The organism is Cellulomonas avistercoris, assembly GCF_014836445.1.
Lineage (GTDB): Bacteria > Actinomycetota > Actinomycetes > Actinomycetales > Cellulomonadaceae > Cellulomonas > Cellulomonas avistercoris.
The window spans coordinates 89589-146680 of record NZ_JACSQV010000012.1 but is presented as its reverse complement, the minus strand read 5'-3'; the positions used below and the strand labels follow the sequence as shown (position 1 = coordinate 146680).

Genomic DNA, 57092 nt, shown 5'->3' with positions numbered 1-57092 from the left:
ACCCGGTGACGAGCACACCGGCGCCGTGCTCCGCCTCACTCTCGGCGCGCTGCACCGCGAGGTCGATGGCGTCGGGCAGCCGCGCGGCCACGTGCACGCGGTCCTCGCCGAACACGTCGACCGCGATCTCGGCCAGGTCGTCGGCTTCGAGCGCGCGCGACGTCGACGCCTGCGTGACGACGACCTCGGCGAGCAGCGGCTCGAGCGCGGCCAGGATGCCCTCGGGGTCCTTGTCGGCCATGACGCCGACGACGCCCACGAGGCGCGTGAAGTCGAACGCCTCGGCGACCGCGTCGGCCAGCGCCTCCGCGCCCGCCGGGTTGTGCGCGGCGTCGACGAGCACGGTCGGGCTCGAGCGCACGACCTCGAGCCGGCCGGGCGACGTCACGTCGGCGAACGCGGCCTCGACGACGGACCCGTCGAGCGCGGCACCGCCCGTGAGCAGCGCCTCCGTCGCGACGAGCGCGAGCAGCGCGTTGTGCGCCTGGTACTCGCCGTACAGCGGCAGGAACACGTCGGTGTAGACGCCGCCGAGCCCGCGCAGCGCGACGAGCTGACCCCCCACGGCGACCTGGCGGTCGACCACGGAGATGTCGACGTCCTCGCGCACGACGCGCGCACCGCGCTCGGCGGCCGCCGCGAGGACGACCCCCTCGACGTCGTCGGTCTGCTGCGCGAGCACGAGCGTCGCACCGTCCTTGACGATGCCCGCCTTCTCGGACGCGATCTCCACGAGGGTGTCGCCCAGGTAGCGCTCGTGGTCCATCGCGACCGGCGTGATGACCGCGACCTCGGCGTCGACCAGGTTCGTCGCGTCCCAGCGCCCGCCGAGGCCCACCTCGACGACCGCGACCTCGACCGGCGCGTCCGCGAACGCGGCGTACGCCATGACCGTGAAGACCTCGAAGAACGACAGCCGCTCGCCGCCCTGCGCGAGGTGCCGCTCGTCGACCATCCGGACGTACGGCTCGACGTCGTGCCAGACCTCGACGAAGCGCTCGTCGCTGATCGGCTCGCCGTCGATGCTGATGCGCTCGTTGACGCGCGTCAGGTGCGGGCTGGTGAACCGGCCCGTGCGCAGGCCGTGCTCGCGCAGCAGCCGCTCGACCATGCGCGCGGTCGACGTCTTGCCGTTGGTGCCCGTCAGGTGCACCGTGCGGAACGCGCGCTGCGGGTCGCCCAGCAGCTCGAGCACGTCGCGCACGCGGTCGAGCGTCGGGTCGATGTCGTGCTCGGGCGCGCGGTCGAGGATGGTGCGGTAGACCTGGTCGGCCGCCTCGCGTGCCGCGCGCGCGGCCTCGTCCTTCAGGTGGTCGGCGCCACCGTGGTCGCGGCTCATGCGTCGGCCCGCACGACGGTCACGGCGACCTCGGCCGCGTCGGTGGGCTCGATCGTCACGGTCGAGGCCAGCGTCTCCGCCGCGACGAACTCCCGGTGCGCCTCGACGTCGGCGACGTGGGCGCCGGGGACCGCGAGCGTGAGGTCGACGCGGTCGGCGACGTGCAGCCCGGCGGCCTTGCGCGCGTCCTGCACGGCCCGCACGACGTCCCGGGCGTAGCCCTCGGCCCGCAGCGCGTCGTCGAGCGTGAGGTCCAGCACGACGACCACGCCGCCGGCCAGCACGGCGGCGGCCACGTCGGCCCCCGCCCCCTCGCCGACGACCGTGGTCAGGTCGTACTCGGCCGGTTCGAGGGCCACGTCCCCGTCGTCGGTCGTCACGACGACGGTGTCGCCGTCGAGCCGCCACGCGCCGCTGCGCGCGCCCTTGATGACGTGCTGCACGGCACGGCCCAGGCGCGGGCCGGCGGCACGTGCGTTGACCGCGAGGCGCTGCGTGATGCCGAAGCGCTCGGTCGTGGCCGCGTCGGCCTCGACCACGTCGACGTGCTTGACGTTGAGCTCGGCGGCCAGCAGGTCGGTGTACGGCGCGAGCGCCGCGGGGTCCGCGACCGCGACGGTGAGCCGGCGCAGCGGCTGGCGCACGCGCACCTGGTGCGCCTTGCGCAGCCCGAGAGCGGCCGAGACCACGGCGCGCACCTCGTCCATCGCGGCGACCAGGGACTCGTCGCGCACCAGCGGGCCGTCCGGGACCGGCCAGTCGGCCAGGTGGACGCTGCGCCCGCCCGTCAGGCCGCGCCACACCTCCTCGGTGACCAGCGGCGCGAGCGGTGCCATGAGGCGCGTGAGCTCCTCGAGCGCGGTCCACAGCGTGTCGAACGCGTCGTGGTCCTCCGACCAGAACCGGTCGCGCTGCGTGCGCACGTACCAGTTGGTCAGCAGGTCGAGGTGCTCGCGCACCGACTCGCACGCGGCGGGGATGTCGTACGCGTCGAGCTGCGCGGTCATCGTGGCCGTGAGCTCGCCCGTCCGCGCGAGCAGGTACCGGTCCATGGGCGCGAGCCCCGCGGCCCGCTCGGCGGTCACGCGCTGCGCGGTGTACCCGCGTCCCTCGTCCGCCGCGCCCGCGTACAGCGTGAAGAAGTAGTACGTGCTCCACAGCGGCAGCAGGACCTGGCGGACCCCGTCACGGATGCCGTCCTCGGTGACGACCAGGTTGCCGCCGCGCAGGATCGTCGAGGACATGAGCGACCAGCGCACGGCGTCCGAGCCGTACTTGTCCCACATCTCGACGGGGTCCGGGTAGTTGCGCAGCGACTTGCTGGCCTTGCGCCCGTCGTCGCCCAGCACGATGCCGTGGCACATGACGTTGCGGAACGCGGCGCGGTCGAAGATCGCGGTGGCCAGCACGTGCAGCGTGTAGAACCAGCCGCGCGTCTGGCCGATGTACTCGACGATGAAGTCGCCCGGGTAGTGGTGCTCGAACCACTCGCGGTTCTCGAACGGGTAGTGCACCTGGGCGAACGGCATCGACCCCGAGTCGAACCACACGTCGAGGACGTCGGGGATGCGGCGCATCGTCGAGCGGCCCGTGGGGTCGTCCGGGTTGGGGCGCGTGAGGTCGTCGACGTAGGGCCGGTGCAGGTCCGGCTCACCGGCCGCGTTGGTCGGCACGCGGCCGAAGTCGGCCTCGAGCTCGGCGAAGGAGCCGTACACGTCGATGCGCGGGTACGCCGGGTCGTCGCTCACCCACACCGGGATGGGCGTGCCCCAGTACCGGTTGCGGCTGATCGACCAGTCGCGCGCGTTGTCGAGCCACTTGCCGAACTGGCCGTCCTTGATGTGCCCGGGGATCCACTCGATGCCCTGGTTGAGCTCGACCATGCGGTCCTTGAACTCGGTGACCCGCACGAACCACGACGACACGGCCTTGTAGATCAGCGGGTTCCGGCAGCGCCAGCAGTGCGGGTAGGAGTGCTCGTACGTCTCGTGGCGCACGACGACGCCGCGCTCCTTGAGCTCGCGGATCAGCCCGGGGTTCGCGTCGAACACCTGCTGCCCGGCGTACTCGGGCACCTCGGTCGTGAAGCGCCCCTTGGAGTCCACCGGGACGACCGTCTCGATGCCCGCCTCGGCGCACACCGCGGCGTCGTCCTCGCCGAACGCGGGCGCGAGGTGCACCAGGCCGGTGCCGTCCTCGGTCGTGACGAAGTCCGCACCGAGGACCTGATGGGCGTTCTCGCGCCCCGCGAAGTAGTCGAACGGCGGCTGGTAGCGCAGGCCGACGAGGTCGGCGCCCGTCAGCCGCGTCACGACCTCGGGCTCCCCCAGCTCGCGCGCGTACGCCGCCAGGCGGGACTCCGCGAGGACGAGGGTACGTCCGGTGAACGCGCCCTCCGTGGGCCGGACGGCGACGTAGTCGATGTCCGGGCCGACCGCGACCGCGAGGTTGGACGGCAGGGTCCACGGGGTCGTCGTCCAGATGAGCAGCGCCGCGTCCGCGAGCGCCCCGGGTGCGTCGACGAGCGGCAGCACGACGGTGAGCGCCGGGTCCTGGCGCGACGCGTACACGTCGTCGTCCATGCGCAGCTCGTGGTTGCTCAGCGGGGTCTCGTCGCGCCAGCAGTACGGCAGGACGCGGTAGCCCTCGTAGGCCAGCCCCTTGTCGTAGAGCTGCTTGAACGCCCAGATGACCGACTCCATGAACGACGGGTCCAGCGTCTTGTAGTCGTTCTCGAAGTCGACCCAGCGTGCCTGGCGGGTGACGTACTCCTGCCACTCCTTGGTGTACGTCAGCACCGAGGAGCGGCACGCGTCGTTGAACGCCGCGATGCCCATCTCGTCGATCTGCGACTTGTCGGTGATGCCCAGGACGCGCTCGGCCTCGAGCTCGGCGGGCAGCCCGTGGGTGTCCCAGCCGAACCGGCGCTCGACCCGCCGTCCGCGCATCGTCTGGTAGCGCGGGACGACGTCCTTGGCGTAGCCGGTCAGCAGGTGGCCGTAGTGCGGCAGGCCGTTGGCGAACGGCGGGCCGTCGTAGAAGACGTACTCGTTGGCGCCGTCCTCGCCCGCGGGCCGCTGCTCGACCGACGCGCGGAACGTGCCGTCCGCCTCCCAGTGCGCCAGCACGTCGCGCTCGAGCGCGGGCAGGTCGGGGCTGGGCGGGACCGTCGCGGGGGTTGCGTCGGACGTGCGGTGCAGCGGGTACGCCACGGTGGGGCTCCTGGTCTCGCGCACCCGGCGGGGTGCGGCACGGCCACGAGGACGACGACACCCGGACCACCCGGGGACCACCGCGGTACCACCTCGCTTGCCGGGGGCGGGCCCCCGACCTCTCGCCTGCGGCTGTGACGGGCCTGCCCCGTCCGGTTCTACTGAGGACGCACGCCGTGACGCTCGTCCCGTTCTTCCGGAGGCTCACCGGTGATGGCCGGGTCGACGCCTGTGCCGCCAGCATACGAGGTGGTGCGCCCGCGGTCATCCTGATCTCCCGCAGCGGTGCGCGGCGGGAGCGGCGCGATTCGTCGGGGCGCGTGCCTGCGGGGCACCATCGAGCACATGACCACCGCCCTTCCCGTGGCCCTGCTCGACCTCGACGGCACCCTCATGGACTCCGCGTCCGGCATCGTGGCGGCCGTGCGCGCCGCCTACGCGCGAATCGGCGTGCCCGCGCCGACCGAGGCCGTCATGCGGTCCTTCGCCGGTCCGCCGATCACCTGGTCCTTCACGACGCACGGTGTGCCCGCCGACCTGCTCGACGAGGCCGTCGCCGGGTACGGCGAGCACTTCGGGCGCGACGGCGTGTGGGACACCCGCGTCTTCGAGGGCGTCCCGGAGGCGTTGACGGCCCTGCGCGAGGCCGGTGTGCTGCTCGTCGTCGCGACGGCCAAGCCCGCCCGCTGGGCGGTGCCGATCTGCGACGCCGTCGGGCTCTCACCGCTGCTGGACCACGTGGTCGGCGCGCCCGACGACGAGTCCGAGACGAAGGGCCAGATCATCGGGCGGGCGCTGGCCTGGGTCCGCGAGACCCGCGGCGACGTCCCGGTGCGCGCCGTCATGCTCGGCGACCGCGAGCACGACGTGCACGGCGCGGCCGACCACGGGCTGCCGTGCCTCGGTGCGCTGTGGGGGTACGGCGGCGAGGCCGAGCTGCGCGCCGCCGGCGCCGTGGACGTGCTCGCGTCCCCCGCCGACGTCCCCGCCGCCGTGCTCGCGCGCGTGACCGGCTGACGGCCACCTCCTGGGAGGATGGCCGGGATGACTCCCGCACCCCTGGTCCTGCTCGACCTCGACGGCACCCTCACCGACTCCTACCCCGGCATCGCCGCGAGCGCGCGCGTCGCGTTCACCACGCTGGGGATGCCGGTGCCGGACGACGCCGCCCTGCGCGGCTTCGTCGGCCCGCCCCTGGTCGACTCGTTCGCGCGGTTCGGGGTGCCGCCGGCACGCGTGACCGAGGCCGTCGACGCCTACCGCGGCTACTTCCGCACGACGGGCATGTGGGAGAACAGCGTCTACGACGGCATCCCGGAGCAGCTCGTGGCCCTGCGGGACGCCGGGGTCCGGCTCGCTGTCGCGACGAGCAAGCCCGAGGTGTTCGCGGGGCCGATCTGCGAGCGCTTCGGCCTCGCGCGGTACCTCGAGGGCGTCTTCGGCGCGCCGCTCGACCACGTGCCGTCGTCCAAGGCGACCGTCGTCGCCGCCGCGCTCGACGCGCTGCGTCCGGGCGGCGCCGTGCTCATGGTCGGGGACCGCGAGCACGACGTGCACGGCGCGCGCGCGAACGGCGTCGACTGCCTGGGCGTCGCGTGGGGGTACGCGCAGCCCGGTGAGCTGCTCGAGGCCGGGTCGCTGGGCGTCGTCGACCACGTCGGCGAGCTGGCGGCGGCCGCGCTGGCGGCGCTCGACCGCCCGGGCGGGGGGGCGGGGGGGCCGGGGCGGTGCCGGGACGGTGCGGTCAGCCGACCACCGGTGACGACGTGGTGGCGACGTACTGGCGCCACCCCCCGTGGTCGGTGATCTCCGGGTGCTCCTGCGCCGTGGCGCGTCGGGACAGGATCCCCGGCACGCGGCGGCCGTCGGCGAGCTCGACGGGCCCGCGGTACAGCCCGGGCGGCTCGCCCTCGAGGACCCGGACGAGCACCTCGGCCGGCACCTGGTAGAGCTCACCGGGCACCGACGCCCCCTCCTCGTCGTCGCCGACGCGGTACATCCCGGGGTAGGCGCCGTCGATGGCGTGCACCCGGTAGCGGGGCACGGTCGACGTCTCCTCGAGCAGCTCGGCACCGTCGAGGTGGGCGTGCAGCCCCAGTCCGCGCATGAGGGTGCCGTTGACGAAGAGCAGCTCGTCGTCAACGGCGTCGGACCGCTCGTGGCGCAGGTACCACCCGAAGCCCGCGAGGAGCACGGCGAGGAACAGGTACCCGAGGGTCACGGCAGGTGACGCGTTGACGCCCACCTCGACGGCGTTGACGAGCCCGAAGAAGGACAGCACCGCCCCGATCGCCGCCGTGGCGGCCGCGGCGTGGAGCCGGCGGTCGAGGACGAAGCAGGCGATGGCCCCCAGCAGGATGCCGACGAGCACCGCGCCCTGCCCGAGCAGCAGGAGGCCGTCGTAGACGACTCCGTTGGCGAGCAGCGCGCCCGTGCCGACCTCCTGCGCCGAGGTCCCGGCCGCCGCGAGCGCGTTGTTGATCAGCCCCGTCGCCCACTCCGCCAGGCTCGGGATCATCGCCAGGACGATCGCCGGGAAGTACCGGCGCGCGTTCACGTGGAACGCCTGCGCCCCGATGACCAGGCCGATGTACAGCAGGACGGGCACCAGCGCCTGCATGGGGAACACCGCGAGGAACGTGCCGACCAGACCGGTGAAGCACACGAGACCCACGACGATCCCCGTCGCCAGCGAGTACCCGACCCGGCCCCCGACGGCCTTCCAGCCGGGGTGGCCGATGTACACCGCGGGCGGGAACGGCGAGCCGAGGAACGATCCGACGACGGCGCCGAGCCCGTCGGCGGCGAGCACCTGGCGCACGGAGTACCGGTCCCCCGCCGCCGCCGCGGACTCCACGTTCGTCATGCCCTCGGTGAAGTTGTAGATGCCGAGCGGGATGGCCGAGGCCAGCAGCGGCGCGATGTCCTGCAGGCCGGCGACGACGTCGGTCGAGGGCAGGGGCAGGTGCACGGCGAGGTCCGCGAGCGACTGCGTGACCGCGCTGGGTTCGAGGATGCCGGACCACCCCGCCGCCACGGCCACCCACGCGATCGCCGTCGCGACGATCACCGCGACGAGCCCCACGGGTGCGCCCCACGGCATCCGCCGACCGCCGAGCCAGCCGACGAGGATGAACCCGAACGCCACGAACGCGATCCACGGGGCCTGCCACATCTGCGCGGCGGGGCTCATGGAGATGAAGGTGATCGAGATGCCCGCGAGCGCGCCGAGCAGCGCCGCGCGGGGCGTCCAGCGCCGGATCCACGGGCCGAGCACCGCGCCGAGCAGGACGATGCACCCGATGATGAACGCCCACGCCAGGCCCGCCCGCCACGCCGCGAGCGCGTCCTGCGTCTGCAGGAACACCGGCAGCATGACGACGAACACGACGATGAACGTGTGCGGGACGCTGGGCCCGTAGGGCAGTGCCGTCACGTCGGTGCGGCCCTCCCGGCGGGCGAGCCGCCGGGCCAGCACGGCGTACCAGATGTTGCCGAGCGGCAGGGCGATGCCCAGTGCGGGCAGGACCCGCCCGTAGACGGTGTCCGCGGGGATCTGGACGACGGCCAGGCACAGCCCCGTCAGGACGATGACGTTGAGCAGGACGTTGGTGCCGAGGCCGAACAGGCCGTTCCAGTCGCCCGTCGTCCACCACGGCAGCCGGGCGGGCGGCGCGGCGGGGCGGTCCGCGGCCTGCGCGGCGGGTGCAGCATCGCTCATCGTGCGACCTCCTCGTGGATCGTCGTGGGGAGCAGCGCGGCGAGGAGGGCGTCGGACGTCCCGACCCATCCGACGATGCCGCCCTGCGCGCAGAACATGTCGAGTGCCGAGCGGTGGAACTCCGGGAAGTACGACGCCGTGCAGTCGGACAGGACGAGCGCCTCGAAGCCGCGGTCGTTCGCCTCCCGGACGGTCGTCTGGACGCAGACCTCGGTGGTGACGCCCGTGACGACGAGGCTCGTGATCCCGCGGGCCCGCAGGATGGTCTCGAGGTCCGTCGCGTAGAACGAGCCCTTGCCCGGCTTGTCGAGGACGACCTCGCCGGCGACGGGGGCGAGCTCGGGGACGATGCCGTGGCCTGCCGAGCCGCGCACGAGCAGGCGCCCCATCGGCCCCTCCTCGCCGATGCGCAGCGCGGGGCTCCCCCGGTCGCGCTTCGCCGGGAAGAGGTCGGCGAGGTCCGGGCGGTGGCCCTCGCGGGTGTGGATGACCGGCCAGCCGTGACGCCGGAAGGCGGCCAGGACGTGGCTCGTGGGCTCGATCGTGCCGCGCAGCCGCGACACGTCGTTGCCCAGGGACTCCCCGAAGCCCCCGGCCTCCATGAAGTCGCGCTGGAAGTCGATGCACAGCAGCGCGACGTGGCGGGGGTCGAAGGTGAAGGGGAAGGGATCGGCGGGGACGGTGATCATCGGTTCTCCTGTCGGTGCTGTCCGACGGTCCGGTGCTGCCGTGGGTGCCGGGGTGCTCCCCACGGTGAGGTGCGTCCCCGACCGGCCCTCGAGCGCGTCGCGCAGGCGGGGCAGGGACGTGATGACGGCGCGACGACCGCCGTCGGCGACGAACTGCAGCGCGGCGGCGACCTTGGGGCCCATGGACCCCGCGGGGAACTCGCCCGCCTCGAGGTGCCCGCGCAGCTCGACCGTGTCGACGTGGCGCAGCGCCCGCCGGTCCGGCGTCCCCCACCCCACGCACACCTCGTCGACTCCGGTGACCAGGACCAGCGTGTCGACGCCGATCGACGCCGCGAGCAGAGCCGACGCATGGTCCTTGTCCACGACCGCGTCGACGCCGCGCCACGCGTCGCCGCGGCGGACGACCGGGATGCCCCCGCCACCCGCCGCGACGACGACGGCCCCTGTGGCCGCGAGCACCTGGATCTGCTCGGCCTCGAGGACGCGCCGCGGCAGCGGGCTCGGCACGACGCGGCGGTGCACGCCGGGTGCCGTCTCGACGACGGACCAGCCCTCGACCGCGCGCCGCCGGGCGGTCGTCGCCGTCATCGCGGCGCCGATCGGCTTCGTCGGCAGCGCGAAGGCCGGGTCGTGCGGGTCGACCTCGACGTGGGTGAGGACGGCGACCGCGCGCACGCCCAGCCCGCGCCGCTCGAGCGCACCGTCGAGCGCCACGGTGAGGAGGTGCCCGATGCCGCCCTGGGAGTCGGCGACGGCGAGCCACAGCGGCAGGTCGGGCAGGCCCTCGGACGCGGCGTCCGCCGCGACGAGCTCGCCGCGGCGCACGATGTACCCCACCTGCGGTCCGTTGCCGTGCGTGACGAGGACGCGCCGGCCGTCCGCGACGAGGTCGGCGACCTGCGTGGCGAGGTGCGCGGCGCGCTCCTGCTGGCGGGCGACGGTGCCGGCCTCGCCGTCGAGGACGAGCGCGTTGCCGCCGACGGCGAGCAGCACGGCGCCGGTCATCGGGACCTCGCCGCGTGCAGCGCGCGGACCGCCTGGAGGAAGACGGCGGGCGGCGCCTCGACGATGCCCGCACCGATCTGCCCCACGCCGGCCTCGCGGTGCGCGATCCCGGTGTTGATGACCGGGAGCACGCCGGTGTCGAGGACCTTGAGCACGTCGATACCGCTGGGCGCACCGGCGAAGCCCAGCGACGCGAGCCGGAGCGCGGGATGGGGGCCCGTCGTGATGCGCCGCATGGAGAGCGTCGTCTCCAGGGCGTCGTCGGGCGTGCCGCCGACGAACGCGGTGATCGCGGGAGCGGCCGCCATCGCGAAGCCGCCGATGCCCAGCGTCTCGGTGATCGCGGAGTCCCCGAGGTCCGGGTTGGCGTCCGCGCGGTCGTAGCCCGGGAAGAAGAGCCCGTCGGCGGCGCCGACGGGGGCGGTGAACCACCGGTCCCCCGTGCCCGCGACCCGCAGGCCGAACTCGACGCCGTTGCGCGCCATGGCCGTGACGAGCGTGGAGTGCTCGGTCCCGACGGCGGCGTCCATGGCCAGCTTCGCACCGGCCATCGACAGGTTGAGCGCGAAGTGGTCGTTGCCCGCGAGGAACCGCAGCGCGGGGACGCCCTGCTCCTGCTGGGCCACCGCCGGTGCGAGGCGCCGCGTCAGCAGGGCCGTCGCCGCCACGGAGCGGTTGTGGCCCTCGTCGCCCATCGTGAGCGCCTGCGCGAGCAGCGACGTCACGTCGACGGGACCCTCCTCCCCCAGCGCGGCGTCCAGGACCGGTGCGAGCACGTCACGCATCCAGCGCAGGCGGTCGAGCACGTCGGTGTCGAAGGCGCCGAAGCGCAGCACACGTCCCAGGCCCTCGTTGAGCGACGCGAACGCGCGGCGGTCGCCGTCCTCGACGACGAGCACCGGCATCGAGGGCGACAGGACGCCCGCCATCGGACCGACCACCCCGTGGTGGTGGCACGGGTCCAGGACGACCCCGCCGCCGGCGAGGAGGTCACGTGCCTCCTGCGACGTCGCCGCCCAGCCCTCCAGCAGCACGGCACCGACCAGCGCGCCGCGGACCGGCCCGCACATCCGCTCCCACGCGATGGGCGGCCCGGCGTGCAGCAGCACCCGCCCGTCGCCCGTGCCGGGGACCACCTCCCGCGCGGGACGCACGCCGACGAGCTGCGGACGCGCGGCGTGCACGGCGGCGAGCGCGCGGCGGTTCGCCCCCTGCGTGACGTCGTCGTCGAGCGCGAGCGCGAGCCGCGCGGCCTCGGCGTCGCCGAAGGCGGGGGGCCGCCAGTCGAGCTGGAGCACGTCCGCGGGCGCGACCCCCTCGACGACCGCGGGCAGGCCGACGTTGAGGACGCGCACCCCTCCGGCGATCACGCGGTCCTCCCGCTGCGGCAGAGCACGGCGACGGCGGCACGTGCCGCGGCCGCGTTGGACGGGTGGACGACGACCCCGGCCTGCACCAGCGTGCGACGGGCCGACGCCAGACCCTGCGGGTCGCCGTCCGTGCCGCACACCGACGCCAGCACCACGAGCTCGCGGCCGCCGGACCGGGCGGCGCGGACCGCGGCCGCGGCGGCCTCCGCGAGCGGCGTGGTCGGGTCGGCCGCGGCGCCGTGACCCAGGACGAGGTCGACGAGCAGGACGCCCACGTCGGGCCGGTCACCCGCGGCGACGACCGCCGCCGCGCGGCCCGCGGGGTCGATCATCGGGTGCGGCCGTCCGACCGTGTACTCGTCGTCCCCCAGGTCGAGCACCTGCGCCGGGACGCCGGCGCGCCGCAGCACCACCCGCGCCTCGGCGGCCAGCGTCCCGCCGGTGTACAGGCCGAGGACGCCGCCCGTCGGCGTCGCGCTCGGCAGGGCGACGGGCTCGAGGTCCAGCACCGCACCGACCAGCGCGGCCGCCGCGCGCGCTCCGCCCTCGAGAGTGCCGCGCAGCGGCACGGGGCCGTCGGTGTCGCCCTCGCCGAGCAGGCACGCCACCGCGGGCTTCCCGAGCGTGGCCAGGCGCGCGAGCAGGCGCCGGGCGACCTCCGCAGCGGGCGGCTTGGACACGACGACGACGACGTCGGTCGCGTCGTCCGCGCCGAGGAGGTCGAGCGCGAGGTGGGTCATGGTGCCGCCGACGGCGGTCGACAGGTCGCGCCCGCCCACGCCGACGAGCTGGGAGACCCCGGTCCCGGCGCGGTGCAGCAGGCACGCGACCTCCTGCGCGCCCGTCCCGGAGGCCGCGACGATGCCGACCGGACCGCGGCGCACGGCGTTGGCGAACCCCAGCGGCACGCCGTCGAGGATCGCGGTGCCGCAGTCCGGTCCCATGAGCAGCAGCCCGCGCTGCGCGGCCAGGTCCTTGAGCCGGACCTCGTCGGCCGTCTGCACGTTGTCGGAGAAGCACAGCACGTGGAGCCCGGCGCGCAGCGCCTGCTCGACGACGACGGGCGCGTACGGGCCGGGCGTCGAGACCACCGCCAGCGTCAGGGCGGGGTCGACGGTCAGCCCCTCGGTGACCGTCTGCGGGGCGCGCTCGCGCCGGGGACCGCTGTCCTGCACGACCGCGTCGAGGCCGGCCGCTGCGGCCTCGAGCGCCGCGGAGACGGTCGCCTCGTCCGCGCCTCGCACGACGACGACGAGGTCGTCCGGCGCGGGTGCGACGTCGGGCGGCCGCATCGCGGAGCGCTCGAGGATCGCGAGGTTGCCCGGGGTGCCCATGACGACCCCCGCACGCGTCACGCCGGCGCGCCGCTCGAGCGCCGCGGCGAGCGACATGAGCGTCACGGAGTCGCGGTACAGGCGCGGGAACACGCGGGCGGCGAGCGTCTGCGTCGCGGCCGGCGTCATGCGGTCCTGCTCAGGTCGACGCGCTGCTGCGCGGTCCGACGTCCCGACCACGCCCCGGGTCCGCGCGCACCCGCGGCCACGCCGGCCGCGAGGTCGAGGCCCGAGGTCGCTCCCCAGCAGCGCGCCTCGCGGAGCGCCGCGGCGACCAGCCGCACGTCGGCGGTGGCCTCGAGCAGCCGGTGGACCCGCTCGGCGGCCTGCCCCTCGAGCGCCGCGCGCAGGTCGTGCTGCGACAGGCTCGTGGTGCGGTCGAGAAGTTCGGGCAGCGCCCGGCGGATCGCCGCTGCGGCACGCGCGGCCGCGTCGTCGGACCGCCGGTCGAGGCCTGCGAGCGCCCCCACGACGACGTCGTCACCGCTGGGCGTGGACCCGGGGCCGACGCCGACGAGGCCGCGCAGCACCCGCCGCACGCGCCGCACGTCGTCCGCGCCGGCCGCGGCGACCAGGACGCGTCCCCCGGACCGGGCCGGGCCGGGGTCCAGCGGCCCGCCACCGTCCGGGACGGCCGCGCCGGCGGCCAGGGCGTGCGCGGCGGCGGTGTCCACCGCCGCGCGGCGCACGGTCAGGTCGACCCGGACCGCTCGGCGCAGCGACGTCGCCCACTGCCCGCGGTCGAGCCGGCTGCCCACGGGCGTGGTGCGGACGCGGTCGAGGTCGCCGTCGTCCGCGAGGCACACCCCGCCCGGCACCAGACCGTGCGCGGCGGACGTGACCGGCACGAGCAGACCACCGGACGTGCGCAGCACCACGACCGTGCGCCCGACGTGGACGACGGTGGCGGCGAGCACCGCGTCCCACCCCGGCGCGTCGGCGGCCGCCCGGGCCGGCCGGGCGTCCGATATGAGCGGGATCGACATACTCTGACCGTAGGTACCGGGGCATCCGTGCCGCAGCGTCCGAACCGGACGGCATCGGGACGCCGCGTCGTCCGATGTGGACAACGCGCCGACGTGGACGAGAGGCAGCCGTGGCGACGCTGACGGTGCGGGACGTCATGACCCTGGCACCGCTGCGGGGCGCCTACGTGCTGGCGGGTGACGCCGGCGTCGACCGGCTGGTCACCGGCGTCAACGTCATGGAGGTCCCGGACATCGAGCCGTACATCAAGCCCGGTGAGATGCTCCTGACGACGGCCTACCCGGTGCGCGAGCGGCCCGAGGACCTCGTCGACCTGCTGCGTCTGCTCAGCTCACGCGGGCTCGCGGCCCTGGCGATCAAGCCGCTGCGGTACCTCGACCGCCTGCCCGACCAGTTCGCCGAGATCGCCGACGAGCTCGCGTTCCCGGTCCTGGTGGTGCCGGGCGACACGTCGTTCAACGAGGTCATCGCCGCCGTTCTGGCGGTCGTGCTCGCGGAGCACGACGCCGAGCCCGCGCACGACGAGGTGATCCGCGAGCGCCTGACGGGCATCGCGCTGGCGGGCGGCGGCCTGACGGAGATCGCGCGGACGCTCACCGGTGCGCTCAACCGGTCGGTCGACGTCGTCGCCGACGACCCCGTCCTGCTCGGCGGCCCGGCCTCGGCGGCGCCGGTCCGCGCACCGGGACCCGTGGCCGACGCGAGCCGCTGGGAGTTCCCCGTCACCGTCGCGGGCGTCCGCCGTGGCCGTGTCGTCCTCGGCGGCGACGGCGAGCCGACGCGGGCCCAGCGACGGCTGATCCGCCAGGCCTGCTTCGCCGCCGGGATGCACATCGCGCAGGCGCTCGCGAGCATCGAGCTCGACCGGCGGCTGCGCGTCGTCTTCCTCGAGGAGCTCGTCACGGCGACGCCGCTCGACGCGGCTGCGCTCGAGCAGCGGACACGGCTGTTCGGCTGGGACCTCGGCGGCACGACGACGGTCGTCGTCGCGGCGTGCGACGCAGCCCCCTCGGAACAGGCGCTGCAGGCGGCGGCGCGTCGCACGCTCGGCACGGGCGCGGTGGCCTGGCTCCGCGGCACCCAGGTGGTCGCGATCGTGCCCGGGTCGGGGGGCGCGGAGGAGGCGTTCCGGACGGCGCTCGCGCGGGCCGGTGCCGGGAACGTCGTCGTCGCGTCGGGCCGCGCGGCGGACACGCTCACCGCGCTCCCCCGCAGCCACGCGTCGGCCCAGGAGGTCCTGCACATCGCCGGCGTCACGGGCCGGACGACGGCGCGCCACGACGACCTCGGGTTCGAGCGGCTGGTCCTCAGCCTGCCGCCGGAGCTCCTGCGGGAGTACGTCGACGCGCAGGTCGGGCCGCTGCTGCGGCACGATGCGCAGGCCGACGGCGAGCTGTGCCGGACGCTCGAGGTGTTCCTCGGTCTCGGCAACGCCGCGGAGGCCGCCCGACGCCTCTTCGTGCACTACAACACGATGAAGCACCGGCTCCAGCGCATCGGCGACCTGCTGGGGGCCGACCTGCACGACCCGCGCACCCGCACCGCGCTGGCCCTGGCGCTCGAGGCGCACCGGCTGGTGCGACCACCGACGTGACGCCCCGCCGGGGTGTCAGTGCGTCGCCTCGACCGGCGGCAGGGCCGACCACGGGAACGTGATCCACCGGTCCGTGCGGCGCCACACGTAGTCCGGGTCGACGACCGACCGCGGCTTGGCGTACAGCACCGCCGTGCGGACCTCGGAGCAGTCCTGGGCGAGCAGCCGCCGCACGAGCGCGAGCGTCTCCCCCGAGTCCGCGACGTCGTCGACGACCAGCGCGCGCAGACCGCGCACGGCGTCGGTGTCCAGCAGGGGCGGCAGCAGCAGCGGCTCGGGCAGCGTGCTGCCGACGCCGGTGTAGAACTCCACGTTCATCGTCCCGACGGCCTTGGTCCCCAGCGCGTAGGCGATCGCGCCGCCGGGCGGCAGCCCGCCCCGCGCGACCGACACCACGACGTCCGGCTCGAAGCCCGAGTCCACGACCGTCTGGGCGATCTCGCGCGCCGCCCGGCCGAACGTCTCCCAGTCGAGGACCTCCCGGTCCCCCGTGCCCTCGACCGTGCCCTCGTCCGCGCCCTCGTCCGTGCCCTGCGTCGTCGTCATGTGCCCATCGTCACCCACCGCGGGGGCACCCGTGTGGCAGCGTGGGGCTGTGAGCACCACCGGCCCCGACGCAGGCGCCCTGTTCCCCGGCAAGCAGTTCATCAGCACCGTCCTGGAGTCGCTCGAGACCAAGACGGCCATGTCGGGCACGCTCGGGCGCCGCTACCTCATGCGCGCCGCGATGGCCGGGATCATGATCGGCCTGCTCTACGGCGCGAACTACGCCGTGATCGCGGCGTTCGACCAGATCGTCGTGGGCGGCTCGACGCTGCAGCCGCTGGGGCGCATGGCCGGGGCGCTGACGTTCGGCTGGGCGCTCGTGTTCATCTACTACTCGCGGTCCGAGCTGCTGACGTCGAACATGATGATCGTCTCCATCGGCGCCTACCACCGGCGCACGTCGTGGGGGCGCGCGGCGCGGCTGCTGGGCCTGTGCTACCTCGGCAACGTCGTCGGTGGTCTGCTCGTCGCGGTGCTCGTCCGGTTCTCGACGCTCGCGGAGGGCGCCGTGCTCGAGCAGATGGTGGCTGCCGTGGACCACAAGCTCGCGTACGTCGCGGCCGGACCCGTCGGCTGGGTCGACCTGCTGGTCCGTGCGGTGCTGTGCAACTTCTGCATCAACCTGGCGATGCTGCTCGTCTACAACGGCCTCATCACGAGCGACGTCGCCAAGTCCTCCGTCATGATCGTCGCGGTCTTCGTCTTCGCGTTCCTCGGCCTGGAGCACTCGGTCGCCAACACGGTGCTGTTCTCGATCGTGGGCCTGCGCGAGGGCGTCGACCTGGTGCTCGCGGCGGGCAACGTGGCGCTCGCCCTGGTCGGCAACTTCATCGGCGGAGGGCTGCTGATCGGCCTCTACTACGCGTACGTCAACGACGACACGCGATGGCTGCGGGACAACCCGCCCGCGGCGGACACGAGCGTCTGAGCCCTGCGACCCCGCGGTCCCGCGACCCGCCGCGGCCCGGGCACCGGTCAGGTGCTGCGCAGCGACTCCTGCCACTGCGCGTGCAGCGTGGCGAACCGTCCCCCGGCGGCGACGAGCGCCGCGGGGCTGCCGTCCTCGACGATGCGGCCGTCGTCGACCACGAGCACGCGGTCGGCGTGCATGACGGTCGACAGCCGGTGCGCGATGACGACGGCCGTGCGGCCGGTCAGCAGCGTGCGCAGGCCCTCCTGGACCAGCTGCTCGCCCGGGATGTCGAGCGAGCTCGTCGCCTCGTCGAGCACGAGCACCGCCGGGTCGGCGAGGAACGCGCGCGCGAACGACACGAGCTGGCGCTGGCCGGCGGACAGCCGCACGCCGCGCGTGTCGACGTCGGTGTCGTAGCCGTCGGGCAGCGACGCCAGCAGGTCGTGGACGCCGACCGCACGGGCCGCGCGCTCGATCTGCGCCTGGTCGGCCCCCGGCCGCCCGAGGGCGATGTTCGCGGCGACCGACCCCGAGAACAGGTACGCCTCCTGCGTGACCATGACCATCGCGGTGCGCAGGTCGCGCGGGTCGATCTCCCGCAGGTCGACGCCGTCGAGGCGGACCGCCCCGGTGCGCGGGTCGTAGAACCGGGCGAGGAGCTTGGCGACCGTGGACTTGCCCGCGCCCGTCTCGCCCACGAGCGCGACGGTCTGCCCGGACGGCACGTGCAGGTCGAGCCGCGGCAGCACCGTGGGCCTGTCGCCGTAGCCGAAATCGACGCCGTCGAAGCGCACGTCGCCCCGCGGCTCGCGCAGCCGGACCGGGTGCACCGGGTCGGCCACGGTCGGCTCCTGCGCGAGCAGGCCCGAGAGCTTCTCGAGCGCGGCCGTCGCGGACTGGAACGAGTTGTAGAACATGCCGATCTGCGCGAGCGGCGCGAAGAACCGGCGCGCGTACAGCACCGCGGCGACCAGGACGCCGACGTCGAGCGCGCCGTCGAGCACCCGCAGACCCCCGACCAGCAGGACCGCCGCGACCGTGACGTTGCCGATGAGGACCAGGCCGGTGTCGAACACGCCGTTGACGCGGATGGCCTCGGCGTTCGCCGCGCGGTACTCCTCGGCCTCGACGTCGTAGACGGCGGCGACCTCCTGCTCGCGTCGGAAGGCCTGCACCGCGCGGATGCCCGTCATCGTCTCGACGAACCGGACGATCACGCGCGCCACGGCGGTGCGCGACCGGCGGTACTGCGCCTGCGACTGCACCTGGAACCACCGGGTCAGCACGACCCCGGGGACCACGGCGACGAGCAGCACGAGACCCGAGCGCCAGTCGAGGACCGTCAGGCCGACGGCGGTGAACGCCATGGCCAGACCGCTCGCGGCGAGCGTGGTGACACCGCCGTCGAGCAGCTCGCGCAGGGCGTCGAGGTCGGACGTCTGCCGCGAGATGATCCGGCCCGACGTGTAGCGCTCGTGGAACTCCAGGCTGAGGCGCTGCGTGTGCCGGAACACGCGACCGCGCAGGTCGAGCAGCACCGCCTGGCTGACCGTGGCCGCCATGCGCACCGTCGCGGCCGTGAACACGCCCGCGACCAGCGCCGTCACCGCGTAGCCCCCGGCGACCAGGAGCAGCGGGCCGGCGTCGCCGGAGCGCAGCGCGGGGATGCCGCGGTCGATGCCCAGCGCGACCAGCGCCGGCCCGGCCACCAGCGCGAGCTGGGCGACGACGACGACGAGGGCGGTCAGCACGGCGCGCCGCGTGACGGGCCGCAGCAGCGACGCGAGCAGGCCGAGCGAGCGGCGTCGCACCTCGCGCGGCGTCTCGTCGCCGTGCTCGTCGGGCGCCGGCGCGGTGGCGCCGCGGGGCGCGGTCGTGGCGGTCATCGGTGGGCCGCCGCGACGTCGCGGGTCGTGGTGCCGCCCGGGCCGTCGTCCGCGCCGTCCGGGTCGTCGCCCTCGGCCGTCAGGACGTACCGGTAGTGCGGGTGCGTCGCGAGCAGCTCGGCGTGCCGGCCGACGCCCGTGATGCGGCCGTCCTCGAGCACGGCGACGCGGTCGGCCAACGCGACGGTCGACGTGCGGTGGGCGACGACGAGGGTCGTCGTGGTGGCGAGCGCGCGCCGCAGCCCCTCGGTCACGTGCGCCTCGGTGGCCACGTCGAGGGCCGACAGCGGGTCGTCGAGGACGAGGACGCGCGGCCGGCCGGCGATCGCCCGCGCGAGCGCGACGCGCTGCCGCTGGCCACCGGACAGGCTCATGCCCTCCTCGCCGATCACGGTGTCGATCCCGTGCGGGAGACGGTCCACGAACCCCGCGCTGGCGACCTCGAGCGCGGCACGCACGACCTCGGTGGCCGCGTCCTCGCCCATCGACGCGACCTCCTGCGGCGGCAGCCCCATCAGCACGTTGTCGCGCACGGAGGCCGAGAAGAGGATCGGGTCCTCGAACGCGACCGCGACCGCGCCGCGCACGTCGTGGCGGCGCACGTCGCGCACGTCGACGCCGTCCACCAGCACCGCGCCGCCGGTCACGTCGTAGAGCCGGGGCACGAGCTGCAGGAGCGTGGTCTTGCCGCTGCCCGTCAGGCCGACGAGGGCCATCGTCTCCCCCGGCTCGAGGACGAGGTCGACGCCGCGCAGGACCTCGCGCGAGCCGGCGCCGTGGGCGAACCGCACGCCGCGCAGCTCGACGCGCGTGCCGTGCGCCGGCGCGGGCGGGAGCGGCACGGGACGCTCCGGGTCGGCCAGCGCCGGCGCGGTGTCCATGACGTCGAGGAACCGGTCGGTGCCGGCGCGCGCGTCGAGCGTCATCGCGAGCAGCTGGCCGAGGCTCTCGACCGGCCGGGTCATCACGGCGGCGGTGGCGAAGAACGCGACGAGCGCACCCACGCTGACGCGGTCGCTCGCCGCGAGCCACACGCCCAGCCCGAGCGCCACGGCCAGCGTCGTCTCGGGGATCCACGCGAGCGCGAACGACATGCGCGACTGCGCGCGCGCCTTGTCGAGCTCGGTGCCGCGCAGCTCGTCGGCCTGCTGGACGAAGTCGTCGAGCGCGTCGTCGCCGCGCCCGAACGCCTTGAGGACGCGGATGCCGTGCACCGACTCCTCGACGCGCGTCGCCAGGTCACCCGCCTGGTCACGGGCCCGCCGCGCGACCACCTTGTAGTCCATCCGGAACCGGAACCCCAGCACCATGACCGGCAGCGCCCCGAGCAGGTACACGACGCCGAGCAGCGGGCTGGTGACGAGCATGAGCACCGTGCCGACCAGCACCGTGGTCGCGGACACGACGAGCTGCACGAGCCCGAACACCATCCACCGGCGCACCGTGTGCAGGTCGCTCATCGACCGCTGCAGCAGCTGCCCGCCGGACCACCGGTCGTGGAACGCGACGGGCAGGTCGAGCAGGTGGCGGAACAGGTCGGTGCGCATCGTGCGCTCCACGCCGGTGCCCGGGGTCGCGATCAGCGCACGCCGGCACCACACGAGGACCGCCTCGAGCACGCCCAGCAGGAGCACCAGGAGCGACGCCTGCACGACGGCCGCGCGTGAGCCGTCGGTCAGCAGGGGCCCGTTGACGACACCGCGCAGCACCTGCGGGACCGCGAGCGCGATGAGGCTGGCGACGAGCGTCGCGCTGCCGCCCGCGACCACGCGCGGCAGCGCCGGACGGGCCCAGCGCACGAGGCGCAGGAGCGCACGCGTCGTGGAGATGTCGGCAGGGGGCATCCACTCAGACTAGATCGCGGCACCGACAGCGCGCGTCGGGGCCGCCGCGCGCGCGAGGGCCGCAACGCCTGGTCAGACCCCCGTGCGGGCGGTCGTCGTGTTGTTCGCCTGGGCCCGCGGACGGACGACCAGCAGGTCGACGTTGACGTGCGCCGGGCGCGACAGGGTCCAGGCGATGGTGTCCGCGACGTCGTCGGCCACGAGCGGCTGGTAGCCCTCGTAGACCTTCGCGGCGCGCTCGGCGTCGCCGCCGAAGCGGACGAGCGAGAACTCCTCGGTGGCGACCGCGCCCGGCGCGATCTCGATGACCCGGATCGGCTCGCCGACCAGCTCCCAGCGCAGCGTCGTGGCGAGCTGGCGCTCGGCGTGCTTGACGCCCGTGTACCCCGCACCGCCGGGGTAGGCGTCCAGGGCCGCGGTCGACGTCACGACGAGCACGTCGCCGGCGCCGCGCTCGCGCAGCAGCGGCAGCACGCCCTGCGTCACCCGCAGCGTGCCCAGCACGTTGAGCTCGTACATCCTGCGCCAGCCGTCGAGGTCCGCGTCCGCGACCGGGGCCAGGCCCAGGGCACCGCCGGCGTTGTTCACGACGGCGTCGAGGCCGCCGGTCGCGCGCACGTGCGCGACCAGGGCCGCGACCTGCTCGTCGCTCGTGACGTCGGCGGCGAACGCGTCCGCCCCGGTCTCCTGCGCGAGCGCCGCGAGGCGGTCGGCGCGGCGGGCGCTCGCCACGACGTCCCAGCCGTCGGCGCGCAGCCGACGCACGGTGGCGGCGCCGATGCCGGACGACGCCCCGGTCACGAGCGCGCGGCGAGGACGGTCGGTCGACGAGGTCATGCGGTTCTCCTGGCGGTCGGTCGGGGGTGCGCGACGAGCATGGCACGCAGACGGCCCGGGGCGACCGGCCGGGTCGTGCGCGCTCACGTCCCGGACACGCAGGCGCAACACGAGCACGCGACGATGCGCGCATGTCACCGCAGGAGCTGGCGGAGCTCGTCGCCGACCGATCGCCGCGCGGCATCGCCGCGACCATCGCGCGCCTGGTCCACACCGGTGACCTGCTGCCGGGCGACCGGCTCCCGACGGTCCGCCAGCTCGCCGGTGCGCTGGGCGTCAGCCCCGCCACGGTCGGGTCCGCGTGGCAGACGCTCGCGTCCGCGGGCCTCGTCGTCTCGCGCGGACGCGCCGGGACGTCGGTGCTGCCGGGGTCGGCCGGTCGTCTGCCGCCGCGCTACCGCGCGCTCGCCGACGGGCCCTCCGCACGTCTCGACCTCGCGGCGGGCGCTCCCGACCCCGGCCTGCTCCCGGACCTGGCTCCCGCGCTGGCCCGCGTCGCCGCCCGGGCACCGGGTGCGCGCGCCGGCGACTACCTCGACGACCCCGTGCTCCCCGACCTCGAGCGGCTGCTGCGCTCGTCGTGGCCGTTCGTCCCGCAGCGCCTGACGGTCGTCGACGGGGCCGTCGACGCGCTGAGCCGCGTCCTGGAGCAGGTGGTGGGCTTCGGCAGCCGGGTGGCCGTCGAGGACCCCGGCTTCCCGCCGGTCCTCGACCTCATCGACCACCTCGGGCTCGAGCCCGTGCCCGTCGCGCTGGACGACCAGGGGCCACGTCCGGACGCGTTGGCCGACGCGGTGGGCTCGGGTGCGCGCGTCGTGCTGCTGCAGCCCCGCGCGCAGAACCCGACCGGCGTCAGCACGACCCCGGCCCGTGCGCGCGACCTGGCCGCGGTGCTGCGCCCGGTCGCCGGTCAGGTGTGGGTCGTCGAGGACGACCACGCGGGCGCCGTCGCGTCGTCGCCGGACGCCAGCCTGGGCCGGTTGCTGCCGGACCGCGTCGTGCACGTCCGCTCCTACTCCACGTCGCACGGGCCGGACCTGCGGATCGCCGCCGTGGGCGGGCCGGCGGACGTGCTGGACCGGCTCGTCGCCCGACGCATGCTGGGGCCGGGGTGGACGAGCCGCCTGCTGCAGCACGTGCTCGTGGACCTGCTGACGGACTCCCGTTCCGTCGAGGCCGTGGCCCGGGCCCGGGACGACTACGCCGGTCGCCGCCGTGCGCTGAGCGTGGCGCTCGCCCGCCACGGGCTCGACGTGCCGCCGGGCGACGGCCTGCACCTCTGGGTGCCCGTGCACGACGAGCCGACGGCCCTCGTGCGGCTGGAGGCCGCGGGCGTCCGCGTCGCGCGCGGCCGCCCGTTCTCCTGCGACCCGGCCCGTGCGACGGGCCACGTGCGGGTCAGCGTCGGCGCGCTGCGACCGGGGGACGTCGACACGGTCGCCGCGGCGCTGGCCGCGGCCGCGGCTCGCTGACCCACCCTCGAAAAAGCGGTTGGTGTACCAACCGAATGGTTTCGTCCGTCGCCCCGACGGTGCCTCGCGCACCAGAGTGTGGATCGTTATCACCACGTCGAGGGGAACGCTTGCCATGTCGATGACACGCAGCAGGACAGCAGCCTGGCTCGGAGGGGTCGCGCTCGTCGCGGCGGGAGCGATCGCCGCGGTGAGCACGCCCGCGCAGGCCGCCCAGACCATCACGAACGTCGCCTACGCCCCGGCGGACCCGGCCGGCAGCCGCGGCCACCTCCTGGACCTCTACATCCCCGACGGCAACGGCCCGTTCCCTCTCGTCCTGTGGTCCACCGGGTCGGCCTGGTCGTCGGACGACGGCAAGTCGGGGGCGAGCGCCGTCGCGCAGCAGCTCAACCCGCGCGGCATCGCCGTCGCCGGCGTCAGCGTGCGCTCGGCCTCGCAGGCGAAGTTCCCCGCGCAGGTCCACGACATCAAGTCGGCGACCCGCTACCTGCGCAGCAACGCGGCGCAGTACCGGCTGAACCCCGACCAGTTCGCGAGCATGGGCGACTCCTCCGGCGGCTGGGTCGCCGCCATGGCCGCCGTGAGCAACGGCGTGGCCGCCCTCGAGGGGCAGATCGGCACCACGGGCGTCTCGAGCGACCTGCAGGCCGGGGTCGACTTCTTCGGGCCCACCGACTTCGCGCGGCTCAAGGAGCAGGACCCGGGCGGCTTCATCGACCACGACAGCCCCAGCGCCCCCGAGGGCCAGCTGCTCGGCTGCGCGACCCCGACGTGCCCGGACAAGGTGCGCCAGGCGAACCCGCTGACGTACGTCGACTCCCAGGACCCGCCGATGCTCCTGCTGCACGGGCAGGCCGACAACGTCGTGCCCCACGCCCAGACGGTGATCTTCTACGACGCCCTGAAGGCCGCCTGCGTCGACACCCGGTTCTTCTCCGTGCCCGGCGCCGGCCACAGCCACCCCGACGTCACGAGCGCGTCGCGCTACGGCCAGCAGACGGTCCGCACGACCGAGGGCTGCCGCGAGACGGTCACGCAGGGCACCCCGAACCCGAGCTGGGACACCATCGCGGCGTTCCTCAAGGACGCGTGGGCGGACGGCGGGCCGACACCGACCGCCACGCCGACGCCGACCGCCACGCCGACGCCGTCCGTCACGCCGACGCCGTCCGTGACCCCGACGCCGTCCGTCACGCCCACGCCGTCCGTGACCCCGACGCCGTCGGTCACCCCCACGCCGTCGGTGACCCCGACGCCCACCCAGGGCCCGTCCACCGGGTGCTCCGCCACCTACCGGCTCGCGAACAGCTGGCCCAACGGGTTCGTCGCCGACGTGACGGTCACGGCCGGGAGCAGCGCGATCAACGGCTGGCGCGTCACCGTCACCCTGCCCTCCGGGGCGAGCGCGACGCAGGTGTGGAACGGGCAGTCCACCGGCGGCGCGGCACCGAGCGTGACGAACGCCCCCTGGAACGGGCGCGTCGACGCCGGTCGCAGCACGACCTTCGGCTTCCAGGGCACCGGGAACGGGGCGGGTGCGACGGTGACCTGCGCCGCGTCCTGACGCCTCCCGCCCGCTGACGGGCGCCGACCTCGAGCGGCGCGCCCGGCCCTCGCGCCGTGCGCGCCGCTCGTCGCGCGCGGGCGCTGCGCGACGCCGCTTGCACCGCCACGGGGGTGAGCGCCTAGGGTGACGGGTCGGAACCCGACCGCCGCCTTGGCCGGGTCGCACCGCCCTCGTCTGGGACGGTCCTCCGCGACGCGACGTGCGTCCTTCCTTCCCCCTCCCGCGCCCGACGGCGTGCGCGGCAGCGACCCCCGGAGAGACCATGCCTCGCGCCCGCCGTCACACCGTCCCCGCCTCCCCGTCCCCGCGCATGCGCCGCACGCGCCGTGCGGGGATCGCCGCCGTCGCCGCGGCCTGCACCCTCGTCGTCGCGGCCTGCTCGACGGGAGCGCCGGCAGCCGCACCGACCGCCACGCCGTCCGACGTGCCGGCGACCTACGCGCCCGTCACGCTCGACAACTGCGGCACCGAGGTGACGTTCGACGCACCGCCGCAGCGCGTCGTGACGATCAAGTCGTCGACGACCGAGATGATGCTCGCCCTGGGCCTGGCGGACGCCCTGGTCGGCACCGCCTTCGCCGACGGGCCCGTGCCGGAGCGGTGGGCCGCGGACGTGGCCGACGTGCCGGTCCTGTCCGACAAGGTCCCCGGCCAGGAGGCGCTCCTGGAGGCCGAGCCGGACCTCGTCTACGCCGGCTGGGAGTCGAACCTCAGCACCGACGGCGCGGGCGAGCGGTCCACCCTCGCGGACCTCGGCATCGCCACCTACGTCTCGCCGAGCGCCTGCAAGGCCCCCGGCTACCAGCCGGACCCGCTGAGCTTCGACGACGTGCTCGACGAGATCCGTGAGGTCGGGGACGTCTTCGGCGTCCCCGACGCCGCGGCGCAGGTCGTGGCCGAGCAGCAGGCGACGCTCGACGCGATCGAGCCCGTCGACGGCGGCACCGCCGTGTGGTGGTCGTCGGGCACCGACACCCCGTACGTCGGCGCCGGCATCGGGGCGCCGCAGATGCTGCTGGCGGCCGCCGGGCTGAGCAACGTCTTCGCGGACGTGCACGACACCTGGACGTCCGTCGGGTGGGAGCAGGTCGTCGCGGCCGACCCCGACGTGCTCGTCCTGGTGGACTCGGCGTGGAACTCCGCGCAGAAGAAGAAGGACTTCCTCGCGACCCACCCCGCCGCCTCCCAGCTCACGGCCGTGCGCGAGCAGCGGTACGTGGTCGTCCCGTTCGCGGCGACCGAGGCGGGCGTGCGCAACGCGCAGGCCGCGGCGGACGTCGCGGACGCCGTGCGCGCGCTCGACGCGGGCTCCCCCGCCCCCGACGCGACCACCGAGGACTGACCCGCACCGATGCCGCACCCCAGCGCCGGTCCGACCGGCTCCGTCCGCCGCGACGCGGCGCCCGCCGTCGTCGGTGGTGCCGGGGCGCGGGCACCGCTGCGCCCTCCCCTCGCCGTGCTGGTCGGCACGGGGCTCGCCGTGCTGGTGGTGACCCTCCTGGTCGCGGTGACCATCGGGCCGGCCGACCTCGCGGTCGGCGAGGTCGTGCGGTCCGTGCTCGCGCACGTCGGCCTGCGGGAGGCCGACGTGCCGCGCCTGCACGACGCGATCGTGTGGGACCTGCGGCTGCCGCGGGTCCTGACGGCCGCCGCCGTGGGGGCCGGGCTCGCCGTCGCGGGCGCCGTCATGCAGTCCCTGACGCGCAACCCGCTGGCCGACCCGTACCTGCTGGGGCTGTCGTCGGGCGCGTCGCTGGGTGCGGTGGCCGTGCTCGTGCTGGGCGTGGGGTTGCTGCTGCCGGTCGCCGCGTTCGCGGGCGCCCTGCTCGCGCTCGTCGCGACGCTCGCGCTCGCCCGCACGGGCGGCACGCTCACGCCGACGCGCGCCGTCCTCGCCGGCCTGGCCGTGTCCCAGCTCGCGGCGGCCGCGACGTCCTTCGTCATCTTCTGGACCGCGACCGGGGACTCGTACCGCGAGATCCTGTCGTGGCTCATGGGGTCGCTCGCGGGTGCGACGTGGTCGTCCGTGACGATCGCGGCCGGCGCGCTGGTCGTCGTGGGGACGGTCGTCCTGCTCGCGGCCGGGCGGCTGGACGCGTTCGCGTTCGGCGACACCGCCGCGGCCGCGCTCGGCGTCGACGTCGACCGCACGCGCTGGGCGATGATGACGCTCGTGGCGCTGCTCACGGGCGCGATGGTCGCGGTCTCCGGCGCCATCGGGTTCGTCGGGCTGGTCCTGCCCCACGCGGTCTCGGTCGTGACGGGGCCCGCGCACCGGCGCCTGCTGCCCGTGGCGGGGCTCGCGGGTGCCGTGCTGCTGGTGTGGGCCGACACCCTGGCCCGGACGGTCTTCGACCCGCGCGAGCTGCCGGTCGGCATCGTGACCGCGCTGATCGGCGTGCCCGTCTTCGCGGTGCTGCTGCGCCGGGGACGGGGCGGCACGTGGAGCTGAGCATCGCGGGCGTCGGCACGCGCCTGGGGGGGCGCTGGGTGGTCGACGGCGTCGACGCGACACCACCGACCGGTGCCCTGACGGGCCTGCTCGGGCCCAACGGCGCGGGCAAGACGACGCTGCTGCGCCTGGTCGCGGGCCTGCTCGAGCCGCAGGCCGGTGCCGTGCTCGTCAGCGACCCCGGGTCGCACGACCCGGCCGCGGCGGTCCCCGTGCACGCGCTGCCGCGGCGCGTCCGTGCACGTCACGTCGCGCTTCTCGAGCAGTCGTCGGACGCGGCCGTGCCCCTGTCCGTGCGCGAGGTCGTCGCGCTCGGTCGTATCCCGTACCGCACGCTGTGGGGCACGGACACCGACCCCGGCGCCGTGGAGCGCGCGCTGGCTGCGGCGTCGGCGACGCACCTGGCGGACCGCGCGTGGTCGACCCTGTCGGGCGGTGAGCGGCAGCGCGTGCACATCGCGCGCGCCCTCGCCCAGGAGCCGTCGCTGCTCCTGCTCGACGAGCCGACGAACCACCTCGACGTCGCCGCGCAGCTGTCGATGCTCGCCTTCGTGCGGGACCTGCGCGTCACGAGCGTCGCGGCCCTGCACGACCTCAACCTCGCGGCGGCGTTCTGCGAGCACGTCCTCGTCCTGTCGGCCGGCCGGCTCGCGGCCGCCGGACCACCCGCCGAGGTGCTGACACCCGCCCTGCTGCGCCAGGTGTACGGGGTCGACGCCGACGTGCTGACGCACCCTCGCACCGGACGGCCGGTGATCGCGCTCACGGGGCGGTCGTCCGACGGGAGCGGGCCGGCCGGGTGAAGTGACCGTGCGGTGCACCACACCCGGTCCGCGCGCGTGACCTGGGGGCATACGTTCCGGCCGGGGGGCTTTCGACTCCGACCTGTACCCGGGCAGCGAAGGAGCGCCACATGAGGACCACGACGGCTGTACGAACCCACGCGGGCCGACGGACGGCAGCCACCGTCGCGGTCGCCGCGAGCGTGGCCCTGGCGGTCGCACTGGCATCGAGCGCGCAGGCCGCGCCGGTCCGGGTCCCGCTCGGCACGGCGGACGCCTTCGCGATCCTCGCGGGCGCCGGCATCACGAACACGGGTCCGACGACCGTCACCGGGGACATCGGCACGTCCCCGACGCCATCCGTCACGGGCGCGGGCTCGATCACGCAGACGGGTGCGACGCACGCGGCGGACGAGGTCGCGGACCAGGCGCAGACGGACCTCGTCACCGCCTACGACCAGGCCGCGGGCCAGGGGCCGGTCCTCGCGGTGCCCGCCGAGCTCGGGGGCCTGACGCTGACGTCGGGCGTCTACTCCTCGGACGACGTGCTCGGCCTCACCGGCACCCTGACCCTCGACGGCGGCGGCGACCCGGGCGCGGTCTTCGTCTTCCAGACCCCGTCGACGCTGACCACGGCGACGGACAGCGCCGTCGCGCTCGTCAACGGCGCGCAGGCCTGCAACGTGTACTGGCAGGTCGGCAGCTCGGCCACGCTGGGCGTGCGGACGCAGCTCACCGGGACCGTCATGGCGCTGACGTCGATCACGCTCACGACGGGGGCGACCGTCGACGGTCGCGTCCTGGCGCGCAACGGCGCCGTGACGCTCGACTCGAACACGATCGTGCGCCCCGCGTGCGCGACGCCCACGCCGAGCGCCTCGCCCAGCGCGAGCCCGGGCACGACCGCCGGACCGGTCCCGGGTGACGGCGCGAGCGCTGCACCGGGCACGGGGTCGGGGTCGGGGACCGGCACGGGGTCGGGGACCGGCACGGGCGCGGCTGACGGCACCGGGACCGGCACGGGTGCCGGGAGCGGCCCGCAGGTCCCGCGCGTCCCGGTCGGCGGCGTGCAGACGGGCGACGGCAGCAGCGTGGCGTCGTCGGTCGGGACACCCCTGGCTCTCGCCCTCGCCGGCGGTGCCGCCCTGGTCGCGGGTGTGCTGCGGCTGCGCGCGCGTCGTCCGTCCGCGACGGCGTGACGCAGCCGGCCGGAGCATGAGGTGGTGGCCGGGGGCGGCGACGAGCACGATCGTGCTCGTCGTGGCCCTGGCCGCCTGCAGCAGCGCACCGACCGGCGCAGCAGCCGGTGCAGCGGCGCCGACGCCCTCGGCCGCCGCCGTGCGGCCCACGACCTCCGCCGACGCGTCGCCCGTCGCGTCGGGACGTCCGAGGGTCATGGCGGCCTCCGTCCCCGTCCGGGTGGAGATCCCCGCGATCGGCGTCGACTCCGAGCTGATGCGGCTCGGCCTGCAGGACGACGGCACCCTGGAGGTCCCGCCCGCAGGGTTCCCCGCGGGCTGGTACGACGGCGGACCGACGCCGGGTGAGCTCGGTCCGGCCGTCATCGCCGGTCACGTCGACTGGACCACCGGACCGGGCGTCTTCTTCGACCTCGCACAGGTGGCCGTCGGTGACGAGATCCGGGTGGGCCGCGCCGACGGGACCGTGCCCGTGTTCGCCGTGACCGCGGTCGAGGAGCACGCGAAGGACGAGTTCCCGACGGCGGCCGTGTACGGCGACATCGACCACGCAGGTCTGCGCCTGATCACCTGCGGGGGCGACTGGGACCGGTCGGTGAGTCACTACACGGCGAACGTCGTGGTCTTCGCGGAGCTCGTCCGCCCGGGCTGACCCGTCCTACTGCGGACGCCGCCGCCCACCGGGGCGTCCCCGGTGGGCGGACGGTCGCCGCCGCGCTCAGGCGCGCAGACCGGCAGCCAGCTGGGCGTCGGCGTCCTCCAGGGTCGCGGCCGCGGCACGCAGGTACTCGCCGAGCGACGTCAGCGCACCGACGGTGTCGGTCGCGCCCTGGGTGAACTGGCGGTACGACTCGCCGAACGCCACCGACGCCTGGTCGGTGACGAACCCGGACGACACGAGGGACTCGATGAACGCGCGCAGCTCGCCCAGGCGGTTGGTGATCTCGTCCTGCCCGGCGGTCAGGCGCGTCGCCGCGTCCCGCATCTCCTGGTAGCTGACGTCGATGTTCGCCATGTGGCACTCCCCTGCTCGTGGCGGCGGGGGCCGTCCCCGCCGTGGTGCCGTGCACCGGCGCCGACGCTAGCGAGTTCCGTCCCGACTCGTCCCGGTCTGTCCACAGGGTTCGGCACCGCCCGCGGTCAGTCGGGTACCGGCAGCTGCACGCGTCGCAGCCGGCCCTGCTCGACGAGCACGCCGCGCCCGGGCGGGAACTCGGCGCGTGCCATGCGCGGGAAGGTGGTGCGGAACAGCGCGTCGCCGTCCATGTGGTCCGGCTGCAGCACGAGCCCGCGTCGCCCGTTGCGGACCTCGGCGACGAGCGGCCACGACGAGCCCCACGTGCTGGTCTCCGACTCCGCGAGGACGAAGTGGTCGTTGCGCCGGGCGGTGCGCACGGCCTCGGTGAGCGCCTGCTCGGCGGGGCCGCCCAGGAGGTCGGCGATGGCCTCGACGACGAGGACGACCGGCGTGCCGTCCGGCGGCGCCGCGGCGAGCTGCGGCAGCAGGTCCCGGGCGAGCGTCGCGATCTCGTCCGGGGTGGCCGCGGCCCCCGTCCAGTCGACGCGCTCGCGGACCGGCGAGCGGCGCGCGCCCACGTAGTAGAGGGCGGCGGCGGGCATCGCGCGCCGCAGCGCGTCCCCGAGGGCCACGAGCGCCGTGGTCCGCCCCGACCCCGGCATCCCGGCGAGCAGGAACGTCCCGCGCGGCGCGAACCCGCAGGGGGCGAGGGTGTCGTCGGCGATCCCGAGCACCGGCAGACCGTCGACCGTCGCCGGCAGGGTCGACGCCGCGACGACCGTCGGGAGGCGCCGCACCGGTGGCGTCGGCAGGACGCCCGCTCCCCGCAGCCGCTGCGCCACCGCGGTGATCGCCGCGGCCTGCTCGGCCGGCGCGGCCCGGCCGCCGGGCACGGCGACCTGCAGCTCGTCACCCTCGCCGGCGAAGACCCCGCGACCCGGGGGCGACTCGGGGCGCAGCACGTCCTTGGGCACGTCGAGCACGCCGTACGCGCTGTCGTCGGCCTGCCGCAGCACGAGGCGCCGCGCGACGCTGCCCGCCAGCGAGGTGGGCAGGGCACCGGGCCGCTCGGCCGACATCGCGACGTGCACGCCCAGGGGCCGCCCCTCGGCGACGAGCCGCTGCAGCACCGACCACGCCCCCGTGCGCCCGGCGTCGGCCTCGTGCGCCTCGCGGAACGCGGCCAGCCCGTCGACCAGCAGCAGCAGCCGCGGTTCGTCGGGCCGTCCGCCGAGCGCGCGGTAGTCGGTCAGGGAACCGGCGCGCACGGCCGCGTACCGCGTCGCGCGGTCGTCGAGCGCGTCACGCAGGCCCCGCATGAGCCGGTGCAAGCGCTCGGTGTCGGACCCGTCGACGATCGAGCCGACCACGGGCAGCTCGTCGAGCATCGCCAGCCCGCCGGAGCCCAGGTCGAGACCGTGCACCTGCACCGGGCCGCCGGCGCCGAGGGTGCCGAGCGCCGCGCTGACGGCCAGCGTCCGCAGCGTCGCCGACTTGCCCGAGCCGCTGGTGCCGAGCACGACGAGCGAACCCTCGGTGTCGGGGTCCCACGCCCAGGGGTGCTGCTCCTGGCGCGCCGGCCGGTCGACGACACCCAGCACGATGCCCGGCCGCGCGGGGTCGACGACGTCCTCGAGCGCGTGCACGGGCGCGAGCTCGGGCAGCCAGGGGCGCCGTGGCGGGGGGATCGCCTCGACGCGGGCCGCCGCCCGCAGCGTGCGCACGACGCGCGCGAGGTCGGTGGGCGCGTCGTCGGCGGGCGGTGCGGCACCGACCGGTGCCGGCAGGTCCCACGGCTCGCCCGGTCCGAACTCGAGGCTCTCGAGCGCGACGGTGGCGCGTGGCGGCGTCGCACTCGACCGCCCGCCCGCGTAGCCGGCCTGGAAGAGCGCGAGCCGGCCGGGCCCGGTGCGCACCGCTCCGCGGCCCGGCACGGCCGGGTCGAAGCCTGCCGCCAGCGGTGTGCCGAGGACGTCGACGGAGTCCGCCTCGTCGGCCATCCGCAGCGCGATGCGCAGGGGGGTGTTGGCGCGCAGGTTGTCCTTGATGACACCCGCGGGCCGCTGCGTCGCCAGGACGAGGTGCAGGCCGAGGGACCGGCCGCGCTGCGCGACGTCGACGACCCCGTCGACGAACTGCGGGACGTCGGCCGCGAGCGCCGCGAACTCGTCGACCACGATGACGAGGGCGGGGGGCGTGTCCGGGTCGCCGGTGCGCTCGAGCGTCAGCAGGTCCTTGACGCCCTTGCGCTGCAGCAGGTGCTCGCGCCGGCGCAGCTCGGCACGCAGCGACACCAGCGCCCGGCGCACGAGGTGCGGGGACAGGTCGGTGACGAGCCCCACGGCGTGCGGCAGCTCGACGCAGTCGGAGAACGCGGCACCGCCCTTGTAGTCGACGAACAGGAACGTCACCCGGTCGGGGCTGTGCGCGGTCGCCAGCCCCAGCACCCAGGACTGCAGGAACTCGCTCTTGCCGGACCCCGTGGTCCCGCCGACCAGCGCGTGCGGTCCCTGCGTCCGCAGGTCGAGCACGAACTGGCCGGTCGCCCCCTGCCCGACGACCGCCCGCAGGCCGGCGTCGCCGCGTCGGCGCACGGGCGTCCCGGTGCGCGAGAGGACCGACCCGGTCTCGTGCCAGCGCTCGACGACGGCGCCGGGGTCGTCGGCCACCTCGTGCCCGAGCAGGCTCAGCTGTCCGACCCCGCGCGGCAGGTCCGACTCGTCGACCACCGGCGTGCCGTCGTCCACCACGGCCGCGAGCCGGCGCGCGAGGTCGGTCGCCGCCGGCACGTCGAGCCGCTCGCACACGACGTCGTCCCACGCGCCGTCACGTGTCCGGCCCACGCGTGCCCCGGCGTCGTCCACGGCGACGAACGCGCGGCACGCGGCGGGCAGCGCGTCGACCCGCGCGGCGCACCACAGCACGTGCACGCCGACACCCGGGCCGTCCTCCGCCAGCCGCACCAGACGCCCGCGCTCGGCCTGGGCGTCGTCCTCGACGACGAGGAGCACCGCGGGCTCGGCGGCCTCGCCGCGCCGCCCCAGCGCCTGGCGCGCGGCGACCAGCTCCTCGAGCGCCGTGACGACCGCCGTCGAGGTCACGGGGTCGGCCGCGAGGTGCGGGCCCGCCAGCGGGCTGTGCGGCGAGGCGACGTGCGGCAGCCACTTGAGCCAGTCCCAGCGGTCGCGGCTCGACGACGACGCGACTCCCGTGACGACGAGCTCGGAGGGGGCGTGCAGGCAGACGAGCTGCGCCACGAGCGCGCGGGCCACGTCGTCGACGTGCGTCCGCGCACCGGCGACGCCCACGGTGCCGGCGTCGCGCAGCCCCACCTCCACGGGGACGCCGTCGACGTCGGCGAACCGCGCCGCCAGGCCCTCGACGAGCGCCCAGTGCTCGGCGCCCGCCCGGCCACGCGGAGGCAGCCGGACCGTGGTGCGGGAGGCGGACGTCCCGACGCCGACCCGCAGCGCGAGGAACGCGGGCTGCCCGGGCCGCCGGGACCACAGCACGGGACCGAGGTCGCGCGCGGCGCGCACGGCCTGCGCGGTCGACGCCAGCTCCCCCAGCCGCACGCGCCGCTCGTCCTGCACGCCCGCCCCGAGGTCCTGCTCGAGCGCGTCGAGCGAGGCCCGGAACGTCGCGGTCTCCTCCTTCAGACGACGCCGCTCGGTGAACCTCTTGTCGACCCACCCCGCGACGAGCAGCAGCGGGCTCAGGGCGAGGAAGACCAGCGTCGTGGGGCGCGGCATGACCGCGTACAGCACCGCCCCGAGGACGACGGGCGCCGCGAGCGCGACGACCGGGAAGCGGCCCGGCCGGGCGGGCTCCGGCGGTGCGGGCGCCTCGACCGTCCGCTCCGGGTGCACGGGCACGACGCGGGGCGAGCGGTTGAACGCCACGACCGCCGCGCCGTCGCCGGAGCCGTCCGCGGGCCGCACGCGCGCCAGCGTGAGGATGGTCTCGCCGAGCACCACGTAGTCGCGGGGCCCCACGACGGCCCGGTCGACACGGCCCCACCCGATGACGACACCGTTCGACGACCCGGCGTCCACCACCTCGACCGTGTCGCCGACGACGACGCGCGCGTGCGTGGTCGAGACCATCGGGTCGGTGAGCCGCACGTCGCTGCCCGGTCCGCGCCCGATCGTCGTCGTGCCGCGCGGCAGGTGCACCTCGAGGCCCGCCTGCGGACCGCTGACCACCGTCATGCGGGCGTGCGCGTCGTGCGGGGCGACGCCCGTGCCGGACGGCTCCTCGCCCGCGGGCGTCAGCGCCACCGTCGAGCCCGCCCGCAGCCCGGCCTCGGCCAGGCCCGCGCGGCGCTGCAGCGTGCGCGGGGCCCCGCCGTCGGGCGGCGCGAGCGCGAGCGTCACGGGACCCGAGACGGCCCGGCCCGCGGCGGCCTCGGCCCGCACGAGCGTGTCAGCGACGTCGCCGACGGTCGCACCCGCGTCGGCGGTCACCACGACGTCCACCTCGACGAGGCGGTCCGCCACGGGTCGGCGGTACGTCAGTCGGGTCCGCACGTCGCTCCCTGCTCGTCGGTCGGTGCTCGTCGGTCGGTGCTCGTCGGTCGGTGCTCGTCGGTGCTCGTCGACCACGCACGTCAGGGTCTCCGAGCGCGCCGACAGTCATGGAGCGCGCCGACAGTAGCGAGGACCGCGGGCGGGATGTCCGGTTCGTCCACAGGTTGTCGCGGGGGACCTTGCGTGCGTGCGCGGGGGCCCCGACGATGACGGCATGACCGGCTCGACCTCCGACATCGCCGCCTGGGACCGGTCCGCCCGGACCTATGCCGCGCGCGTGGGCGGGCCCGACGACTCCTTCCGGCGCAGGTTCGAGCCGTTCCTCGACCGGTGGCTGCCCCCGGGTGCTCCGCACGTCCTGGACCTGGGCTGCGGCCACGGCTGGCTCGGCGCGGCGCTCGCCGCACGTGGCGCACGGGTCGTCGGCGTCGACGGCAGCGCGGAGCTCGTCGCCCGCGCGCGCACCGACCACCCGAGCCTGCGGTTCGAGGTCGGCGACCTGACCGCGGGTCTCCCGCAGGGCCTGACCGGCCCGTTCGACGTCGTCCTCAGCCACATGGTCCTCATGGACCTCCCGGTCCTCGACCGCCTGCTGGCCGACATCGCGGCGCGCCTGTCCGACGACGGGGTCCTCGTCGCGTCCGTGCTGCACCCGGCGTTCTTCCGCCAGCAGCCCGTGTACGACGACGAGCGGCACCGGCGCGTCACGGGGTACCTCGAGCACGAGCAGTGGTGGATCGACGACTTCGGCGGGCACCGCCACTACCACCGGCCGCTCGCCTGGTACGTCCAGCGGCTGCGCGACGCCGGCCTGGCCGTGGTGGACCTGGACGAGCCGCGGTCCCTCCCGCACCACCGCGCGCCGGAGCACGAGTGGACCGACGACGAGCGCTGGTTCGCCACGATCCCCACGATGCTGTCGTTCGCGGCGCGCCGGCGCTGACCGTCAGGGCGTCGCCGAGCCCCGTCCGGGCAGCCGCTGCGCCAGAATGGCGGCATGACCGACACGCTGTGGATGACGGGCGACGACGCCGCGGACCGCCTGCTCGACTCCGACCCGTTCGCGCTGCTCGTCGGCATGCTCCTCGACCAGCAGGTGCCGATGGAGACGGCCTTCGCCGGACCGGCGAAGATCGCGGACCGCATGGCCGGCTGGGACGTGCACCGCATCGCGGAGGCGGACCCCCAGGAGTTCGCCGCGCTGTGCGCGACGCCGCCCGCCGTGCACCGCTACCCCGGCTCGATGGCGGGGCGCATCCAGGCGGTCGCGCGCGCGGTCGTCGACGAGTACGACGGTGACGTCACCCGGATCTGGACCGCGGACGACCCCGACGGGCGGACGGTCCTGCGCCGCCTGAAGGCCCTGCCCGGGTTCGGCGACCAGAAGGCGCGCATCTTCCTCGCGCTGCTCGGCAAGCAGCGCGGCGTGCAGCCCGCGGGCTGGCGCGAGGCCGCCGGCACGTACGGCGACGACGAGTTCCGGTCGATCGCGGACGTCCGCGACGCCGCGTCGCTGGGCAAGGTGCGCGAGACCAAGCGCGCCGCCAAGGCCGCGGCGAAGAGCGCGCGCTGACGTCCGCGCGGGCTGCTCGTCCCACGCCGGGCCGGGCTCCGCCCGACGGCCGAGAGCAGGACCATCCGCAGGACCGAGGCGCCGCCACCTGCACGTCCGCCACGATGGGCGCATGACGACGACGCCATCCTCCTCGCTGCCGCAGGCCGCGCCGGCGCAGATCCCGACGCCCGCGCGCGGACCTGTGACGCCCGTGCCGGTGGAGCGTCGGGCCGTCGCCCCCGACGTCGCGCGCGGGCTGGCGCTGCTCGGCATCGCGATCGCCAACGCCGCGGTGCACCTGTCCGGCGGTGCCGTGGGCCTGGGCCTGCGACCCGTCGACTCCTCCGCGCTCGACCGCGCCGTCGACGGCGTCGTCTCCCTGTTCGTCGACCGCCGGACGATGCCGATGTTCGCGCTGCTCTACGGCTACGGCATCGGCGTCGTGGTGCGCCGGCGCGCCGCGGCGTGGGTGCCGTGGCCGGCGTGCCGGGCCGACCTGCTGCGGCGTGCGGCCGTGCTGGTCGCGTTCGGCGCCGTGCACGTCGTCCTGCTCTTCGAGGGCGACATCCTGGGCGCCTACGGACTGGCGGGTCTGGCGGCGGTGCTGCTGGTGCGGGCGTCCGACCGCACGCTGCTGGTGACGGCCGCCGTGGGCCTGCCCGTCGCGGCGCTCCTCGGGGGCGCGATGCAGGGGGCCGTCGTGCTCAAGGACGTGCTCGGCATGGGCGCGCTCGAGGTCCCGCCCGAGGAGTCCCCGCTGCTCGCGATGGCGATGCGCGCGATGAGCGGCGTGGTGGGAGCGCCGCTCGGTGCGGTCATCGCGTTCCCGCTCGTGCTGCTCGGGCTGTGGGCGGCCCGCCGCGAGGTCCTCGAGCGCCCCGCGGACCACGTGCGCCTGCTGCGCCGGACGGCCGTGGCGGGCCTCACGGTGAGCGTCCTCGGCGGTGCCCCGTTCGCGACGGCCGTCGCGCGGCTGCGGGACCCCTCGGCGCTCGACGTGTTCGCGTCGGCGATGCTGCACGAGCTCACGGGCGTCGCGGGCGGTGTCGCGTTCGCCGCGCTGGTGGGCTGGGTGGTCGCGGTGCGCGGCACGACGCTCGCGACCCTGGGGCCGGCGGGACGCGCGCTGCGCGCCGTGGGGACGCGCTCACTGACCTGCTACCTGCTGCAGTCGGTGCTGTTCGTGCTGCCGCTGGCGCCGTGGGCCGGTGGGCTCGGCGAGCACCTGGGCTCGGCGCAGGTCGTCGCGTGGGCGGTCGGCGTGTGGCTGGTCACGGTCGCGGTCGCGGTGACGCTGGAGGCGGCGGGTCGACGGGGTCCCGCGGAGGTGCTGTACCGCCGCCTCGTGTACCCGCGTCAGGCGGTCCGCTGACCGGTGCGTCGAGCGCGTCCAGCAACCACCCGGGCCCGGCGACCGCGGCCCCGTCGAGCCGCGCGCGCAGCCCGCGGTCCGCGGTGACGACGAGCACGTCGGGTGCGGCGGCCCGCGCCCGAGCGACGACCTCCGCGTCACCGTCCCGCGGCGCGAGGTGCACCACGAGACCGGGTGCGCCGGGGTCCGCGGCGCCGCGCGCCTGCCCCTCCAGCACGACCTCGATCCGGTCCAGCCGGACGTGGCGCCCGTCGGGGGACGTCAGCGTGGCGCCCGCCACCGTCGTCAGCCGCTCCAGCAGGCGCGTGGCCGCGCCGGCGCGGTCCCGCCACCAGCCGTCGGGGCGCGAGCCCACGACGTTCGCGGCGTCGACGACGAGCACGACGGGTGCGGCGCGCTCGTCGTGACCGGGCGGGTCCACGGTTACCGCTCGGGACGCGCCAGGGCGTCCTTCCACCCCTGCGCGTACGCCTCGGCGGAACCCTGGTGGAACATGTCGTCCGGTCCCGTGCGCACCAGCACCCGCGCCCCGGGCCCGTCGTCGTCGGTCACCACGTGCCCGACGCCGCGCACCACCGCGACCGGCCGCCCCGACGCCTTGCCCTTGACCAGCTCGGCGGCGCTCGCGATCTCGTCGGCGACCGCCGCGACCGTCATGGTGAGCGGGCGGCCGAACGTGTCGAGCTGGCCGCGCAGGTCGTCGAGCACCTGGACGCCCGCGGCGCCGATGGCCAGGTCCGTGACGCCCTGCCGCCAGGGACGCCCCGCGGTGTCGGTGACCAGGACGCCGAGCCGTACGCCGAACGCCGCGACCAGCCCGGCGCGCAGCGCGCGCGCGGAGGCGTCGGGGTCCTCCGGCAGCAGCAGGACGGTCCCCTCGGGCGTGTTCGACGCGTCCACGCCGGCCGCCGCCATGACGAGGCCCAGGTGGTTCTCGACGATGCGCGTGACCCCGCCCGGGTGCTCGCGCGTGGCGACGACCCGCACGGTCTGGTCGGTGATGGCCCGCTCGCGGTCGTCGGCCGCGACGACGCGGCCCTCGGCCTTGGACACGACCTTGCTGGTGACGACGACGACGTCCCCGTCGGCCGGTGCGTGACCCGGGACGGCGGCGGCGTCCGCGCGCAGCCCGGCGACGAGCAGCGCGACGAGGTCGTCACCGGGGACGACCTCGGGGATGCCGTCGGGCGCCCAGACCCGCAGCTCCCCCACGGTCACCGCGCGAGCTTCGGCAGCACGTCGCGACCGAAGACCTCGATCCACTCGCGCTGGTTGCGGCCGACGTTGTGCAGGTAGATGCGGTCGAACCCGAGGTCGACGTACTTCTGGATCTCGGCGCGGTGCACGTCGGGGTCCGACGAGATGACCATGCGCCCGTCGAAGTCCTCGGGCCGCACGAGCTTGGCCATCTGCTCGAAGTCGAACGGCGAGCGGATGTCGGCCTTGGGGAACTTCATGCCGCCGTTGGGCCACTCGTGCATCGCGTTCGCGAGCGCCTCCTCGTCGGTCGGGGCCCACGACATGTGCAGCTGCAGCACCTTCGGCATGGCGTCCGGGTCCTTGCCCGCCTCGCGGGCCCCCTCGGCGAACTTGCCGAACAGCCCGGTGATCTTCTCCAGCGGGGCGCCGACCGTGATGATCCCGTCCGCGTGCCGGCCCGTGCGCTTGGCGGTGACGGGGCCGGCGGTGGCGACGAGGATCTCGGGCGCGACCTCGGGCATCGTCCACAGCCGCGTCGACTCGAGCTTGTAGAACGGCCCGGCGTGCTTGACGTCCTTGCCGGCCAGCGACGCCGAGAAGAGCTTCTTGATGATGTCGATGGCCTCGAACATGCGGTTGATGCGCTCGGGCGCCTCGGGCCAGTAGTTGGCGACGACGTGCTCGTTGAGCGCCTCGCCCGAGCCCAGGCCCAGCCAGTGGCGTCCCGGGTACATCGCGGCGAGCGTCGCCGACGCCTGCGCGACCATCGCCGGGTGCCAGCGGAACGTCGGCGCGGTGACGCCCGGGCCGAGGTCACCGGTCGTGTTCTCGCCGATGGCCGTCAGCACGTTCCAGACGAACGACGACTGCCCCTGGGCGGGCACCCACGGCTGGAAGTGGTCCGCCGCCATGACGCCCGAGAACCCGTGCTGCTCGGCGTAGGCCGACAGCTCCACGGCCTCGCGGGGGTGGAACTGCTCCAGCATGGCCGCGTACCCGACCGTCAGACCTGCCACGTGATGTGCCTCCCCGGCTGTCGTCCCTGCTCGGTCGAGCCTAGCCCGACGCGGGCGCGCCGGCCGGGCCGCGAGGGCGGCTCAGCGCACGACGAGCGCCGGGTGCCGGGGGTCGTCGGCCCGCACGACCACGTCCGCGACGTCCTGCGGCGCGACCTCGTCCTCGTACCGCGCGAAGGCGGGCAGCTGCCACGCGCGCTCGGCCGCGAACCTGCGCGCGAGCGTGGCCGGGCGGGCCGTCAGGTGCACGCTCAGCTCGACGTCGAACCAGCGGCCCAGCAGCAGCTCGCCGTCGAGGACCAGCACTGCGCCCTCGGGCGCCCGCACCCGCTCGGCGCGGGTCGCGCGGTCGCGCGCGGCGTCGCGGAGCGTCGGCAGGTACGTGCCGTCGACGACGAACGGGTCGAGGACCTCGCGCGCGAGCGCACGCGCGTCGAGCCGGTCCTCGAGGTACGCGTCCGGGTCGTGCCGCCCGTGCTCGAGGCGCAGGGACGCGGGCCGCAGGAAGTCGTCGGCGTGCACGCGCGCGACCGCGCGTCCCGCGGCGCGCAGGGGCTCGACGAGCGCGTCGGCGAGCGCCTCGGGCCGCAGGGCCGCGGCGCCGTCGACGAGCACACGGCACCGGCCCGGGTGTGCGAGCACGAGCTCGACGACGTGCGCGGCGAGGGCGGCGGGGGTCGTCGGTCGCACGTGCACGGTGCCCACCTCATCACGAACCCTTTCACGACCCTGCGCCGGCCCGGTCGGAACGGGCACTCTCGGAGGACGTCCGAGGACGTCGACGATGGGACCTGAGATGCTCCGTGCCCGCTCGGCCCTCGGCCCCCTCGCGATCGCGCTCGTGGCGACGCTCGGTCTCACGCTCGCGCCGGCGGCGGCCTCGGCGCCGCGCGGGCCCGCGCCGGCGGCCGTGAGCGCGGTCGACACCACGCCACCGACCCCGCCGTCACGCCTGAAGACCTCGTACCTCAAGTGCACCGCCGTCTGGCTGGGGTGGACGCGGTCCACCGACGACGTCGGCGTCGTGGCCTACGACGTCTACCACGACGGCCAGCACATGACGACGGTCCCCGCGTCGCCCACGGCCGCGCGGCTGACGCTCGTGCCCGGCGTGACGTGGGGCCTCTACGTCAACGCGCGCGACGCGGCGGGCAACGTCTCGCAGGCCAGCGAGACCCTCGAGCTCGAGGTGCCGCCGTGCGAGGTGGACACGACCGCGCCGAGCGCGCCGACGGGGGTCGCGGCACAGGCGCAGGGCACGTCGGTCACGGTGACGTGGCGGGCGTCGAGCGACGCCGTCGCCGTCACCGGGTACGAGATCCTGCGCAACGGCACGGTCGTCGGCACGACGGCCGGCTCGGTGCTCACGTTCGTCGACTCGGGTCTGCGTCCGCGCGTCGCCTACGCCTACCAGGTGCGCGCGCGCGACCAGGCGGGCAACCGGTCGGGCGCGTCCGCGGTGGTGCGCGTGACGACGGGCGCGGCGTGCGCCAACCCCATCTGCTCGGTCGCGCAGGTCGCCACCGAGCGCGACCTGCCCTGGGGCCTGGTCGAGCTGCCCGACGGGTCCGTGCTGTACGGCCGGCGCGACGCGCACCAGGTCGTGCGGCTGGACCCCGCCACCGGCGTGACGACCGCCGTCGGGACGCTCGCGGGCGTCACGGGGACCGCGGGCGAGGGCGGTCTGCTGGGCCTCGCGGTCGCTCCCGACTTCACGTCGTCGCCCTGGCTGTACGTCATGCACACGACGTCGACCGACAACCGCGTCGTCCGGGTGCGCTACGTCGACGGGGCACTGTCGGGGACTCCGCAGGTGCTGGTCAGCGGCATCCCGCGCAACAAGTACCACAACGGCGGGCGGCTGCGCTTCGGTCCCGACGGCATGCTGTACGTCGCGACGGGAGACGGGCAGAACCCGGCGTGGGCGCAGGACACGTCGAACCTCGCCGGCAAGGTGCTGCGCATCCGGCCGGACGGCTCGATCCCGTCGGACAACCCGTTCGGCAACGCGGTCTGGAGCTACGGCCACCGCAACCCGCAGGGCCTGGCGTTCGACTCCGCGGGGCGCCTGTGGCAGCAGGAGTTCGGCAACTCCGTGATGGACGAGACGAACGTGGTGGTGCGCGGCGGCAACTACGGCTGGCCGCAGTGCGAGGGCACCTCCGGCGACTGCGACGGCGCGGGCCTCGTCGCGCCGCGCCTGACGTTCCCCGTCGCTTCCGCGTCCTGCAGCGGCATCGCGGTCAGCGGGGACCACCTGTGGATCGCGTGCCTGCGCGGTGCGCGCCTGTACCGCGCGACGATCACGTCCGACGGCGGGCTCACGGACGTGCGCTCGCTCCTGTCGGGCACGTACGGGCGGCTGCGCACCGTCGAGCCGTCGGCCGACGGCAGCCTGTGGCTGACCACGAGCACGCGCGGTGACAAGGACTCCACCGCCAACAACAGCGACGAGCGGATCCTGCGGGTCACGCTCGGCGGGTGAGGCGTGCCGGGCCTCAGGCGGGCTCGGCGGCAGGCTCGGCCACGGGCTCGGGGACGACGTCGACCGCCGGGGGCGGCGCCGCGCCCCGGCGTACGTCGCGGTCGGCACCGGCCCGCACCAGCGCGACGCCCGCGACGACGAGCACGGCGCCCAGCCCCTGCACGACGAGCGGCTGCTCGCCGAGCAGCACCCACGCGAGCAGGACCGACAGCAGCACCTCGGAGAGGGCCAGGAACGACGCCAGCCGCTCCCCCAGCAGCCGCACCGAGACCGCCGACACCCCGTAGGCGAAGGCGGTCGGCACGGCGCCGACGACGAGCAGCGGCACGGCCCAGTGCACCTGCACGCCGAGCACGTCGACCCGGACGTCGGGGGCCTCGACGGGGAGCACGCCCACCGCGGCGAGCGTCGCCACGACGACCGCGCCGACGAGCATCGCGGCCCCCGCGAGGCTGACGGGCGGCAGCGCGATGGGCCGCGCCGTCAGGGCGAAGTACCCGGCGTTGCCGATCGCGGCACCGCACGCGAAGACCAGGCCCAGCGGGTCGAGCTGCAGGCTGCCGGTCACGTCGAGCACGAGCACGAGGCCGCCCATGGCGAGCGCGGCCCCGACGAGCGTGGCGCGCGCCGGCACGCGTCCCGTGCGCGCCCAGCCCCAGACCAGCAGGAGCAGGGGCCCGGTGTACTCGACGAGCAGGGCGACCGCCACGGGCAGCCGGTCGACCGCGAAGAAGTAGAGCGTCGAGGCCCCGGCGACCCCGAGGATGCCGAGCCCGACGACCGTGGCCCAGTCGGTGCGCAGCGTCGACCAGCGCCCGCGCAGCGCCCACGCGGCAGGCCCGGCCAGCAGCAGCGCGCCGATCGCCAGGCGCACGACGATGGCCGCCCCGGGGCTCCAGCCGGCGGCGAGCAGCGGCTTGACGACCGGCCCGCTCGTGGCGAACGCGAGCGCGGCGACGAGCCCCGCGACGATCCCGGCGCTGCGCGCACCCGACCCCTGCACCTTGTCTCCTCCGGCGGAACCGATGTCAGGAGTCATCTCCTCCTATGCTCGTGACGCTAGCCCGCTGCCGCGACAGGAGTCAATGTGGTCTTCGCTCGTGACACCGAGATGAACCTGCTCGCAGCCGCCGAGCTGGTGAACACCGCGCGCCGCCGCGACGGCCACGACGCCCTGAGCACCGTGGCGGACCTCGACGCCTACTTCCGACACTGGGGCTACACCGGCCGGCACGACCGCGACGACGCCGAGGTCGCCGACGTGCGGCGGGCCCGTGACCGCATCGCGCGTCTCTGGGACGTCGAGCGCGACGAGGCCGCCGAGCTCGTCAACGCGATGCTGCGGGAGGCCGACGCGGTCCCGTTCCTCGTCCGCCACGACCCGGTCGACTGGCACCTGCACGCGACGGCGCCGGGCGCGGCGCTCGCGGCCGTCATCGTCGTCGAGACCGCGATGGGCGTCGTCGACGTCGTGCGGTCCGACGAGTACGCCCGCATGAAGCGGTGCGCGGGCGACGGCTGCCGCGCGGTGCTCGTCGACCTCTCGCGCAACCGGTCCCGCCGCTTCTGCGACGTCAACGGCTGCGCCAACCGCGCCCACGTCGCCGCCTACCGCGCGCGGCGCGCGGCGCACGACCGGGAGCCCACCGGGGCCTGACACCGTGCACGCGCGACGGGCGCCGTCTGGGAGGATGGGTGACCATGAGCGACGAGACCCCCACCACCGCTACCCCGACGAGCGCCACCGCCGCCCGCCAGGTACCGGACAAGGTCACGGTCGACGGGCTGGAGGACCGCTGGTCGCGCACGTGGTCCGACGAGGGCACGTACACGTTCGACCGCACGGCCGAGCGCGCGCAGGTCTACTCGATCGACACCCCGCCGCCGACGGTCTCCGGCTCCCTGCACGTCGGCCACGTGTTCTCGTACACGCACACCGACGTCGTCGCCCGGTTCCAGCGCATGCGCGGGCGCGAGGTCATGTACCCCATGGGCTGGGACGACAACGGCCTGCCCACCGAGCGCCGCGTGCAGAACTACTACGGCGTGCGCTGCGACCCGTCGCTCCCCTACGTCGAGGGCTTCGTGCCTCCGCACAACGGCACCGACGGCAAGGCCGTCAAGCCCGGTGACCAGGTGCCGGTGTCGCGCCGCAACTTCATCGAGCTGTGCGAGCAGCTCTCGGGCGAGGACGAGCTCCAGTTCGAGGCGCTGTGGCGTCGGCTGGGGCTGTCCGTCGACTGGTCGATGACCTACCAGACCATCGGGGCCAAGGCGCGCGCGGTGTCGCAGCGCGCGTTCCTGCGCAACCTCGGTCGCGGCGAGGCCTACCAGGCCGAGGCGCCCGGGCTGTGGGACGTCACGTTCCAGACCGCCGTCGCGCAGGCCGAGCTCGAGGCCCGCGACTACCCCGGCGCCTACCACAAGGTCGCGTTCCACCGCCCCGACGGCGAGCAGGTCGTCATCGAGACGACGCGCCCCGAGCTGCTGCCCGCGTGCGTCGCGCTCATCGCGCACCCCGACGACGAGCGCTACCAGCACCTGTTCGGCACGACGGTGACGAGCCCGCTGTTCGGCGTCGAGCTGCCGGTGCTCGCGCACCCCGCGGCCGAGCCCGACAAGGGCGCCGGCATCGCGATGTGCTGCACCTTCGGCGACCTCACCGACGTGCAGTGGTGGCGCGAGCTGCGCCTGCCGACGCGCTCGGTGGTGGGCCGGGACGGTCGCGTGCTGCGCGACACCCCGGAGTGGCTGACGACCGAGGACGGCCGCGCCCTCTACGGCGAGATCGCCGGCAAGACGACCTTCAGCGCGCGCGAGGCCGTCGTCGCGGGGCTGCGCGAGTCCGGGGACCTGCTCGGCGAGCCGGTCCCGACGCAGCGCAAGGCCAACTTCTACGAGAAGGGCGACAAGCCCCTCGAGATCGTCACGAGCCGCCAGTGGTACATCCGCAACGGCGGCCGCGACGAGGACCTGCGCGACGCGCTGCTCGCGCGCGGCACGGAGCTCGCGTTCCACCCGGACTTCATGCGCGTCCGCTACGAGAACTGGGTCGGCGGGCTCAACGGCGACTGGCTCGTGTCCCGCCAGCGCTTCTTCGGGGTGCCGATCCCGGTCTGGTACCCGCTCGACGAGGCGGGCGAGCCGCGCTACGACTCGCCCCTGGTCCCCGACGAGGCCGCGCTGCCCGTCGACCCGTCGAGCGACGTGCCCACCGGCTACACCGCCGACCAGCGCGGCGTGCCGGGCGGGTTCGTCGGCGACCCCGACATCATGGACACCTGGGCGACGAGCTCCCTGACCCCGCAGATCGTGTGCGGCTGGCTCGACGACCCGGACCTGTTCTCGCGGACGTTCCCGATGGACCTGCGCCCCCAGGGCCAGGACATCATCCGCACCTGGCTGTTCTCGTCGGTGGTGCGCGCGCACCTGGAGTCCGGCTCGCTGCCGTGGAAGCACGCCGCGATCAGCGGCTGGATCCTCGACCCCGACCGCAAGAAGATGAGCAAGTCCAAGGGCAACGTCGTCACGCCCATGGGCCTGCTCGAGGAGCACGGCTCCGACGCCGTGCGGTACTGGGCGGCGAGCGCGCGGCTGGGCACCGACGCGGCCTTCGAGGTCGGCCAGATGAAGATCGGCCGGCGCCTGGCGATCAAGGTCCTCAACGCGAGCAAGTTCGTGCTGTCGTTCGGCCCGGCGGACGAGCCGGTGTCCCTCGACGCCGCGCAGGTCACCGAGCCGCTCGACCGGGCGATGCTCGCGGGGCTCGCGCAGGTCGTGGACCAGGCGACCGCGGCGCTCGAGGCGTACGACCACACGCGGGCGCTCGAGCTGACCGAGACGTTCTTCTGGACGTTCTGCGACGACTACCTCGAGCTCGTCAAGGACCGTGCGTACGGTGCGGGCGCGTCGGCGGGCGCGGTCACGTCCGCCACGGCGTCGGCGCGTGCCGCGCTGGGCCTGGCGCTCGACACGCTGCTGCGCCTGTTCGCGCCCGTGCTGCCGTACGCGACCGAGGAGGTCTGGTCGTGGTGGCGCGAGGGCACGGTGCACCGCGCGCCGTGGCCGACGAGCGACGCGCTGCGGGCCGCAGCCGGCGACGCCGACCCCGGGCTGGTGGCCGGTGCGGGTGCCGCGCTCGCGGCGCTGCGCAAGGTCAAGTCCGAGGCGAAGGTCTCGATGCGCACGCCCGTCGAGCACGCGGTGCTCGAGGTGCCGGACGCGCTGCGCGCGGGTGTCGAGGCCGCCCTGGACGACGTCCGCAACGCGGGCCGTGCGACCGGGACGCTCGAGATCGCCCCCGGCAGCGGTGACACGGTCGTCGCCCGGGACGCCCGGCTCGGCGAGGCCGTCGCCCGCTGACCCACGACGCCGCGGGCCGGTCGCGTCGAGCAGGGCGCGACCGGCGCGCGCGCGTCCGCAGCCGCGCCGTGGCAGTCTCGGGACCGAGGTCCCTGGCGACCGCGCGACGGATAGCAATGATGTGAAGCGTATAGTTATGCGCGCACTGCTCCGCTCGGAAGGACCACCATGCGCCACCCCCTGACCGCCGCCGCGTTCGCCGCGGCCGCCCTGCTCGCCCTGTCCGCGTGCTCGAGCTCGGACGACGCGGCGACCGCTGACGGCGAGCTCGCGCTCGCGAACGCCGACACGCTGACCGTCTGCACCAACCCGCCGTTCGAGCCGTTCGAGTACGAGGAGGACGGCCAGATCGTCGGCCTCGACATGGCCCTCACGGGCGAGATCGCGGCCGACCTCGGAGTCGAGCTGCGGCCCCTCAACACGGGCTTCGACGCGATCGAGTCCGGCGCCGCGCTCAACGCCCAGCAGTGCGACATCGCCGCCTCGGCCCTCACGATCACCGACGCGCGCAAGAAGAACGTCGACTTCAGCGACGCCTACTTCGACGCCGACCAGGGCGTGCTCGTCGCCTCGGGCTCGCCCATCGCGGACGAGGCCGACCTCGAGGGCCTGAAGATCGGTGTCCAGCAGGCCACGACGGGCGCGACCTGGGTCGAGGAGCAGGGGCTCGAGGGCGTCCAGTTCGAGGACCTCGGCCTGCAGATCCAGGCGCTGCGTAACGGCCAGGTGGACGTCGTCATCAACGACGTCACGGTCCTCGAGCCCTACGCCACGGGCGACCTCGAGGTGTCCTTCGTGGTCCCGACCGGCGAGCAGTACGGCTTCGCGGTCCGCAAGGGCCACACCGCGCTCGTCGACGCCGCGAACGCGACGCTCGAGCGGATCCGGCAGGACGGCACGTACGACGAGCTCGTCGCCGAGTACTTCGGCACGGGTGAGCCGACGGCCGAGCCGACGGACTGATGACGGTCGACCTCGCCGCGTCCGCCGGCCGGGCTCGCATGAGCCCGCGCCGGCGGGCCCGGCTGTCGCGGGGCGTCCAGTACGTCGTGCTGCTGGTCGTCCTCGCGGTGCTGCTCTCGACCGCCGACTGGAGCACCGTCGGCCAGACGATCTTCAACCCCGCCGCCGCGGGCGAGATGCTCGACCGGCTGCCGCGCGCGTTCCTCAACACCGTGACGTACACGCTGGCCGCGTTCGCGGTCGGCCTGAGCCTGGGCACCGTCCTGGCGCTCATGCGGCTGTCGTCGGTGGCTCCCTACCGCTGGATCTCGACGGCGTACGTCGAGTTCTTCCGCGGCATCCCCGCGCTGCTCGTCGTCATCGCCGTGGGCTACGCCGTGCCGATCGCCTTCGGCATCGCGCTGAGCTCGATCATCGCGGTCGCCGCCGTCGCGCTCGGCTCCGTCTCGGCCGCCTACATCTCCGAGACGCTGCGCGCCGGCATCCAGGCCGTGCCCCGCGGGCAGGTCGAGGCGGCACGGTCCCTGGGCATGTCGCACACGCGCACGATGATCCAGGTCGTGCTCCCCCAGGCGTTCCGCACCGTGATGCCGCCGCTGACGAACGAGGTCCTCCTGCTGACCAAGGACACGTCGCTGCTGTTCGTGCTCGGCCAGACGCCCGCGTACTTCGAGCTCACCAAGGTCGGGCGCGACGCCCTGTCGACCGCCTCCGGCGGGCTCACCGGCCTGTTCGTCGTCGGCGCCTGCTACCTCGTCATCACCATCCCGCTCGGCATCGTCGCCCGCCGGCTCGAGCGGCGCACAGGAGGCCACGCATGACCGCCGACGCACCCCGCCCCGTCGTCCGTGTCAGCGACCTGCACAAGTCCTTCGGCGAGCGCGAGGTCCTGCGCGGGATCGACCTCGAGGTCCAGGCGGGCGAGGTCGTGTGCGTCATCGGGCCGTCGGGCTCCGGCAAGTCGACCCTGCTGCGCTGCGTCAACCTGCTCGAGCAGCCCACGTCGGGCCGCATCGAGCTCCTCGGCGCCGAGGTCACCGACCCGGACGTGGACATCGACCGCGTGCGCACCCACGTCGGCATGGTCTTCCAGCAGTTCAACCTCTTCAGCCACAAGAGCGTGCTGGAGAACTGCACGATGGCCCAGCGCACCGTGCTGCGCCGCTCGCGCGCCGAGGCCGACCGCGTCGCGCTGGCGAACCTCGAGCGCGTCGGCCTCGCCGACCGGGCGCACGCCATGCCGGCGCAGCTCTCCGGCGGCCAGCAGCAGCGCGTCGCGATCGCCCGCGCCCTGTCGATGGACCCGCAGCTCATGCTCTTCGACGAGCCGACCTCCGCGCTCGACCCCGAGCTCGTCGGCGACGTCCTCGGCGTCATGCGCGACCTCGCCGACGCCGGCATGACCATGCTCGTGGTCACCCACGAGATGGCGTTCGCCCGCGAGGTGGGCGACCGCGTCGTGTTCATGGACGACGGGACGGTCGTCGAGACCGGACCCGCGGACGAGGTCATCGGCGCGCCCCGCGAGGAGCGCACCCGCACGTTCCTGCAGCGTGTGCTCGATCCGACCCACCAGTCCCCCACGGGGTGATCCTCACGGCACTACTGTCGTGAGGTCCGCCCCGGCCCAGGAGTCCCCTCACATGCCCGAGATCACCTCACCCGCCCTCGTCACGCCGGACCCGGCCGCGTCGATCCCCACGATGCTGGCTGCGCGGCTCGCGCGCGACCCCGACGGCGTCCTGGCCGAGCGCCAGGCGGCGCTCGGCGGCACGTGGCAGCCGGTGACGGTCGGCGCGTTCGTCGCGGAGGTCCGCGCCCTCGCGAAGGGCCTGGTCGCGTCCGGCGTCGAGCCGGGCGACCGGGTCGCGATCATGTCCCGCACCCGCTACGAGTGGACCCTCGTCGACTTCGCCGTGTGGACCGCCGGCGCTGTCGGCGTGCCGATCTACGAGACGTCGTCCGCCGAGCAGGTGCGCTGGATCTCCTCGGACTCCGGTGTGCGGCTGGCCGTCGTGGAGACGGCTGCGCACGCGGCCGTCGTCGCGCAGGTGCGCAACGACCTGCCGGGGCTGACCGAGGTGCTCGTCCTCGACGAGGACGCGCTCGGCACGCTCGTCACGCGCGGGGCCGACGTCCCGGACGCCGAGATCGACCGGCGCAGCACGCTCGCGCGCGGCGACGACCTCGCGACGGTCATCTACACCTCCGGCACCACCGGGCGACCCAAGGGCGTCGAGCTCACGCACGGCAACTTCGTCGCGCTGTGCCGCAACGGCGCGGTCGGGCTGGGCGAGGTCGTCTCGAAGCCGACGTCGCGGACGCTGCTGTTCATGCCGCTGGCGCACGTCTTCGCACGCTTCATCCAGGTGCTGTGCATCGAGTCCGGCGCGGTCATGGGCCACGCCCCCGACACGCGCAACCTGCTGCCCGACCTCGCGTCGTTCCGGCCGACGTACCTCCTGGCCGTGCCCCGCGTCTTCGAGAAGGTCTACAACTCGGCCGAGCAGAAGGCCGGGTCCGGCACGAAGCTGCGCATGTTCCGGTGGGCCGCGAAGGTCGCGATCGCCTACTCCCGCGCGCTCGAGACGCCCGACGGGCCGAGCAGCGCGCTGCGCGCCCAGCACGCGGTCGCGGACCGCCTCGTGCACCGCAAGCTCCGGGCCGCCCTCGGCGGGCGGGCGGAGTTCGCCGTCTCCGGCGGCGCGCCCCTCGGCGAGCGGCTGGGGCACTTCTACCGCGGCATCGGCGTGCACGTGCTGGAGGGCTACGGCCTCACGGAGACGTCCGCCGCGACGGCCGTGAACCGGCCCGGCCTGACCAAGATCGGGACGGTGGGCCCGCCGATGCCGGGCACGTCCCTGCGGGTCGACGACGAGGGCCAGATCTGGGTCGCGGGCCCCCACGTCTTCCGCGGCTACCGGCACATGCCCGAGGAGACCGCGGAGAACCTGGTGGACGGGTGGTTCCGCACCGGCGACATCGGCACGCTCGACGAGGACGGCTACCTGCGTATCACCGGCCGCAGCAAGGAGATCATCGTCACGGCCGGCGGCAAGAACGTCGCGCCGGCGGTGCTCGAGGACCGGCTGCGCGGCCACCCCCTGGTCAGCCAGGTCGTCGTCGTGGGCGACCAGCGCCCGTTCATCGGTGCGCTGGTCACGCTGGACGCCGAGATGCTGCCGGGCTGGCTCGCCATGCACGGGCTGCCCGCGATGGACGTCATCGCCGCAGCCGTGCACCCCCAGGTGCTCGAGGCGCTCGACCGCGCCGTGGAGCGCGCCAACGAGGCCGTCTCGCGCGCGGAGTCGATCCGCAAGATCGCGGTCCTGACCACGGACTTCACCGAGGCGAACGGCTACCTGACACCGTCCCTGAAGGTGAAGCGGGCAGCGGTGCTGCGCGACTTCGCCCGCGAGGTCGACGGGCTGTACGTGGACACGCGCACCGGCAGCTGAGCCGACGGCCCGCCGCCGGGGCGCGTCCCCGGCGCCCGGTCTCAGACGACCGTGCGCAGACGTCGCTGGTCGTCCGACTGGGACGGCACCGACTCGCTGGGCGTGGACTCGTCGGCCCACCGCAGCGTCGCCCCGATGCCGTCGACGAGCTCGACGTCCGCGTCCTCGACGAACGTCACCCCGGCGTCCTGACCCACGACGGCCCGCATCACCGCCACCTCGGCGGGCATCTCGCGCGCGTCACCGTCCAGCACGCCGATCGACGCCAGGTCGGACCGTGACGTCGCCACCTGCAGCACGCCGGGGCCGACCCACAGCGTGCGCTGCGCGAACCCGCCCTCGGGCACGGACGCGTCGACGATGAGCTCGTCGACCTGGCCCCGCCGCAGCACCTCGACCACGTCGTCGAGGCCCGTGACCGCTCCCTCGCCCCGCCCGAGCGCCTCGCGGTAGCCCTCGACCTGCGCGGCCCGTCGCCGCGCGCGGTGCTCGCCGACGACCTCGGTGACCCGTGCGTGGAACGCCGCCTCGTGGATGCCGTCCCCGCGTCCACCCCCGGGCACCTCCACGGTGAGCTCGCGGGCCTGCTGCCCGAGCGCGTCGCGGACGAGCGGGACCATGCGGACGTCACCCGTCAGCACCACGAGGTCGGGGCGCTTGTCGCGCACGCGGACGTCGAGCGCCGCCGCCACGGCCTCGGCGTTGCGCTGCCACGAGTCCTCGGCCCGGGTCTGCCCGCGCCGCTCGAGCCCGCTCTCGCGGACCTTGCGCACCTCGTCGTGCCCGCCCTCGACGGTCTCGGAGGCCTGCCTGCGGTACTCGCCGTCGTCGGCGTCCCCCCACCGCAGGTCGGCACCCGTCCGGTCGACCGCCACGACGAGCACGCGGACGCTCTCCTCGCTCGCGCGCACGACCGGTCCCAGCGCGGGCACCGGGCCGTACGAGCCGCTGGAGGTCGCGGGAGCCTCCAGCAGCACACGGTCCACGACGACGCCGTCGGCGTCGGCGACCAGCGCCCGCCCGTGGGAGTCGCGCCGTCCGTCGGGCTGCGCGATGCGCTCGGCGAGCTCGTCGAGCAGCGCCTGCGGCGCTCCGTCGCGCTCGAGGTCACGCCGTACGGACCGCCACCGGTCCACGGGACCTGACTCCCCTGCCACCTCCGCGGGCGAGGCGTCGAGGTGGACGGTGACGAACGGGGCCGGTCGGCCGAGCAGCGGCTTGAGCCAGTGCAGGTGCATAAGGTCGGACTCCTCCTGCGTGCACGTCCCCGGCGACGCCACGACCGGTGCCGGCACCGGGGCTGACCCCTCTACCTTCCGTCACCGCCGCGGGGTCCGCCAACGGCCGCAGCGGGTGAGGACGAGGTGGACGCGCGTCCGTCAGGCGCGCTGCGCGTGGTCCTGCGCGATCGCCTCGTGGTGGCGGATCACCTCGCCGACGATGAACTCGAGGAACTTCTCCGCGAACACCGGGTCCAGCTCGGCCTCGTGGGCCAGCTCGCGCAGCCGCGCGACCTGCTGCGCCTCACGCCCGGGGTCGGAGGCCGGCAGGCCCAGCTCGGCCTTGAGGACACCGACGCGCTGCGTGGCCTTGAACCGCTCCGCCAGGATGTGGATGAGTGCGGCGTCGATGTTGTCGATGCTGCCGCGCAGCCGCGCCAGCTCGGGCGGTACGACGCGTCCGGGTGCGCTCACGCGCTCTTCTCGCGAGGAGCGCGCTTGTCGCGGGAGGCGTCCCGCGGGACCAACGTCGGGTTGACGTTGTCCAGGACGACGTCCCGCGTGATGACGACGCGTGCGACGTCGTCGCGCGACGGCACCTCGAACATCACCTGCTGGAGGACCTCCTCGAGGATCGCCCGCAGACCGCGCGCACCGGTGCCGCGCAGCAGCGCCTGCTCCGCGATCGCGCCGATCGCCTCCTCCTCGAAGTCCAGCTCCACGCCGTCGATCTGGAACATGCGCTGGTACTGCTTGACCAGGGCGTTGCGCGGCTCCGTGAGGATCCGCACGAGGGCGACGCGGTCCAGCGGCGAGACCGTCGTGATGATCGGGACGCGTCCGATGAACTCGGGGATCAGACCGAACTTGAGCAGGTCCTCCGGCATGACCTCGCCGTACACGTCGGCGTCGTCGGCCGAGTGGATCGGGGATCCGAAGCCGATGCCGCGCCGGCCCGCACGCGACGTGATGATCTCGTCCAGACCGGCGAACGCGCCGGCGACGATGAACAGCACGTTCGTCGTGTCGATCTGGATGAACTCCTGGTGCGGGTGCTTGCGGCCGCCCTGCGGCGGCACCGACGCCGTCGTGCCCTCGAGGATCTTGAGAAGCGCCTGCTGCACGCCCTCGCCCGAGACGTCGCGCGTGATCGACGGGTTCTCGCTCTTGCGGGCGATCTTGTCGATCTCGTCGATGTAGATGATGCCCGCTTCGGCCTTCTTGACGTCGTAGTCGGCGGCCTGGATGAGCTTGAGGAGGATGTTCTCGACGTCCTCGCCCACGTAGCCGGCCTCGGTGAGCGCCGTCGCGTCCGCGATCGCGAACGGGACGTTCAGCATCTTCGCGAGCGTCTGCGCGAGGTACGTCTTGCCGCAGCCCGTGGGGCCGATCAGCAGGATGTTCGACTTGGCGATCTCGACCGGCTCCTCGCCGGCGGCCGTGCGCGCGCCCTCACCGGCCTGGATGCGCTTGTAGTGGTTGTAGACCGCGACCGCGAGGGACCGCTTGGCCGGCTCCTGGCCGACGATGTACTGCTCGAGGAAGTCGAAGATCTCCTTCGGCTTGGGCAGCTCGACCATGCCGACCTCGGTGGCCTCGGCGAGCTCCTCCTCGATGATCTCGTTGCACAGGTCGATGCACTCGTCGCAGATGTACACCCCTGGGCCCGCGATGAGCTTCTTGACCTGCTTCTGGGACTTGCCGCAGAACGAGCACTTGAGAAGGTCCGCACCGTCCCCGATACGCGCCATGTGCGTCCCCTTCCCTCGTGTCGCCCTCCGCCGTACCGGCGGTGCGCCGTCGTGTGACCTCACGGTCCGTGAGTCACGTTCCCCCATTGCACACCACGCGCGGCCACCTGTCAGCCGAACCCGGCGGGTGGGTCGCGGCGTGTCGGGTGCGACGCGCCGTCCGATGCGTCCCGGTTCGCACGGATGGCCCTGTCCGTGGCAAGCGTTCCCCGGGTGGCCCCCGGGGGGGGGGGGCCCCCGGGGGGGGGCGCCGTCGCTGCGCGGGCTCGGGGCACGGCGTCAGGCCAGGTGGCGCGGAACCGCGCGGTGATGGACGCAGCGGTCCAGGTTCGTGACCAGCGTGGCGAGCGAGGGGGCGGTCAGACCTGAACAGCCTCTGGGACATGCCGGTCGTGCGCGTCGCCGGGGCTCCTCACGAGAGGGATCAGGACAGCAGGGAGTAGTACTGCTCGCGCGCCTTCATCGCGTGGATGATGAGCTCGTCTCCTGAGTCGAACTCCAGGATCACGAGTTCAAGCAGACGGCTGGCGCTGTCGAAGCCGAGAAGGAGCCAGCGTCGTGGGTCGTCCTCGTCGTCGAGCGGTTGTCGGTACACGGGGGCCTCGGCGGCGCACTGCAGATGGCCGTCCGTCAAGCGGTCGCGGGAGTAGTGCTTGCGTGCTGACGGGTGGACGTCACGCAACGTGCGCCCATGCGCGCACTGCGGCCCTGATGGCCTCGGTCCGGTTCGGCAAGCCCTCAGCCTCGGCGCGCCGCGTCAACGCCGCGAGCGTGGGGCCGTCGAGCCGGACGGTGACCACGACACCGGGACCTTCACCAGCGGTGGGCCGTCCCCGGCGTCGCAGGGCAGCGGGGTCGTAGCCGGCTTCCGCCTCGTCAGCCCATGCTTGGATCTGGGCGTCGTCGACCGCCTTACCGTGGATCTTGCCGCGAGCAGCCATCCCCTTACCGTATACGAAACCCTGGGAACGGCCAAGGGTCGCCCGCCCGTGACGACAAGCCACCTGCGCCGAGGACATCCACGCCGACAACCGTCATCCCCGCAGACCCCTCACAGAGGCCGCGGCCGGTACGCCTCCAGCAGCCGCTCCGTGAGGGCCTCGAACTGCGGGTCGACCACCCGGCGCGCGGCGTCCGCGTCGTGCCACGCGACGATCTCGCGGGCGCCGGCCGCGAACGGGATGCGGGGCGAGAACTGCGGGACCAGGCGCCGGATCTTGGTGTTGTCGAAGATCATCGTGTGCGCCTTGTCGCCGAGGATCCCGGCGCCCAGCTCGGGGTCGGCGGCGGCGATCGCGTCGGACGCGACGTGCACGAGCCGCGGCTCGTCGACGCCGGCAGCCCGGGCCATCGCGAGGAAGATCTGGTCCCACGACGGGGCCTCGTCGCCGGTGATGTGGAACGCCTCGCCGATCGCCTCCTCGCGGCCCAGCAGCCCGACCAGCCCGACCGCGACGTCGGCGCTGTGCGTGATGGTCCAGCGGGACGTCCCGTCCCCGGGGACGACGACCTCCAGGCCGCGGCGCATCCGGTCGACGACCGTCCAGCCGCCGTCCATGGGGACGAGCGTGGCGTCGTAGGTGTGCGAGGGGCGCACGATCGTCATCGGCAGGCCGGTGTCGCGGTACGCACGGACGAGGAGGTCCTCGCACGCGATCTTGTTGCGCGAGTACTCCCAGAACGGGTTGCGCAGCGGCGTCGACTCGACGACCGGCAGGTGGGTCGGAGGCGTCTGGTACGCCGAGGCGGAGCTGATGAAGACGTACTGGCCGGTGCGCCCGGTGAACAGGTCGAGGTCCGCCTGGACGTGCTCCGGGGTGAACGCCGTGAACTCCACGACGGCGTCGAACTCGCGGTCGCCCAGCGCGGCGCGCACGGACTCCGGGTCGCGGACGTCGGCGTGGATCACGCGGGCGCCGTCCGGCACCGCACGCTTCGTCGACTGCCCGCGGTTGAGCAGGGTGACCTCGACGCCGTCGACGACCGCCCGCCGGGCCGCCTCCGTGCTGATGATGCCGGTCCCACCGATGAACAGCGCGCGCAGTGCCATGCCTCGCAGGATACGGAACAGCCGCCGTCCACCCGACACCCGCCGGGCGACGCGGCTACCGCGCAGAGATGACGCGCTCGTTGCGGACGGCGTGCTCCACCGTCGCGCCCCTCGTCGCCCCGCTCGCGCTCGTGGGGTCTCCGGCGCGAGCACGGCCTCCGCCCACCCTCCCCGGGCAGGGGACGCCCGGGGACCTACCGGATGACCCGGACCTCCTGGGGCCACCCGCACCCCTCGGCGACCCTGCCCGCCCACATCTTGGCCGTCTCCAGGTCGGGCACGTCGATGACCGTGATCCCGCCGAGCTGCTCGACCGTCTCGGTGTAGGGGCCGTCGGTGATCGACAGGGTCCCGCTCGTCGCATCGGCGCTGAACGCGTCGGCGAGGTCCTCCTCGAGCCCGCCGGCGAAGACGAGGACCCCGGCCGCCTCCATGTCCCGGACGACCGCCTCGCTGGGCTCCACGCGGGACCGGAACCACTCGGCGGGGTGATCTCCGACCCACTGCTGGTGGAAGTAGATGGCGTACTGCGTCATTGTCGTTCCTCCCTGGAGGCCACCTCGCGCGGCCCGTCACCACAGTGACGGACGGGCATGGCCGAATTCGACGGGCCGCGCCGGGCCGTGTGCTGCGCCCGATCGACGCGCGGCGACCGACGACGCCGTCAGCGGCGCCAGAACCGACGGCGTCGGGGCGCCGCGGGCGCGGGCGCGATCGTGGCGATCAGCCGCTCGGCACGGGTCAGCGCGGCCGCGCGCTCAGGAGCGACGTCGGCAGTCGCCACGACGAGCACCTCGTCCACGGTCATCGCCATGGCGATCCAGTCGTGGCCCTGGGCAGGGAAGCGGGCGAACGCTCGCCGACGGGGAGCCGACCGCCGCGTCAGCCCGGGAGCAGGCCGCGTTCGCGAGCCACGGCGACTGCCTCGGTACGCGACTGGACGCCGAGCTTGTCGTAGGTGTGGGCGAGGTGGGACTTCACGGTCGCGCGGGAGATGAAGAGCTCGCGTGCGATGGTGTCGTTGGAGCGGCCGAGCGCGACCATGCGGAGGATCTCGAGCTCGCGCAGGGTGAGCGAGACGCCGGGACGGCGTATGCGGTCCAGGAGACGCGCCTGCACGGTCGGCCCGAGGGTCACGGCTCCGCCGGCCGCGGACCGGATGGCGGACGTGAGCTCGTCGGTGGGCGCGTCCTTGAGCAGATATCCGATGGCGCCTGCTTCGACGGCGCTGAGGATGTCGGTGTCCGAGGCGTAGGTCGTCAGGATGAGCACCGGGGGCCCGCCGGCCTGGACGATCTGCCGGGTGGCGTCCGCCCCGCCGAGGCGCCCTGGACCGAACTGGAGGTCGAGGAGGAGCA

Annotated in this window: 48 protein-coding genes (2 of these 48 cut by a window edge); 21 read left to right on the top strand and 27 right to left on the bottom strand. The window is 74.8% G+C overall.

The features are described from left to right. Positions 1-1339, bottom strand: the 5' portion of a protein-coding gene (locus H9657_RS14245; protein WP_191784076.1) for a bifunctional folylpolyglutamate synthase/dihydrofolate synthase. Its footprint begins 47 nt before the window's first position; only the first 1339 of its 1386 coding nucleotides appear in the window; its start codon is at positions 1337-1339; its stop codon lies beyond the left edge, outside the window. Beyond that, positions 1336-4551: an isoleucine--tRNA ligase gene (ileS, locus tag H9657_RS14240; RefSeq protein ID WP_191784075.1), complete on the bottom strand. Its 3216-nt coding sequence runs from the start codon at positions 4549-4551 to the stop codon at positions 1336-1338. The genes H9657_RS14245 and ileS overlap by 4 nt, the downstream gene beginning before the upstream one ends. Positions 4552-4896: 345 nt before the next feature. Between ileS and H9657_RS14235 the strand changes: the two genes are divergently transcribed. Together H9657_RS14235 and H9657_RS14230 are read left to right on the top strand one after the other, a co-directional pair. After that, positions 4897-5568: an HAD hydrolase-like protein gene (locus tag H9657_RS14235; RefSeq protein ID WP_191784074.1), complete on the top strand. Its 672-nt coding sequence runs from the start codon at positions 4897-4899 to the stop codon at positions 5566-5568. 27 nt (positions 5569-5595) lie between these two features. Further along, positions 5596-6357 carry an HAD hydrolase-like protein gene (locus H9657_RS14230; protein ID WP_191784073.1) on the top strand — a complete coding sequence of 254 codons (762 nt, stop codon included), beginning with the start codon at positions 5596-5598 and terminating at the stop codon, positions 6355-6357. On the opposite strand, the gene H9657_RS14225 is transcribed toward H9657_RS14230, so the two are convergent. The 5 genes from H9657_RS14225 to H9657_RS14205 are packed head-to-tail and all read right to left on the bottom strand — an operon-like array spanning position 6296 to position 13659. Then, complete coding sequence (locus H9657_RS14225) at positions 6296-8272, bottom strand: allophanate hydrolase-related protein (protein ID WP_191784072.1); 1977 nt, start codon at positions 8270-8272, stop codon at positions 6296-6298. The genes H9657_RS14230 and H9657_RS14225 overlap by 62 nt on opposite strands. Next, on the bottom strand, positions 8269-9969 hold the full coding sequence (locus tag H9657_RS14220) for a carbamate kinase (protein WP_191784071.1): 1701 nt from the start codon (positions 9967-9969) through the stop codon (positions 8269-8271). Before H9657_RS14220 ends, H9657_RS14225 begins: the two co-directional genes overlap by 4 nt. Then, positions 9966-11339, bottom strand: coding sequence for a YlbE family protein (locus H9657_RS14215; RefSeq protein WP_191784070.1), 1374 nt, complete (start codon positions 11337-11339; stop codon positions 9966-9968). The genes H9657_RS14220 and H9657_RS14215 overlap by 4 nt, the downstream gene beginning before the upstream one ends. Then, entirely contained in the window at positions 11336-12802 is a 1467-nt protein-coding gene (locus H9657_RS14210) for a transcriptional regulator (RefSeq protein WP_191784069.1), read from the bottom strand. The genes H9657_RS14215 and H9657_RS14210 overlap by 4 nt, the downstream gene beginning before the upstream one ends. Then, positions 12799-13659, bottom strand: a complete 861-nt coding sequence (locus tag H9657_RS14205; RefSeq protein ID WP_191784068.1) for an oxamate carbamoyltransferase subunit AllH family protein — start codon at positions 13657-13659, stop codon at positions 12799-12801. Before H9657_RS14205 ends, H9657_RS14210 begins: the two co-directional genes overlap by 4 nt. A gap of 110 nt (positions 13660-13769) precedes the next feature. Between H9657_RS14205 and H9657_RS14200 the strand changes: the two genes are divergently transcribed. Continuing rightward, on the top strand, positions 13770-15254 hold the full coding sequence (locus H9657_RS14200; RefSeq protein WP_191784067.1) for a PucR family transcriptional regulator: 1485 nt from the start codon (positions 13770-13772) through the stop codon (positions 15252-15254). Between the two features lie 15 nt (positions 15255-15269). Here H9657_RS14200 and H9657_RS14195 read toward each other — a convergent pair whose 3' ends face one another. Continuing rightward, complete coding sequence (locus H9657_RS14195) at positions 15270-15800, bottom strand: phosphoribosyltransferase (RefSeq protein ID WP_191784066.1); 531 nt, start codon at positions 15798-15800, stop codon at positions 15270-15272. 49 nt (positions 15801-15849) lie between these two features. Between H9657_RS14195 and H9657_RS14190 the strand changes: the two genes are divergently transcribed. Then, positions 15850-16728 carry a formate/nitrite transporter family protein gene (locus H9657_RS14190; RefSeq protein WP_318241512.1) on the top strand — a complete coding sequence of 293 codons (879 nt, stop codon included), beginning with the start codon at positions 15850-15852 and terminating at the stop codon, positions 16726-16728. 47 nt (positions 16729-16775) lie between these two features. Here the strand turns inward: H9657_RS14190 and H9657_RS14185 are convergent, their stop codons facing one another. The 3 genes from H9657_RS14185 to H9657_RS14175 form a co-directional block, all read right to left on the bottom strand. Further along, positions 16776-18599: an ABC transporter ATP-binding protein gene (locus H9657_RS14185; protein WP_191784064.1), complete on the bottom strand. Its 1824-nt coding sequence runs from the start codon at positions 18597-18599 to the stop codon at positions 16776-16778. Continuing rightward, positions 18596-20443, bottom strand: a complete 1848-nt coding sequence (locus H9657_RS14180; RefSeq protein ID WP_191784063.1) for an ABC transporter ATP-binding protein — start codon at positions 20441-20443, stop codon at positions 18596-18598. The genes H9657_RS14185 and H9657_RS14180 overlap by 4 nt, the downstream gene beginning before the upstream one ends. Positions 20444-20515: 72 nt before the next feature. After that, positions 20516-21280: an SDR family NAD(P)-dependent oxidoreductase gene (locus H9657_RS14175; protein WP_191784062.1), complete on the bottom strand. Its 765-nt coding sequence runs from the start codon at positions 21278-21280 to the stop codon at positions 20516-20518. Between the two features lie 131 nt (positions 21281-21411). Here H9657_RS14175 and H9657_RS14170 point away from each other — a divergent pair, with 131 nt between their 5' ends. From H9657_RS14170 to H9657_RS14140, 7 genes are all read left to right on the top strand, one after another. Next, positions 21412-22752 (top strand): aminotransferase class I/II-fold pyridoxal phosphate-dependent enzyme, encoded by a 1341-nt coding sequence (locus tag H9657_RS14170; protein WP_191784061.1) that lies wholly within the window; start codon positions 21412-21414, stop codon positions 22750-22752. A 115-nt stretch (positions 22753-22867) separates the two neighbouring features. Further along, complete coding sequence (locus tag H9657_RS19230; protein ID WP_225215328.1) at positions 22868-24319, top strand: cellulose binding domain-containing protein; 1452 nt, start codon at positions 22868-22870, stop codon at positions 24317-24319. Positions 24320-24632: 313 nt separating this feature from the next. Continuing rightward, complete coding sequence (locus H9657_RS14160; RefSeq protein ID WP_191784060.1) at positions 24633-25664, top strand: putative F420-0 ABC transporter substrate-binding protein; 1032 nt, start codon at positions 24633-24635, stop codon at positions 25662-25664. 9 nt (positions 25665-25673) lie between these two features. Next, the gene (locus H9657_RS14155; protein ID WP_191784059.1) at positions 25674-26774 is read left to right on the top strand and encodes a putative F420-0 ABC transporter permease subunit; all 1101 of its coding nucleotides are present in this window, start codon (positions 25674-25676) and stop codon (positions 26772-26774) included. Further along, the gene (locus H9657_RS14150; RefSeq protein WP_191784058.1) at positions 26765-27577 is read left to right on the top strand and encodes a putative F420-0 ABC transporter ATP-binding protein; all 813 of its coding nucleotides are present in this window, start codon (positions 26765-26767) and stop codon (positions 27575-27577) included. The genes H9657_RS14155 and H9657_RS14150 overlap by 10 nt, the downstream gene beginning before the upstream one ends. 110 nt (positions 27578-27687) lie before the next feature. After that, positions 27688-28755 carry an ice-binding family protein gene (locus tag H9657_RS14145; protein ID WP_191784057.1) on the top strand — a complete coding sequence of 356 codons (1068 nt, stop codon included), beginning with the start codon at positions 27688-27690 and terminating at the stop codon, positions 28753-28755. Between the two features lie 16 nt (positions 28756-28771). Beyond that, on the top strand, positions 28772-29407 hold the full coding sequence (locus tag H9657_RS14140; protein WP_191784056.1) for a class F sortase: 636 nt from the start codon (positions 28772-28774) through the stop codon (positions 29405-29407). A 66-nt stretch (positions 29408-29473) separates the two neighbouring features. On the opposite strand, the gene H9657_RS14135 is transcribed toward H9657_RS14140, so the two are convergent. Together H9657_RS14135 and H9657_RS14130 are read right to left on the bottom strand one after the other, a co-directional pair. Beyond that, positions 29474-29770, bottom strand: a complete 297-nt coding sequence (locus H9657_RS14135) for a WXG100 family type VII secretion target (protein ID WP_191784055.1) — start codon at positions 29768-29770, stop codon at positions 29474-29476. A 125-nt stretch (positions 29771-29895) separates the two neighbouring features. Then, entirely contained in the window at positions 29896-34302 is a 4407-nt protein-coding gene (locus tag H9657_RS14130) for an FtsK/SpoIIIE domain-containing protein (protein ID WP_318241509.1), read from the bottom strand. A 214-nt stretch (positions 34303-34516) separates the two neighbouring features. On the opposite strand from H9657_RS14130, the gene H9657_RS14125 reads away from it, so the two are divergent. The 3 genes from H9657_RS14125 (at position 34517) to H9657_RS14115 (ending at position 37229) form a co-directional block, all read left to right on the top strand. After that, on the top strand, positions 34517-35245 hold the full coding sequence (locus H9657_RS14125; RefSeq protein ID WP_191784054.1) for a class I SAM-dependent methyltransferase: 729 nt from the start codon (positions 34517-34519) through the stop codon (positions 35243-35245). Positions 35246-35299: 54 nt separating this feature from the next. Continuing rightward, on the top strand, positions 35300-35875 hold the full coding sequence (locus tag H9657_RS14120) for an HhH-GPD-type base excision DNA repair protein (protein ID WP_191784053.1): 576 nt from the start codon (positions 35300-35302) through the stop codon (positions 35873-35875). A 112-nt stretch (positions 35876-35987) separates the two neighbouring features. Beyond that, complete coding sequence (locus H9657_RS14115; RefSeq protein WP_191784052.1) at positions 35988-37229, top strand: DUF418 domain-containing protein; 1242 nt, start codon at positions 35988-35990, stop codon at positions 37227-37229. Here H9657_RS14115 and H9657_RS14110 read toward each other — a convergent pair. The 4 genes from H9657_RS14110 to H9657_RS14095 all read right to left on the bottom strand — a co-directional run bounded on the left by H9657_RS14110 (position 37129) and on the right by H9657_RS14095 (position 40141). Continuing rightward, a complete protein-coding gene (locus H9657_RS14110; protein ID WP_225215327.1) occupies positions 37129-37650 on the bottom strand; it encodes a hypothetical protein in 522 nt (173 codons plus the stop codon). The two genes, H9657_RS14115 and H9657_RS14110, sit on opposite strands and share 101 nt — an antisense overlap. A 2-nt stretch (positions 37651-37652) precedes the next feature. Further along, entirely contained in the window at positions 37653-38447 is a 795-nt protein-coding gene (locus H9657_RS14105) for a coenzyme F420-0:L-glutamate ligase (RefSeq protein WP_191784051.1), read from the bottom strand. Further along, complete coding sequence (locus tag H9657_RS14100; protein WP_191784101.1) at positions 38444-39415, bottom strand: TIGR03557 family F420-dependent LLM class oxidoreductase; 972 nt, start codon at positions 39413-39415, stop codon at positions 38444-38446. Before H9657_RS14100 ends, H9657_RS14105 begins: the two co-directional genes overlap by 4 nt. Before the next feature lie 111 nt (positions 39416-39526). Next, positions 39527-40141 carry a nucleoside/nucleotide kinase family protein gene (locus tag H9657_RS14095; protein ID WP_191784050.1) on the bottom strand — a complete coding sequence of 205 codons (615 nt, stop codon included), beginning with the start codon at positions 40139-40141 and terminating at the stop codon, positions 39527-39529. A gap of 88 nt (positions 40142-40229) precedes the next feature. Here H9657_RS14095 and H9657_RS14090 point away from each other — a divergent pair, with 88 nt between their 5' ends. Further along, on the top strand, positions 40230-41930 hold the full coding sequence (locus H9657_RS14090) for a PQQ-dependent sugar dehydrogenase (protein ID WP_225215326.1): 1701 nt from the start codon (positions 40230-40232) through the stop codon (positions 41928-41930). A gap of 13 nt (positions 41931-41943) precedes the next feature. Here the strand turns inward: H9657_RS14090 and H9657_RS14085 are convergent, their stop codons facing one another. Further along, positions 41944-42969 (bottom strand): EamA family transporter, encoded by a 1026-nt coding sequence (locus tag H9657_RS14085; RefSeq protein WP_191784049.1) that lies wholly within the window; start codon positions 42967-42969, stop codon positions 41944-41946. A 48-nt stretch (positions 42970-43017) separates the two neighbouring features. On the opposite strand from H9657_RS14085, the gene H9657_RS14080 reads away from it, so the two are divergent. The 6 genes from H9657_RS14080 to H9657_RS14055 all read left to right on the top strand — a co-directional run bounded on the left by H9657_RS14080 (position 43018) and on the right by H9657_RS14055 (position 50713). Further along, positions 43018-43587 carry a CGNR zinc finger domain-containing protein gene (locus tag H9657_RS14080; RefSeq protein ID WP_191784048.1) on the top strand — a complete coding sequence of 190 codons (570 nt, stop codon included), beginning with the start codon at positions 43018-43020 and terminating at the stop codon, positions 43585-43587. A gap of 44 nt (positions 43588-43631) precedes the next feature. Further along, positions 43632-46292 (top strand): valine--tRNA ligase, encoded by a 2661-nt coding sequence (gene valS, locus H9657_RS14075; RefSeq protein WP_191784047.1) that lies wholly within the window; start codon positions 43632-43634, stop codon positions 46290-46292. A gap of 168 nt (positions 46293-46460) precedes the next feature. Beyond that, the gene (locus H9657_RS14070; RefSeq protein ID WP_191784046.1) at positions 46461-47255 is read left to right on the top strand and encodes a transporter substrate-binding domain-containing protein; all 795 of its coding nucleotides are present in this window, start codon (positions 46461-46463) and stop codon (positions 47253-47255) included. After that, positions 47255-48076 (top strand): amino acid ABC transporter permease, encoded by an 822-nt coding sequence (locus tag H9657_RS14065; protein WP_191784045.1) that lies wholly within the window; start codon positions 47255-47257, stop codon positions 48074-48076. The genes H9657_RS14070 and H9657_RS14065 overlap by 1 nt, the downstream gene beginning before the upstream one ends. Continuing rightward, positions 48073-48846 carry an amino acid ABC transporter ATP-binding protein gene (locus H9657_RS14060; protein ID WP_191784044.1) on the top strand — a complete coding sequence of 258 codons (774 nt, stop codon included), beginning with the start codon at positions 48073-48075 and terminating at the stop codon, positions 48844-48846. The genes H9657_RS14065 and H9657_RS14060 overlap by 4 nt, the downstream gene beginning before the upstream one ends. A 52-nt stretch (positions 48847-48898) precedes the next feature. Continuing rightward, the gene (locus tag H9657_RS14055) at positions 48899-50713 is read left to right on the top strand and encodes an AMP-dependent synthetase/ligase (RefSeq protein WP_191784043.1); all 1815 of its coding nucleotides are present in this window, start codon (positions 48899-48901) and stop codon (positions 50711-50713) included. Between the two features lie 41 nt (positions 50714-50754). Here H9657_RS14055 and H9657_RS14050 read toward each other — a convergent pair whose 3' ends face one another. From H9657_RS14050 to H9657_RS14010, 9 genes are all read right to left on the bottom strand, one after another. After that, positions 50755-51951: a baeRF2 domain-containing protein gene (locus tag H9657_RS14050; protein ID WP_191784042.1), complete on the bottom strand. Its 1197-nt coding sequence runs from the start codon at positions 51949-51951 to the stop codon at positions 50755-50757. A gap of 141 nt (positions 51952-52092) precedes the next feature. After that, the gene (locus tag H9657_RS14045) at positions 52093-52407 is read right to left on the bottom strand and encodes a chorismate mutase (RefSeq protein ID WP_191784041.1); all 315 of its coding nucleotides are present in this window, start codon (positions 52405-52407) and stop codon (positions 52093-52095) included. Beyond that, on the bottom strand, positions 52404-53684 hold the full coding sequence (clpX, locus tag H9657_RS14040; RefSeq protein WP_191784040.1) for an ATP-dependent Clp protease ATP-binding subunit ClpX: 1281 nt from the start codon (positions 53682-53684) through the stop codon (positions 52404-52406). Before clpX ends, H9657_RS14045 begins: the two co-directional genes overlap by 4 nt. A 424-nt stretch (positions 53685-54108) precedes the next feature. Next, positions 54109-54279: a toxin-antitoxin system toxin subunit gene (locus H9657_RS14035; RefSeq protein ID WP_318241506.1), complete on the bottom strand. Its 171-nt coding sequence runs from the start codon at positions 54277-54279 to the stop codon at positions 54109-54111. Between the two features lie 79 nt (positions 54280-54358). Continuing rightward, positions 54359-54625, bottom strand: a complete 267-nt coding sequence (locus H9657_RS14030) for a ribbon-helix-helix domain-containing protein (RefSeq protein WP_191784039.1) — start codon at positions 54623-54625, stop codon at positions 54359-54361. A 110-nt stretch (positions 54626-54735) separates the two neighbouring features. After that, positions 54736-55734, bottom strand: coding sequence for an NAD-dependent epimerase/dehydratase family protein (locus H9657_RS14025; protein ID WP_191784038.1), 999 nt, complete (start codon positions 55732-55734; stop codon positions 54736-54738). Positions 55735-55928: 194 nt separating this feature from the next. Continuing rightward, complete coding sequence (locus H9657_RS14020; protein ID WP_191784037.1) at positions 55929-56270, bottom strand: YciI family protein; 342 nt, start codon at positions 56268-56270, stop codon at positions 55929-55931. Between the two features lie 128 nt (positions 56271-56398). Continuing rightward, the gene (locus H9657_RS14015) at positions 56399-56548 is read right to left on the bottom strand and encodes a hypothetical protein (protein ID WP_191784036.1); all 150 of its coding nucleotides are present in this window, start codon (positions 56546-56548) and stop codon (positions 56399-56401) included. Positions 56549-56616: 68 nt separating this feature from the next. After that, a protein-coding gene (locus tag H9657_RS14010) for a LuxR C-terminal-related transcriptional regulator (RefSeq protein WP_191784035.1) crosses the window boundary here: on the bottom strand, positions 56617-57092 show its 3' portion. 151 nt of this gene lie beyond the right edge of the window; the window shows 476 of its 627 coding nt (coding positions 152-627); the start codon falls outside the window, past its right edge; it ends in the stop codon at positions 56617-56619.

What these genes read in the sequence shown, in the direction of transcription:
- H9657_RS14235 (WP_191784074.1), top strand. Translation starts at nt 4,897, where the DNA reads ATGACCACCGCCCTTCCCGTGGCCCTGCTCGACCTCGACGGCACCCTC.
- H9657_RS14230 (WP_191784073.1), top strand. Translation starts at nt 5,596, where the DNA reads ATGACTCCCGCACCCCTGGTCCTGCTCGACCTCGACGGCACCCTCACC.
- H9657_RS14225 (WP_191784072.1), bottom strand. Translation starts at nt 8,272, where the DNA reads ATGAGCGATGCTGCACCCGCCGCGCAGGCCGCGGACCGCCCCGCCGCG.
- H9657_RS14220 (WP_191784071.1), bottom strand. Translation starts at nt 9,969, where the DNA reads ATGACCGGCGCCGTGCTGCTCGCCGTCGGCGGCAACGCGCTCGTCCTC.
- H9657_RS14210 (WP_191784069.1), bottom strand. Translation starts at nt 12,802, where the DNA reads ATGACGCCGGCCGCGACGCAGACGCTCGCCGCCCGCGTGTTCCCGCGC.
- H9657_RS14205 (WP_191784068.1), bottom strand. Translation starts at nt 13,659, where the DNA reads ATGTCGATCCCGCTCATATCGGACGCCCGGCCGGCCCGGGCGGCCGCC.
- H9657_RS14195 (WP_191784066.1), bottom strand. Translation starts at nt 15,800, where the DNA reads ATGACGACGACGCAGGGCACGGACGAGGGCGCGGACGAGGGCACGGTC.
- H9657_RS14185 (WP_191784064.1), bottom strand. Translation starts at nt 18,599, where the DNA reads ATGACCGCCACGACCGCGCCCCGCGGCGCCACCGCGCCGGCGCCCGAC.
- H9657_RS14180 (WP_191784063.1), bottom strand. Translation starts at nt 20,443, where the DNA reads ATGCCCCCTGCCGACATCTCCACGACGCGTGCGCTCCTGCGCCTCGTG.
- H9657_RS14175 (WP_191784062.1), bottom strand. Translation starts at nt 21,280, where the DNA reads ATGACCTCGTCGACCGACCGTCCTCGCCGCGCGCTCGTGACCGGGGCG.
- H9657_RS14170 (WP_191784061.1), top strand. Translation starts at nt 21,412, where the DNA reads ATGTCACCGCAGGAGCTGGCGGAGCTCGTCGCCGACCGATCGCCGCGC.
- H9657_RS19230 (WP_225215328.1), top strand. Translation starts at nt 22,868, where the DNA reads ATGTCGATGACACGCAGCAGGACAGCAGCCTGGCTCGGAGGGGTCGCG.
- H9657_RS14160 (WP_191784060.1), top strand. Translation starts at nt 24,633, where the DNA reads ATGCGCCGCACGCGCCGTGCGGGGATCGCCGCCGTCGCCGCGGCCTGC.
- H9657_RS14155 (WP_191784059.1), top strand. Translation starts at nt 25,674, where the DNA reads ATGCCGCACCCCAGCGCCGGTCCGACCGGCTCCGTCCGCCGCGACGCG.
- H9657_RS14145 (WP_191784057.1), top strand. Translation starts at nt 27,688, where the DNA reads ATGAGGACCACGACGGCTGTACGAACCCACGCGGGCCGACGGACGGCA.
- H9657_RS14140 (WP_191784056.1), top strand. Translation starts at nt 28,772, where the DNA reads ATGAGGTGGTGGCCGGGGGCGGCGACGAGCACGATCGTGCTCGTCGTG.
- H9657_RS14135 (WP_191784055.1), bottom strand. Translation starts at nt 29,770, where the DNA reads ATGGCGAACATCGACGTCAGCTACCAGGAGATGCGGGACGCGGCGACG.
- H9657_RS14125 (WP_191784054.1), top strand. Translation starts at nt 34,517, where the DNA reads ATGACCGGCTCGACCTCCGACATCGCCGCCTGGGACCGGTCCGCCCGG.
- H9657_RS14120 (WP_191784053.1), top strand. Translation starts at nt 35,300, where the DNA reads ATGACCGACACGCTGTGGATGACGGGCGACGACGCCGCGGACCGCCTG.
- H9657_RS14115 (WP_191784052.1), top strand. Translation starts at nt 35,988, where the DNA reads ATGACGACGACGCCATCCTCCTCGCTGCCGCAGGCCGCGCCGGCGCAG.
- H9657_RS14100 (WP_191784101.1), bottom strand. Translation starts at nt 39,415, where the DNA reads ATGCTGGAGCAGTTCCACCCCCGCGAGGCCGTGGAGCTGTCGGCCTAC.
- H9657_RS14090 (WP_225215326.1), top strand. Translation starts at nt 40,230, where the DNA reads ATGGGACCTGAGATGCTCCGTGCCCGCTCGGCCCTCGGCCCCCTCGCG.
- H9657_RS14085 (WP_191784049.1), bottom strand. Translation starts at nt 42,969, where the DNA reads ATGACTCCTGACATCGGTTCCGCCGGAGGAGACAAGGTGCAGGGGTCG.
- valS (WP_191784047.1), top strand. Translation starts at nt 43,632, where the DNA reads ATGAGCGACGAGACCCCCACCACCGCTACCCCGACGAGCGCCACCGCC.
- H9657_RS14070 (WP_191784046.1), top strand. Translation starts at nt 46,461, where the DNA reads ATGCGCCACCCCCTGACCGCCGCCGCGTTCGCCGCGGCCGCCCTGCTC.
- H9657_RS14065 (WP_191784045.1), top strand. Translation starts at nt 47,255, where the DNA reads ATGACGGTCGACCTCGCCGCGTCCGCCGGCCGGGCTCGCATGAGCCCG.
- H9657_RS14060 (WP_191784044.1), top strand. Translation starts at nt 48,073, where the DNA reads ATGACCGCCGACGCACCCCGCCCCGTCGTCCGTGTCAGCGACCTGCAC.
- H9657_RS14055 (WP_191784043.1), top strand. Translation starts at nt 48,899, where the DNA reads ATGCCCGAGATCACCTCACCCGCCCTCGTCACGCCGGACCCGGCCGCG.
- H9657_RS14050 (WP_191784042.1), bottom strand. Translation starts at nt 51,951, where the DNA reads ATGCACCTGCACTGGCTCAAGCCGCTGCTCGGCCGACCGGCCCCGTTC.
- clpX (WP_191784040.1), bottom strand. Translation starts at nt 53,684, where the DNA reads ATGGCGCGTATCGGGGACGGTGCGGACCTTCTCAAGTGCTCGTTCTGC.
- H9657_RS14030 (WP_191784039.1), bottom strand. Translation starts at nt 54,625, where the DNA reads ATGGCTGCTCGCGGCAAGATCCACGGTAAGGCGGTCGACGACGCCCAG.
- H9657_RS14025 (WP_191784038.1), bottom strand. Translation starts at nt 55,734, where the DNA reads ATGGCACTGCGCGCGCTGTTCATCGGTGGGACCGGCATCATCAGCACG.
- H9657_RS14020 (WP_191784037.1), bottom strand. Translation starts at nt 56,270, where the DNA reads ATGACGCAGTACGCCATCTACTTCCACCAGCAGTGGGTCGGAGATCAC.
- H9657_RS14015 (WP_191784036.1), bottom strand. Translation starts at nt 56,548, where the DNA reads ATGGCGATGACCGTGGACGAGGTGCTCGTCGTGGCGACTGCCGACGTC.